Origin of the sequence: Bradyrhizobium sp. (genome assembly GCF_035309285.1) — a bacterium.
Taxonomy (GTDB): Bacteria; Pseudomonadota; Alphaproteobacteria; order Rhizobiales; family Xanthobacteraceae; genus Bradyrhizobium.
Map to the genome: position 1 here is coordinate 1 of NZ_DATGFH010000101.1, position 54,957 is coordinate 54,957.

Consider the following 54,957-nt stretch of genomic DNA (forward strand, 5'->3'; position numbering starts at 1 on the left):
CGGCGGCGCGGTTCGGGCTGCGCCCGTCGCGCGGCGACTACAACGCCACCGTCACCACCGCCAATGGCACCATCAAGGCGGCGCGGACTCGGATCGCGATGGTCGATGTCGGTGGCCTCGTGGTGCGCGACGTCGACGCCATGGTGCTGCCCGATGAAGCGCTGTCGGAAAACCTGCTCGGCCTGTCGTTCCTGTCGAAGCTGAAACGCTTCGAATATGCCAACGGCCAGATGGTGCTGGAGCAGTAAGGGTTCACGAAACCCTCCCCGTTGGCCATTTGGCTTCCATGAGAAAGAACTGTGGCACTCGGACCTATGATGGGCTCCTTGCTGCCACAATGATTGTCGCTCAATTTCTCTCCCGCCTTCCCCTTTCCACGCGCATTCGCTAATGGCTGCCTGACAAGCTTTTCCGCGTTCCCGACGAGGCCCTGATGTTCCCGAAGCCGAAACCTTCGCTCCTGCCCAACACCTATGCCTTCGAGTCAGAGCCGATGGTGAAGGCGACGGGCTTTCGCGAATACGACGCGCGCTGGCTGTTCAACAAGGAAATCAACCTGATGGGCGTGCAGGCGCTCGGCATGGGGCTGGGTGCTCTGATTGCCGAGCTCGGCGTCAAGCAGGAGATCGTCACCGGGCATGATTTCCGCGGCTATTCGGCCTCGATCAAATATGCGCTGATTTCGGGCCTGATGGCGGCGGGCTGCAAGGTGCATGACATCGGGCTCGCGGTGACGCCGATGGCCTATTTCGCGCAGTTCGATCTCGACGTGCCCTGCGTCGCCATGGTGACGGCCTCGCACAACGACAATGGCTGGACCGGCGTCAAGATGGGCGCCAACCGGCCGCTCACCTTCGGTCCCGACGAGATGAGCCGGCTGAAAGAGATCGTGCTCAACGCCGAATTCAACAACAAGGCCGGCGGCGCCTACGTATTTCATGAGAATTTCCCCGCGCGCTACATCGCCGATCTCACCAACCGCCCGAAGCTGAGGCGCAGGCTGAAAGTTGTCGCAGCGTGCGGCAACGGTACCGCAGGCGCATTTGCGCCGCAGGTCTTGGAAAAGATCGGATGTGAGGTGATCCCGCTCGATACCGAGCTTGACCACACCTTCCCGAAATACAATCCGAACCCCGAAGATATGGAAATGCTGCACGCGATCCGCGACGCAGTGCTCGCCAACAAGGCCGACGTGGGGCTCGGCTTCGACGGCGACGGCGACCGCTGCGGCGTCGTCGACAATACCGGCGAGGAGATCTTTGCCGACAAGGTCGGCGTGATGCTGGCGCGCGATATGTCGGCGATCCACAAGGGCGCGCAGTTCGTGGTCGACGTGAAATCGACCGGGCTGTTCCTGACCGATCCGGTGCTGTCGAAGCAGGGCGCGAAGACGAGCTACTGGAAGACCGGCCATTCCTACATGAAGCGACGCACCAATGAGCTCGGCGCGCTCGCGGGCTTCGAGAAGTCAGGTCACTTCTTCTTCAACAAGCCGTTTGGCCGCGGCTATGACGACGGCCTGGTGTCGGCGCTCGCGGTCTGCGACATGCTCGATCGCGCCGGCAACAAGTCGATGGCCGACCTCAAAGACGCGCTGCCAAAGACCTGGTCGTCGCCGACCATGTCGCCGCATTGTGCAGACGAGATGAAGTATAATGTCGTCGACGCGGTGGTGAAGCATTTCGAGGCGGCGCAGAAGAAGGGTGAGATGATCGGGGGACAGGCGATCCGCGATCTCGTCACCGTCAACGGCGTCCGCGTCACCGTTGAGGATGGAAGCTGGGGCCTGGTGCGCGCGTCCTCCAACAAGCCGGAGCTCGTCGTCGTGGTCGAGAGCCCCGTGTCGGAGAAGCGCATGCGCGACATGTTCGAGATGGTCGACGGCGTGCTGCGCGGCCATCCCGAGGTCGGCGAGTACAATCAGAAGATTTGAGGGCCAGTGGTCATTGCCGGGCTTGACTCGGCAATCCATCAACTTGAGAGATTCGTCTTTCGGATGGATACGCGGGTCAAGCCCGCGTATGACGAGTTATGTTTGTGGCGACGGCGAGCGCTCCTACGCCACGGCCGGCACCGGCAGCGCGGTCACCGATTTGATCTTCTCCATGGCGAAGCGCGAGGTGACATTCTTCAGCGGCACGGTTGCGATCAGCTTCTTGTAGAAGACGTCATAGCTCTGCATGTCGGCGACCACGACGCGGAGCATGTAATCGACGTCGCCGGCCATCCGGTAAAATTCCATCACCTCGGGCATGGCGCTGACGGCGTCGGCGAACCTCTTGAGCCAGGCTTCGGAATGATCGGAACTCTCCACCGAAACAAACACGGAGATGCCGAGCCCGATCTTGTTCTGGTCCACCAGCGCCACCCGGCGCAGGATCACGCCGTCGGCCTCGAGGCGCTGGATGCGCTTCCAGCACGGCGTCGAGGACAGCCCGACCCGGTCGCCGATCTCGGCTACCGAAAGGGAGGCGTCCTCCTGGAGGACCATCAGGATCTTGCGGTCGATGGCGTCGAGGCGGCGGCTGGGTTCGTGAAGCTGAACGGCGACGTCGGTCATGAGAAGAATGTTCCATATTTGAGGTTGATGTACCTAATATATAGAAAATTCTTCTATGGCAAGCCCGTCAAATAGATGTCCGGATCAGAGAGGCGATGCCGCCTCGCCGCAAAACCTCTTCCATTTCAAGACGTTGCGGGGCTGCAAGGGCGCCGCCAAAGCGGGTGCATTTCAGCGCTGCGGGGGCGGGAGCGAGAAGAAGCGCTTACTTGCCTCCATTCCCCCCGCCATGCACCCAGCGGCCGAGCAGATGATGGGCAATCGCGAAGGGGTGGGGACCCGCGAGGCCATCGGGATGCTTTCTCGTGATCATCAGCCGCGCCTCGTCGCGATCGAACCAGCGCGCGTCCTCCAGTTCCGTGCGATCGACCACGATGTCCTCGTTCAGCGCGCGCGCGGCGCAGCCGATCATCAGCGACGACGGATACGGCCAGGGTTGCGTCATGTAGTAGCTGACGTCCGTGCAGCGGATGCCGGCTTCCTCGAACACCTCACGGCGGACCGCGTCCTCGATGGTTTCGGCGGCTTCGACAAAGCCGGCAAGGCAGGAATACATGCCGGGCAGGAAGCGCTGCGCGCGGCCGAGCAGGCACTTGTCGCCGTGCGTCACCAGCATGATCACGACCGGATCGGTGCGCGGAAAATGCTCGGCTTTGCAGCCGGGACATTCCCGCTTCCAGCCGCCTTCCTTCATCGCGGTGCGCTGGCCGCAATTGGCGCAATAGCTGTGGCGTTGATGCCAGTTCACCATCGACTTGGCCATCGCGATCGCGGAGAGCTCATTCGGAGGCACGAGGCCCTGCATCGCCATGCCGCGCAATTCGGAAACGGCAACGTCGTCGCGATTCATGAGCTTCTCGACGGCGGGTTGCGAGATTCCCATGCCGAACACCGCCACGCCGTCGCGCAAGCCCAAGAAGATCGTGCCCGGATTGGCGCCAAACTTCAGCGCTTCATCGATGGTGAGCAGCGCGCGCGATGCGTCTCCTTCCTTCCTCACGACGAGCGAATCGCGATGCACGACGTAGGCGCGCGTCCGGGGATCGCTTTCCAGCGCGAACAGCTTTTCGTCCTTGGTGCGCAGATGCGCAGCGCGATCGAGGATATTGTTGACGAAGCCCGGCTGCCCGAGCGGAAAGGATTCGAATGCTGACATGTCTTGTCTCAACCCAACCAGATTTTGCGGCGGAGCGCGCTGATGAAATGTTGTACTTCCGCGGCGTCATGTGGAACCGCCGGCGCCACGCCCCAGACCGGGCGCGGCCAGGCGGCGTCGTTTGTGCGGCGCGCGATGATGTGGACATGAAGCTGCGACACCATGTTGCCGAGCGCTGCGATATTCAGCTTGTCGCATTTGGTGATGTCTTTGAGCGCGCGTGCCACGCGGGCAATCTCGGTCATGAGCTGCGCCTGCTCGACCTCCTCGAGATCGATGATCTCGACCGCCTCCGGGCGGCGCGGCACCAGAAGGAGCCAGGGGTAGTTGGCGTCGCGGATCACCAGCACGCGCGCCAGCGGCAGGTCGCCGATGTCGATCGTATCCTTCTTGAGCTGAGGGTGCAGCGACCAGGCGGAATCGGGCATATCGGGTTCCCAAAAACCCGATGTGTGTCGGGCTCATGCTGTGCCTTCTGCGGGGCACTGGAGCGGTTTCATATCAAGCCGTCATCATCCGCGAAAGCGGATGATCCAGTACCCCGAGACCGCTCAGTATCGAGGGATTGGAGTTTACTGGATACCCCGCTTTCGCGGGGTATGACAGTCGATTACCCCGCTTGCTTTCCGGTGCTTTTGGCCCCAAATAGGGGCCGGGAGATTGGCGGTGGACGAGCCTCTCGCCAACCGGGTCAGGTCCGGAAGGAAGCAGCCCTAACGAGGTCCGGATCGGGTCGCTCGTCAGTCTCCTACCTGTTTTTTCGAGCGAATCGCGCTGGCCTCGCTTGTCGCGCCTGCCCTTCGCTCCTTTCCGCAAAAGCCGGCCGAGAGAATTGACATTGCGGATCGACCGATGACCGACGCTGGCGCTCCTGATCACAAGCAAGTTGGCGCCGACCAGGGCGGCTTCGACCTCGGCGGGGCCAAGCCCGCGGCAGGCGATGCAAAGCCTTATCGCGTGCTGGCGCGCAAATACCGCCCTGCCAATTTTGGCGATTTGATTGGCCAGGACGCCGTGGTGCGCACGGTGTCGAACGCCTTCGAGACCGGACGGATTCCACAGGCCTGGATCCTGACCGGCGTGCGCGGGGTGGGCAAGACCACGACCGCGCGCATCCTGGCGCGCGCGCTGAACTACGAACTGCCGGATGGCTCGGTGAAGGGCCCGACCATCCACATGCCGACCCTTGGTGTGCATTGCCAGGCGATCATGGAAAGCCGGCACATGGATGTGCTGGAGATGGACGCCGCCTCGCACACCGGCGTCGACGACGTCCGCCAGATCAATGACAGCGTGCGCTATGCGCCGGCCTCCGCGCGCTACAAGGTCTACATCATCGACGAAGTTCACATGCTGTCGACGGCGGCTTTCAACGCGTTCCTGAAGACGCTGGAAGAGCCGCCGGAGCACGCCAAGTTCGTGTTCGCGACCACAGAGATCCGCAAAGTGCCCGTCACCGTGCTGTCGCGCTGCCAGCGCTTCGACCTGCGCCGCGTCGAGGCCGATGTGCTGATGCGGCATCTGTCGAATATCGCGGCGAAGGAAAGCGTGGAGATCGAGCCGGAGGCGCTCGGCATCATCGCACGCGCCGCCGAAGGCTCGGTGCGCGACTCGCTCTCGCTGCTCGATCAGGCGATCGCGCACGCGGCGGGCAGCGTGCGCGCCGAGGAAGTCCGGCAGATGCTGGGGCTTGCCGACCGCACGCGTGTGATCGATTTGTTCGAACAGCTCGTGCGCGGCGATATCGCGAGCGCTTTCCGCGAGTTTCGCGAGCAATATGATGTCGGCGCCGATCCCATCGTGGTGCTGTCCGATCTCGCCGAGTTCGTGAATTTCGTCACCCGCGTCAAGATCGTGCCGGCAACGGCCGATAACGTCGCCTTCAGCGAGACCGAGCGTCTGCGTGCCCGGGACTTCGCTGCAAAGCTCTCGATGCGGGTGCTGTCGCGGATGTGGCAGATGCTGCTCAAGGGCATCGCCGAGGTGCAGGCCGCGACGCGCCCGGCTGCGGCCGCGGAGATGGTGCTGGTGCGGATCGCCTATGTCGCCGACATGCCGACACCCGACGAGACAATCCGCATGATCGAGCAGAATGGCGGTGCTTCGCCGGTCGCCACGGCAAGCGCGCCTTCGCGCGGCATGCCGGCGCCGAGCACATCGGCTGTTGCCGCCGCGCCCGCCCGCGCTGCGGCTGCGCCGCGCACTGCGCCCGAGATTTCCGCGCGGCCGCAAATGGTGACGGCGCCGGCGCCGGAGGCGCAATCCGCGCCCGTGCGCCGCATTTCGAGCTTCCCGGAACTCGTCGCGCTCGCCGGCGAGAAGCGTGACCTCCTCACCAAGTCCGCGCTTGAAACCGATGTGCGGCTGGTGCGTTTCGAGGATGGGCGCCTGGAGCTGGCGCTGGAACGCAACGCCCAACGCTCGCTTGTCAACGATCTCTCGCGCAAGCTCGAGCAATGGACCAATCGTCGCTGGACCGTGATCGTCTCCAACGAGGCGGGGCAAGCGACCTTGCGCGAGCAGCATCTCGTGGCGAAAAACGAGCGCGAGCGCGCCGCCGAGGCCGATCCGCGCGTGATGGAAGTGCTCGCGCGCTTTCCCGGCGCCAGGCTGGTGGAGGTGCGCAAGCTCGCCGCCGAGCCGCCGGAATCCGATGCTGACGCTGCGGGTCTGATCGATGACGGCGGCGACGAGCCGTTCGACGATTCCGGCGACGATTTCTAGGTGTTTCCAGGGGAAGCAGCGATGCCCGATTTTCTCGGCATGATGAAGCAGGCGGCGCAACTGCAATCGAAGATGCAGGCGATGCAGGAGGAGCTCGGCCAGGTCGAGGTCGAGGGCCTTTCCGGTGGCGGCCTCGTCTCCGTGCGCATGACCGCGAAGATGGAAGTGAAGGCGGTGAAGATCGATGCCTCCCTGATGAAGCCGGAGGAGCGCGAGATCGTCGAGGACCTTCTCGTCAGCGCGCTTGCCGATGCGCGCCGCAAGGCGGAAACTGCGATGCAGGAGAAGATGCAGTCGCTTGCCGGCGGGCTCGGCCTGCCGCCGGGACTGCTGCCTGGTTCTTGAGATGCCCGCGGTCGCCGGTCCTGAAATCGAACGCCTGATCCAGCTTTTGGCACGCCTGCCGGGGCTCGGCCCACGCTCGGCGCGCCGCGCCGCGCTGCATCTCATCAAGAAGCGCGAAGCGCTGATGACGCCGCTCTCGGCGGCGCTGCAGGTTGCGATCGACAAAATCCAGGTCTGCAAGACCTGCGGCAATATCGATACGCAAAATCCCTGTACGGTCTGCACCGATCCGCGCCGCGATGGTTCGATCATCGTTATCGTCGCCGATGTCGCCGACCTCTGGGCGTTGGAGCGGGCCAACGCCACCAATGGCCGGTATCATGTGCTCGGCGCCACATTGTCGCCGCTCGACGGCGTCGGCCCGCAGGATCTGACTATCGACGCGCTGGTCAAGCGCGCGCATGATCCGCAAGTTTCCGAGATCATCCTGGCGCTGAATGCAACCGTGGATGGGCAAACCACAGCGCACTACATCACCGATTTGTTGCAGGACGCCAATGTCAAGGTGACTCGGCTCGCTCATGGCGTCCCGGTCGGTGGCGAGCTTGATTATCTCGATGAAGGTACGCTATCTGCAGCGATGCGGCAGCGAACGCTTTTCTAGCCAGTAAAACTACGGGACCACCGACATGACGAAATCCCGATTCGCCAGGCGCTGGGCTTGTGCGTTGATCGTGACGGCGCTCGCAAGCCCGCCCGCGTTCGCGCAAGGAGAGGAGCCTGCGAGCAAGCCGGGCAAGCCGATCCATGCCGGCGACGTGCTGTCGGGAGAACTGACGGCGATGCGCGTCAAGAGCGGGAACAAGGGCAAGCGGGTCGCGACCTACCAAATCACCAGCGAACCGCGTCGCCTTCCCGCGCCAAACGGTCTGTGCAACCTGGAGACGGGGCCGGAGACGTTCCAGCTCGTCACCACCAGCGACGCGCAGGTCGCGCAGCTCAAAGCAATGGTCGGCAAGGAGGTCTCGGTCAAGGTCGGCGAGATTTCCTGCGCGCAGGATGCTGGCCAGATGACCGAAGCCGTCGTCACCAGATGGAGCATGGTGACGAAGCGTTGAGCCAATTGCTCCTTCCCTGCGAACTGGATCACCCGCTTTCGCGGGTGATGACAGCGGAGCTAGCTAGGGCTTCCGCACCTCAAGCTGCTCAAAATGTCCGCTGCGCTGCAGATAGGCGAGCAGGATAAAGCTCGGAACAGCGGAAGCCGCACATACCGCGAAATAGCCGGCCCATCCGGTCGCGTCGGCGAGATAACCGCTGCCCGCCGCGAACACGGTGCGTCCGAGTGCGGTCAGTGCGGTCAACAGCGCATACTGCGTCGCGGTGTGCAGGGGATTGCCGCACAGCGCCGAAAGATAGGCGACCAGCGTCACCGTGCCGAGGCCGGCGGTGAACTGCTCTGCGGTGATCGTGAAGGTCAGCCACGCCAGGTCGCGGCCGACCAGCGCCTGCCAGGAGAAGGCGAGGATCGCGATGGTCTGCAGGATGCCGCCGATCCACAGGCTCTTGCTTAAACTGAACGTGCGGGCGACGAAGCCGCCGGCAAATCCGCCGAGCAGCGCCGCGGCAAAGCCGACGCCTTTGAGGATGGCTGCAAGCTCGACGCGCGAGAAGCCGATCTTCAGCGCGAACGTCGTGTTCATGGCGGTCGCGAGCGCATCAGCGAGCTTGAACAGGACGACGAACAGCAGGATGGCGATCGCGGCATCGCGGGACAGGAAGTCATTCAGGCTGGCGAGCGCCACCTCGGCCATGCGCCGTCCGCGGGCACCCGTATGCTCGGCGCTGGCGCGGCCGGATGATGCGGGCTCGACGGCGAGCAGCGATGCCAGGAGGCCGACCACGATTCCAAGCCCCATCACGACATAGGTCAAGCTATAGGCGCGCTGCTGGTCGAAGCCGAAATTGACGAAGCCGGAGACGAGCAGCAACGCGCCGGCGCCCGAGACCAGCGCCGCGACGCGGTAGGCCGCGACGTAGGAGGCCATGCCGGCGGCCTGCTCGCTTTCCGGCAGGCTCTCGACACGGAAGGCGTCGATGATGATGTCCTGGGTGGCGGAGGCGGTGGTGACCAGGAGTGCTGCGATCGCCACCGCGATCGGCGACGATTGCGGGTTGCAGGACGCCAATATCGCGATCGCCACCATCAGCAGTAACTGCGTCAGCACGAGCCAGGCGCGGCGGCGACCAAGCCACCTTGTCAGGAGCGGAATGTCGAGCGCGTCGACAGCCGGCGACCAGAACACCTTGGTCCAGTAGGGGGTGCCGACGAAGGCGAACAGGCCGATGGTCTTGATGTCGACGCCGCTTTCGGTGATCCAGGCCTGCAAGGTCTGGCCCGTCAGCGAGAATGGAAGACCTCCCGAAAATCCCAGCATCAGCACCACGAGCACGCGCCGTTGCAGATAGACCATCAGGCCGTCGCGCCAGGAGGCGCGCGTTGCGGTAGGCTCGGGTGATGATTCGGCGATGGCTTCGGGTGCGCTCATGCCGCGGTGTTAGCAGATTCTGGCGCCGCTGCCTCTCCTCCCTCTCCCCGCAGGCGGGGGCGAGGTGAGAGGAACCTCACTCCCCCGCCTGCAACTTGCGGACGGGGAACAGCTCGGCCGTAGCGCTCTTGACGAGGCGGGGCGGCTCGGGGGGCGGGTCCTTGGAGAAATCCAGCTCCTCGATGCGGCCGGCGCGCTTCTCGATCTTGTCGGCGGAGATCAGGATCTGGCGGACGTCCTCGTTGACGTCGCCAAAGTGCTTTTGCAGCTTCAGCACGCGGTCGCGCAAGCGGGTGAGGTCGTCCCCCAGATGCATCACCTCATTGCGAATCTGGTCGGCGGCATCGCGGATGCGCGCATCCTTCAAGATCTGCTGCATCACCTGGATCGCCAGCATCAACAACGACGGTGACACCAGCACCACGCGGGCGCGATAGGCCTTCTGCACCACGTCGTCGAAACTGTCATGGATCTCGGCGTAGACCGATTCCGACGGCACGAACATCAGCGCGGTGTCCTGGGTCTCGCCGGGGATCAGATATTTCTCGGCGATGTCGCTGACATGCTTCATCACGTCGCTGCGCAGCCGCTGGCAGGCGAATTTCTTCTCCTCATCGGTGCGCGCATCATGCAGCGCGGTCATCGCCTCCAGCGGAAATTTCGCGTCGATGCAGAGCGGGCGCTGATCGGGAAGGAACACCACGCAGTCCGGCCGCTTGCCGGTCGACAACGTATACTGGAACTCGTAGGCGCCGGACGGCAGGCCGTCCTGCACGATCGCCTCCATCCGCGCCTGGCCGAATGCGCCACGTGCCTGCTTGTTGGCGAGCACGTCGCGCAAGGTCGTGACCTGGGTGGTGAGGTCGGTGAGGTTCTTGTGCGCGCTGTCGATGATGCCGAGCCGCTCATGCAGCATGCGGAGGCTGTCCATGGTGTGGCGCGTGGTCGCTTCCATCGACTGGCCGACGCGATGGCTGACCGAATCGAGCCGCTCGTTGACCGCGCGTGCCATGTCGGCCTGCCGTCCGGCGAGCGCCTGGGCCATGGCATCGACCCGGCCGGAAGCTTCCGCCTGCGCCCGCATCATCTCGTTGAGGCGCTGCTCCAGCTCGTCGGCGCGCGCCGCCTGCGTCATCTCATGCTCGGCCTCGCGCTTGCCCGACCGCGCCACCACGATGGTGATGGTCAACAGCAGGAGCAGCGTCGCGGCGGCAAAGCCGATCGCGACGTCGGTGATGTGGACCGGCCAGTCGCCGATCATGAAAAGAATCGCGTTCATGCCGTCCTCTGTATCCGATTCGCTGGCTTGCGCGAACGAAGAGGGAACATTTATGGTTAATCGGGGGTGAATTTTTATGGTTAATGGAGTGCTAATTTTTATGGTTAGCGCGCGGTTAATGCGCATCCCCTCGCATTGACCGAGCTTTGTCAGCGCCTTAAATCGCCCCCGGGACACTGGAACATATGGCCTTACGAGAAATCATCATCCTGCCGGACAAGCAGTTGCGGCTCGTCTCGAACAGAATCGAGAAGGTGACGCCGGAGATCCGCAAGCTGGCCGACGACATGTTCGAGACCATGTACGACGCGCCGGGCATTGGGCTGGCCGCGATCCAGGTCGCGCAGCCGGTGCGGCTGATCACCATGGACCTCGCCAAGAAGAGCGAGAATGGCGAGACCACGCCGCAGCCGCGGGTGTTCATCAATCCCGAGATCATTTCGGCTTCCGAGGAAAAGTCGGTCTATGAGGAGGGCTGTCTCTCGATCCCCGAGTATTATGAGGAAGTCGAGCGGCCGGCGAAGGTGCGGGTGCGCTTCCTCGATCTCGACGGCAAGCTGCACGAAGAGGATGCCGAGGGCCTCTACGCCACCTGCATCCAGCACGAGATCGATCATCTGAACGGTGTGCTGTTCATCGACTATTTGTCGAAGCTGAAGCGCGACCGCGTGAACAAGAAGTTTTCCAAGGCGGCCAAGCGCGCGGAGGAATAGCGCAGCTTTCCCTCCGTCGTCATGGCCGGGCTTGTCCCGGCCATCCATGTCTTGGCGGCCATCAAGAAAGACGTTGATGCCCGGCACAAGGCCGGGCATGACGAGCAGCAACAATACGCCTAGAGGCACGCACGCAAATGCCCCTTCGCCTGATCTTCATGGGCACGCCTGAATTTTCCGTGCCGACGCTGCTCGAGCTCGTTGCCCACGGCCACGAGATCGTGGCGGTCTATACCCGCGCGCCGAAGCCCGGCGGGCGCGGCATGAAGCTGCAGGCCACTCCCGTGGAGATCGAGGCGAGGCGGCTCGGCATCCCCGTGCTGACGCCAAAGACGCTGAAGACGCCGGAGGCGCTGGAAGAGTTCCGCGCGCATGACGCGGACGCCGCGGTCGTGGTCGCCTATGGCATGATCCTGCCGCAGGCCATTCTCGATGCGCCAAAGCTCGGCTGCTTCAATCTGCATGCCTCGCTGCTGCCGCGCTGGCGCGGCGCAGCTCCCATCAACCGCGCGATCATCGCGGGCGATGCCGAGAGCGGCGTCATGGTGATGAAGATGGATGTCGGTCTCGACACCGGCGATATCGCGATGGCCGAGCGGCTCCCAATCACGGATGCGATGACCGCTTCCGACCTGCACGACAGGCTCGCGCGCCTTGGCGCCGACCTGATGGTGCGGGCGATGGCCGCGCTGGAACGCGGCGCGCTGCAGCTCGTCAAGCAGAGCGAGCAGGGCGTCACCTATGCCGCCAAGATCGAGAAAGCCGAGGCGCGGATCGATTGGAGCAAGCCTGGGCGTGACGTGCTGCGTCATATCCACGGGCTTTCGCCGTTTCCCGGAGCCTGGAGCGAGATCGTCGATGGCGGCGAGGCCGCACGCGTGAAGATCCTGCGTTGCGAGCTGGCAAAAGGATCGGGCGAGTCGGGCCGTGTGCTCGACGATCAGCTCACCATCGCGTGTGGCGAGGGTGCGATCCGCATCATTGAGTTGCAGCGCGCCGGCAAGGCGCCGATGAAGGCGACAGAATTCCTGCGCGGCGCGCCCCTGAAGGCGGGGGCCAAGTTCTCCTGACACTGTCATACCCCGCGAAAGCGGGGTATCCAGTACGCCGCGGCCCATGAGAGTGAAACGAGACATCACGGAGTGCTGGATCGTCCGCTTTCGCGGACGATGACACCGAGTAAAAATGCCCCGCTACAAGCTCACCATCGAATATGACGGCGCGCCGTTTGCTGGCTGGCAGCTCCAGGCGGACCATCCGACCGTGCAGGGCGCACTGGAAGCCGCTGTCAAGGCGACCTGCGGCGAGGAGGTGCGCGTGCATGGCGCGGGCCGCACCGATGCCGGTGTGCATGCGCTGGGGCAGGTCGCCCATTGCGACATTGGCAAGCATTTCACGCCGGGGCGCTTGCGCGACGCCATGAATGCGCATCTGCGCCCGGCACCGGTCACGGTCAAATCGGCGGAGATCGTGCCGGAAACATTCGAGGCGCGGTTCTCGGCCGTGAAGCGGCATTACCTCTATCGCATCGCCAACACCCGCGCGAACCTTGCGCTCGACGTCGGTCGGGTGTGGCGTGTGCCACGGCGGCTCGATGCGGACGCGATGCATGCGGCCGCACAGCGCCTGATCGGTAAGCACGATTTCACGACCTTTCGCGACACCGAGTGCCAGGCGAAATCGCCGGAAAAGACGCTCGACCAGCTCGATGTGATCCGCGACGGCGACGCCATCCGCATCGTCACCTCGGCGCGCTCGTTCCTGCACAGCCAGGTGCGCTCGATGGTGGGATCGCTGGTCTGGGTCGGCGAGGGCCGCTGGAGCGAGGACGATCTCGCCGCCGCGCTCGCCGCGCGCAACCGCGCCGCTTGCGGCCCCGTCGCGCCGCCGGAAGGGCTGTATCTGGTGAAGGTGGATTACTAGGACGACTTGCGCAGCACGAGGTGCGTGGCGTTTGCGGTTGCCACATGCTCGGTGTGCTTGTAGCCGAGGCTTACGAGATCGAGATCGGTGAAAAGGTTCTCGCCCGATCCCAGCAGGGTCGGCGCAATCGCGATGTGGAGCTCGTCGACCAGGCGTGCGCGCAGATATTGCCTCACTGTCGCGACGCCGCCGCCCAACCGGACATCCGTGCCGCCAGCGGCCTGTCGGGCGCGCTGCAACGCCGCCTCGATACCATCGGTCACAAAGTGGAAAACCGTGCCGCCTTTCATCTCGATCGGCGGCCGGGGGTGGTGCGTCAACACGAACACCGGGCAGTGATAGGGCGGCTCATCGCCCCACCAGCCTTTCCAGCTATCGTCCGGCCACGACCCGCGCACCGGCCCGAACATGTTGCGGCCCAAAATCCAGGCGCCGATGTTCTCATATCCGTGGGCGGCAAAATCATCGTCCGGCCCGGTCGTGCCGTCGTCCTTGCCGAGGTGCGTCTTCTGAAACGTACGCGTCGGGAAAACCCATTCGTGCAATGCCATCCCGCCGACACCGATCGGATTGTTGATGTCCTGGTTGGAGCCTGCGCCGTAACCGTCGGCCGACACGGAAAAGCAGCGGATCACGAGTTTGGCCGGCTCAGCCGGCAGGTTCGTTGACATGGATGGTCCTCAGGAGTTTGTGATGCAGCCTCAATCCATCGACGAACGAGGCGGTGGCGATCCTACACGGCGCGGTGATAATTTTTGGCGTTTGGGCGCCGGGCATGTCACCCAAAATACCGGTCCAATATCCCGCGATAGACCTTCGTCAGCGTCTCGATGTCCTTCACCGATGCGCGCTCGTCGATCTGGTGCATGGTCTGGCCGAGCAGGCCGAACTCGATCACCGGGCAATAGCTCGCGATGAAGCGCGCGTCGGAGGTGCCGCCGGTGGTCGAAAGCTCGGGCCTGCGTCCGGTGACGTCCTCGATCGCTGACACTGCGAGATCGGTAAAGGCGCCGGGCTTGGTCAGGAACACGTTCGAGTTCGACGGCTCCCACACGATGCGCGCCTTGATGCGATTGCCACAGGCATTCGCAAGGCGCGTCTCGACCAGCTCGCGCAAGCTCGCCTGTGTGTGCAGATCGTTGTAGCGGATGTTGAAGGTCGCGCGCGCTTGTCCTGGAATGACGTTGAGGGCGCTGTTGCCGACATCGACCGAGACGAATTCGAGGTTGGACGGCTGGAACTGCGCGCTGCCGTGATCGAGCGGCTCGTCGCTGATCGCCACAATCAGGCGCGCAATATCCGGCACGGGGTTTGATGCGCGCTGCGGATAGGCGACATGGCCTTGAAGGCCGTCGACGATCAGCGTGCCGGATTGCGAGCCGCGGCGGCCGATCTTGATGCAATCGCCCATCACCTGCTGGTTGGAGGGCTCGCCCAGCACGCAATGATCGAATGTCTCGCCGCGGTCGGCGACCCATTTCAAGAGCTTCACCGTGCCGTTGATGGAGGCGGCTTCCTCGTCACCTGTGATCAGGAACGAAATCGAGCCTTTGCCGTCTGCTCGCGGCTTGCCGCCGTTGTCGGCGAGATATTGCAGCACGGCGGCGACGCTGCAGGCGATGCCGCCCTTCATGTCGACCGCGCCGCGGCCATAGAGGTAACCGTCCTTCACCTCGCCGGAGAACGCGCCATGGCTCCACGCCGCTTCGTCGCCCGGCGGCACCACGTCGGTGTGGCCGGCAAAGGTGATATGCGGCGCCGCGGCGCCAAGGCGCGCATAGAGATTGTCGATGTCATGGGTGCCGGCTTCGCTGAAGGTGACGCGATGCGTCGTAAAGCCGTGGGCTTTGAGCAGGTCTTCGAGCACGCCGAGCGCGCCGGCATCGACGGGTGTTACAGACGGGCAGCGGATGAGGGCTTGGGCAATAGCGAGTGCATCATTCATGCCTCCCGCTTAACATGCATGGAGGGCGGCGGGCTAGCTCTGTGGGGTGTGAGTTCGATTTCGCTCGTCTGGTCCCAAGCGGTGGTCGCGCGCAGCCTTGTTTGCGTGCTGCGCCGTCTCATCTGCTGCTTGCCCAGCGGGTTCGAGCCGAACTGGTTGATCGATGCACTTCCTTTCAGACAATAGAGCTCGATAAAGCCCCAAATCATCAGCGCGAACACAGCGAGCGCGACCGGCAGCAGAAAATAGGAGTCGGGCAACCGGGCCTCGAACTGCTGGTAGAGGCCAGGCACGGCGAAGAACGGGATCATCCACCAGCCGCTCCTGTCGCGGTCATGCAGCCGCTTGATGGAGGTGGCGAGGTAGATCCACAGGAAGACGGGCATTCCGACCACGTTGATGAGGATCGGGATGACATCGGCTCGTGACAGCGCATGAAACGAGGCGGGGTCGAACAGGGCGAAGATCGCATTCGTGCCGAAATGGATTTTCCTGGGTATGGGCAGGTAGCCGTTGGCCATGAGCTGCAGGCAGAGATAGATCATCCAAATGACGAAGATCATCCAGCCGACCAGGACCAGCCCCGACAGCCAGTATTTGGCGCGGTTGATGCGCCCCCGAAAGCCGAACAGAAACCAGGCCCAATCCATCGCGACCTCCGGACCGCGGTCGGTCCACGGCCCCGAGATTTGGTCGCTTTGAACCGGGGTTAGCTTCGGTCAATCCCGCAGCAGCTCGTTGATGCTGGTTTTCGAACGGGTGCGCTCGTCGACGCGCTTGACGATGACAGCACAGGCGGTCGCAGGACCCGGCTCGCCGTTCTTCAGCGGCTTTGCCGGCCGCGTCCCCGGCACCACGACCGCATATTCCGGTACCTCACCGACAAAGACTTCGCCGGTCTCGCGGTCGATGATCTTGGTCGAGGCGCTCAGGAACGTTCCCATCGCCAGCACCGCGCCCTTGCGCACGATCACGCCCTCGGCGACCTCGCTGCGCGCGCCGATGAAGCAATCGTCCTCGACGATGACGGGCTCGGCCTGCAAGGGCTCCAGCACGCCGCCGATGCCGACGCCACCAGAAATGTGTACGCGCTTGCCAACCTGGGCGCAGGAGCCGACGGTCGACCAGGTGTCGACCATGGTGCCCTCATCGACATAGGCGCCGACGTTGACGAAAGATGGCATTAGCACGACGTTCTTCGCAATGAAGGCCGAGCGGCGCACGATCGCGCCCGGCACCGCGCGAAAACCGGCATCGCGAAAACGGTTCTCGCCCCAGCCCTCGAATTTCGACGGCACCTTGTCCCACCAGGTGGCGTTGCCCGGGCCGCCCGCAATCGTGGTCATGTCGTTGAGGCGGAACGACAACAGCACCGCCTTCTTCAGCCACTGATGCACGTTCCATTTGCCGCTCGCCTCGCGCTCGGCGACGCGGGCTTGGCCCTTATCCATCAGCTCTAGCGCATGGTCGACGGCGTCGCGGACCTCGCCCCGGGTCGAGGTCGAGATGCCGTCGCGCGCCTCGAAGGCGTTGTTGATGGTGGTTTCGAGCTGGTTCGCGGACATCGGGATTCCTTGGAAAACGCTGATTTAGCGGTAGGGGAGGCTTTTCGGGATTTGAGCGGCAGGAGTCAACCCTCGTTACACTCCGCTGTCGTCCCCGCGAAGGCGGGGACCCATAACCACAGGACGTTGTGGTCGCAAAGAAGGTGGTGCCGGATTCGTAGGGTGGGCAAAGGCGCTCTTGCGCCGTGCCCACCGCTTATCGATGAGGCAAAACGGTGGGCACGCTTCGCTTTGCCCACCCTACGATTCTTCAGACTCGCAGCCCCTGCAAAAACCCGGTCAGATCATCCGTGACATAGTCGACATGGGCGGCGTCGCGACCTTCCAGCTCCCAGTCTTCGCGCACCACTTCCTTCGTGCCGTCAGGCACCACCAGCACCGTGGTCATCCCGAGCCGATGCGGCACCACGAGGTTGCGCGCGAGGTCCTCGAACATCGCCGCGCGCGTCGGATCGACCGCGTGCAGCGCCAGGAACTTCTGATAGGTCTGCGGCGACGGCTTCGGCTCGAGATCGGCGGCGATGATGTCGAAGATGCCGTCGAAATGTCCGCCCAGGCCGAGGCGGGAGAGCACGGCGTCGACGTGGTCGACCGAGCCGTTGGTCAGGATCAGCTTGCGGCCCGGCAGCTTTTTGATCGCCGCGCCCATCTGTGGATTGGGCTCAAGCGGCGCGTGGTCGATCTTGTGGACGTAAGCGAGGTAGTCGTCGGCGGAGACGCCGTGCTCGGTCATCATGCCGCGCATGGTGGTGCCGTAGCGGCGGTAATAGTCTTTCTGAATGATCCGCGCTTCCTCGGGCGAGATTTTCAGCCAGGCCGAGACGAACTCGCTGATCCGCGCGTCGACCTGCTGCCACAGATTGACGTGATGCGGATACAGCGTGTTGTCGAGATCGAACACCCAGGTCTCGACATGGGCAAAGGTGCGTGGTGATTTCATCGTTGTCTTCTCGCTGTCATCGCCCGGCAAAAGCGCGAAGCGCGTCTTTCAAACAAAAGACCGGGCGATTCGGTACACTGCGGCACTGCCTTCGTGGGTGGTGACGGTTGAGTTTGCGTCATCACGGCATCGCAAAGCGCAGCGTCTTGCCGCCGGTCGACAGATCAACCGCGGCAAAGCCGGTCGCGGCGAAGCCACGGTTCGCGCAGTCGCCCTGCTCATTGGTCTCGAACTTGCTCTCGCGGGTGCAAAGCGAGGTGCTGCCGCCCCAACTCAAGGCCTTATCCTTGATCTTGATGGTGCGGTTCTCGGCATCGACGGCTTCCGCGAAGCTGAACACCTGTTTCGGCTGGCCGGTCACGTCAGGATGCAAGCATTTGCCGGGCTCGATCCCGTACCAGCCGCGGCTCACGACCGACTTGCCGTCGGCGGTCGCGACCGCTGCCATGATCTTGTGCGGCGTGTCGTTGCACCAGGTCAGCCCCGTCGCGGACGGTGACTGCACCGCGTCGATCATGGTCGCAAAGAAGGTCGGCGACTGCAGCACGTCGCGCGTCAGCCCATGGCTCTTGAGGAACGCGTCAAGCGCCGTTTGGGTCTTTGGTCCGTCGACGCCATCGATCGGCGCCGCATCGTAGCCGCCGATGACAAGCAGCCGCTGGATGCCGGCGAGCCGCGCCTGCTCGTCGTCATATTCGCTGGCCTCGGCCAGATAGGCGACGAGATTGCCGTCATCGGCCTGGGTCGGCGTGATCTGGGTGAAGGGGGCCTGCGTCTGCCCGGCGCGGCACTGGCGCGCCGCGGCGATGACGAAATTGCCTTGCGCGACGCAGAGCGTATCGCTGCCGTTCTGCGGGATCGGCGAAGCGCCATAGACCGGCAGCGCACGCGCATTGAGCAGTATGCGGTCGGCATTCAGCGTGCCCTGCACCACCACGCGGCAGGTTGCGGGATCGATGCGGAACCAGCCGCGCGTGGCGGTCGCAGCCTTGTCGTCGATGCCGATCGCGGCCTCGACCACATAGCTCATGCGGTTGCAGATCTTCAGGTCGGCGACCGCCGGCTCCGAGGAGAGCAGGAAGGAGATCGCTGCGGCCGGCAGCGCCAGCAGGACGCGTGTCAGGTTGGACCATTGCGCCGGTCTGGCGGCGTGCGTGTCGCTTCGGCGCCTGTGGCGATCAGAAGTGGCCTTGATGGCCGGAATGTATCCGGCCACGATGGCCCTTTCCTGCGTCGCCATTTCTCGCGTCACTTGTGGATCAGCGTGCCGGTGCCCTGATTCGTGAACAATTCCAGCAAGACCGCATGCTGCATTTTGCCGTCGATGATGACGACGCCCTGCACGCCCTGCTCCAGCGCGTAGATGCAGGTCTCGACCTTCGGGATCATGCCGCCGGAAATGGTGCCGTCGGCGATCAGCTTGCGCGCATCCTTGATCGACAATTCCGGGATCAGCTTCTTCGACTTGTCGAGCACGCCCGGCACGTCGGTGAGCAGCAGCAGGCGCCTGGCCTTCAGCGCGCCGGCAATCGCGCCGGCAAAAGTGTCGGCGTTGATGTTCAATGTCTGGCCGCCTTGCGAAGTGGCAAGCGGCGCCAGCACCGGGATCAGCTCGTAGCCGATGAGCTGATTGAGTAGCGTAAGGTCGACCTTTTCGGGGTCGCCGACGAAGCCGAGATCGATGGCTTTCTCGATGTTCGAACCGGGATCGACCATAGTCCGCGTCGTCTTCGACGCCTTCACCATGTTGCCGTCCTTGCCGGAGAGGCCGACCGCCTTGCCACCGGCCTCGTTGATGTAGCCGACGATCTGCTTGTTGACCGAACCGGCCAGCACCATCTCGACGATTTCGATGGTGGCGGCGTCGGTGATGCGAAGCCCCCCTGCGAATTCCGAATGGATCCCGAGGCGCTTCAGCATGGAGGCGATCTGTGGTCCGCCGCCATGCACGACCACCGGGTTGATCGCGGTCTGCTCCAACAGCACGATGTCGCGCGCAAACGCCCTTGCGGTGTCCTCCGCCCCCATGGCATGGCCGCCATATTTGATGACGATGGTTTCCTCGTCATACTGCTGCATGTGCGGCAGCGCCTCGGACAGGATGCGGGCCTGATCGAGCGGAGAGATTTCGGTCATTGGGCTGATCTCTTGTTCGGCGGATTGGCCGGTTTCTATCCGATTGCGGCGTGCGGCGCAAAGCGCCTGTTTCGTCGCCGGATTGTCGCACCCGGCGTCACGCCTTTCCTATGCCTTCCTTGGCCAAGCCGCCGCAAGCGCGAGCACGAGCCAGCTTACGATCAGAAGCGTGCCGCCGGTCGGCGCGGCGAAAGGGAAAAGGCTTCGTCCGGCAAATTGCCGCATTGCCAGGTCGGTGGCGAACAGGCTTGCCGCAATGACGAAGCCGAAGCAGGCGACTGGACCGATCCGTCCATGGAGGATGCCGCGCTCGGCCATCGCGACCGCTCCCAGCACCGCACAGGCATGAAACAGCAGCATTGACGACGCCGCAGCGAGCCGCGTGGCGTCGGGCAGATGGGCGGCGCCTGCCGCCAGGGCGACGCCGGCCGCGCCCATCAGGCCGGCGAGTGCGACGAGGGTGCGATAGACCTTCGCCATCAGCGCCGTTCCTCGAGCAGCTTCGCGACCGCAGCGCGCAATTCGGCCATGCCGGCGCCCGTGCGCGAGGAGGTCGCGAGCACCTCGGGGAAGGCGGCGGGATGCTTTGCAAGCGCCGCCTCCGTTTTGCCGCGGCAGGCTTCCAGTTCAGCGGCCTTCACCTGATCGGCCTTGGTCAGCACAACCTGGTAACTGACCGCGGACTTGTCGAGCGTCCTCAGGATATCGAGATCGACGTCCTTCAGCCCGTGCCGCGCGTCGATCAGCACATAGACCCGCCCAAGCGAGGCGCGGCCCAGCAGGAACTTGTGGATCAGCGCTGTCCACGACGCGACCTGCGCCTTCGGGGCAGCGGCATAGCCATAGCCCGGCATGTCGACGAGGCGCAGTCCCGCTCTTTCGGGGCCGGCGAAGAAGATCAGTTCCTGGGTGCGGCCCGGCGTGTGCGAGGTCCGTGCCAGATTGTTGCGGCCGGTCAGCGCATTGATGAGGGAGGATTTGCCGACATTGGAGCGGCCGGCAAAGGCGACCTCGAGCCCCGCCATCGGGGGCAGCGTCTCGATCGAGGGCGAGGCGAAGACGAACTGCCAGTCGCCCGCGAACAGCTTCCGCCCCGCCTCGATCAGCTTCGCATCTGGGTCGGTGGTCATGCGAAGATTTCCAGTCTTCGTCATGCCCGGCCTTATGCCGGGCATCCACGTCTTACGATTTCGCCGAGAGCGAAGACGTGGATGGCCGGGACGAGCCCGGCCATGACGAATGAGAGAGCATTCAGTGATCGGTCAGGTCTTCGACTCGGCCTTCTTCCACATGAAGGTGGATTTGAGATTGTCCAACAGCTCCACCTTCACGCCGTTACGGCGCATGATGAAGCTCTGCTGCACCACCGACAACGTGTTGTTCCAGGCCCAGTAGATGACGAGGCCGGCCGGGAAGCGCGCGAGCATGAAGGTGAAGATGACGGGCATCCAGCTGAAGATGATCTGCTGCGTCGGATCCGGCGGTGTCGGATTGAGCTTCATCTGGACCCACATCGTGACGCCCATGATGAGCGGCCAGATGCCGAGCGCGAGGTAGTGGCCGAACACCGGGAGCTGCGTCGGGTCGTAGTGCAACAGCCCGAACAGGGTGAACACATTGGTCGGGTCGGGCGACGAGAGGTCCTTGATCCAGCCGTAGAACGGCGCATGCCGCATTTCGATGGTGACGAACAAGACCTTGTAGAGCGAGAAGAACACCGGGATCTGGATCGCGACGGGAAGACAGCCGGCGATCGGATTGATCTTCTCCTTCTTGTAGATCTCCATCATCTCCTGCTGCTGCTTCACCTTGTCGTCGGGATAGCGCTCCTTCAGCGCCTGAAGCTGCGGCTGCACCGACTTCATCTTCGCCATCGAAGCGTAGGACTTGTTGGCGAGCGGGAAGAACAGGAGCTTCACGATCACGGTGACGAGCAGGATCGCGATGCCGAAATTGCCGACCAGGCGATAGAAGAAGTCGAGCGCCAGGAACATCGGCTTGGTGATGAAGTAGAACCAGCCCCAGTCGATCATCAGGTCGAAATGATTCAGCGCGAGCTCGCGGTTGTAGCCGCCAAATCCCCAGATCGGGAAATTGAGGCCGACGAGCTTCGCTTCCTTGGCGCCGGCAAACAGCCGCGCGTTGACGCTGCCGGTGCCGCCGATCGCGATCGTCTGCGGATCTTCCAGATAGTCGGTCTGGTAGGTTCGGATGTTGCCGACAAGGTTCGACGAATAGCGCGCCTTCAAACGCGCGTTGGTGTCGGGCAACAGCGCCGAGGCCCAGTATTTGTCGGTGATGCCGAGCCAGCCGTTGGTGACATTGAAGTTGACGTTCTTCGCCTCGTCGATTTTCTTGTAGGTGTATTGCTGCAGGCCCTTGTCGCCGAGATAGCCGATCAGGCCTTCATGCAGGATGTAATAGCCCGAGACCTGCGGCGTGCCGTGCCGCGAGATCAGCGCGTAAGGGTAGAGCGTCACCGGTGCGTTGCCGGTATTGGTGACCTCGTCCTTGACGGTGAAGAGGTAGCGGTCGTCGACCGAAATGGTGCGGCGAAAGACGAGGCCCTCGCCATTGTCATATTTCAGCACCACCGGCGAGGACGGCGTGAGCGCGCCGGAGTTCTCCTGCTGCCACACGGTGTTCTGGTCGGGCAGGCGGACGGTCGAGCCGGTAGCGCCCACCCAGCCGAATTCGGCGTAGTACGGTTCAGCGCTGCCGGACGGCGAGTACAACACGATCGGCGGCGAATTGGCGTCGACGGTTTCGCGGAACTTCACCAGCGACAGGTCGTCGATGCGTGCGCCCTTCAGCGAGATGCTCCCGACCACGCTCGGCGTTTCGATCTTGACGCGCGGCGTGGCCGCAAGCGCGGTGTCGCGGTCGACCACCGGCGCGTTGGAGACGACCGGCGTGTTCGCCGGTGCCGGCGCGGCCCCTGCTTGCGGCGGCGTGCTGGTCGGAGTCGCGGTGCTACTCGGCTGGTTCGGTTTCGCCGGAGCGGCATTCTTCTGCAGCTCGGACTGGGCCTGCTGCGCGGCGCGCTGCTTCTCCATCTGCGGGATGTTGTAGAAATATTGCCAGGCGATCAGCACGAGGCCGGACAGGATGACGGCGAGGATGGTGTTGCGGTTTTCGAGCATCTTGCAAAATCTCGTCGTTCAGTCCGGTTGGTGCTTGCGTTTCGAGGCCTGCCGGTCGAGGCGTTTCAGCGCCGAGCGGAGGTCGTCGAGCATGGTATTGAAGTCGCAGGCGAGCGCGGCACGGCGCCCGATCAGCACATAGTCATGGTGAGGCTGCATCGCCACGGCGTCGATCCGCCTCACGGCTTCGCGAAGGCGGCGGCGGATGCGGTTGCGCTCGGTCGCGGTGCCGCTCTTCCTGGTGACGGTAAAGCCGACCCGGATCGGGCCCAAATCATCGCGGCGGCGGCCTTGCAGGGCAAACGCTCCTGCGTTGACCCGCGCGCCATTGGCAACGGCGAGGAAGTCCGCCCGCTGCCTCAGCCGATCCATGATGAAGGTCTCCGGGGAGGTGCCGACCTCAGGCACTCAGGCGTTTGCGGCCACGCGCGCGGCGGGCGGCGAGGACCTTGCGGCCGCCGGCAGTGGCGAGGCGGGCGCGGAAGCCGTGACGGCGCTTGCGCACCAGTTTGCTGGGTTGATAAGTCCGCTTCACGGGGTCGTTCTCCGCTGACCGGGCAATCTGCCTGTTAAGACTGAGAGGAAGTCCGAATGACAACCGGCCCGAAACGGGCCGTTTCCCGGCCCCAAAGAGCCGCCTCCGGGGCTAGCCGGGTCATCCCTGACAATTGGCGCGGCTTATAAGGGAGCGACCGGTTTTCGTCAACGTTGGGAAGGCCTTTGGACGCGTTTCTTTGAAACGTCGTATTTCGACAGAATAGTTCGGTTTTTGCGGTGTTTTTGTGGGCGAGCATGGCGGTTCGGGCACCCGGTCCCTAAATGCCGGTAACGACTGACATTAGCGATCCGTAATTTGACCGTGCGAGGCGGCGGATCGCATCCTTGTGGGGCAGGGCCAGCGAAGGCAGACAGCGTGTCAGTAACGGACGACCAGCCGACGACCGAGACGCCGCGCGGCACGCTGCCGCGCCGCCTAGGCCTATCCGGCAAGCTCTTTCTCCTGACCATCCCGCTGGTGGCGATCGCCTGCCTGCTGATTTACGTGCCCGCCATCGCCAACTTCTGGACCAACCGGCTCAATGACCGCTTGGCGGCGGCCAACACCGCAGCGCTGGTGCTTGATGCGGCGCCGCTCGGCATGGTGCCGGATTCGCTGTCGCAGCAGATATTGACCAGCATCGGCGCGCGCGCGGTCGCGATCAAGATGGGCCAGCAGCGCCGGTTGCTTGCGAGCGCCAACCTGCCGGCCGCGATCGACCATGACATCGATACCCGCGCAATGACGGCATGGGACGCAATCACAGGTTCGCTGCAGATGCTGCTCGAGAGCGGGAACCAGACGATTCGCATCATCGGACCTGCGCCGGCCGGCGCGCAATTCCTCGAGACCGTGGTCGACGAGCGGCCGCTGCGGCAATCGATGTACCGCTTCTCGCGCAATCTCTTGCTGGTTGGCCTCGGTATCGGCGTCCTGACCGCGAGCCTCGTCTACATCGCCCTGCATTTCCTGTTCGTGCGGCCGATGCGGCGGCTGACAGCCAGCATGGTCGGGTTCCATGAAGATCCGGAGAGCGCCGCCAGGATCATCGTGCCGAGCCAGCGCGGCGACGAGATCGGCGTGGCCGAGCGCGAGCTTTCGGCCATGCAGCGCGACCTGGTGTCGATGCTCAATCAGAAAAGCCGGCTGGCCGCGCTGGGCCTTGCCGTGTCCAAGATCAATCACGATTTGCGCAACCTTTTGGCGTCCTCGCAGCTCTTGTCGGATCAGCTTGCGACAGTGCCGGACCCGAGAGTGCAGCGCTTTGCGCCGAAACTGATGCGCTCGCTGGAGCGGGCGATCGCCTTCTGCCAGTCGACCCTGTCCTATGGCCGCGCCCAGGAAGCCGCGCCCGACCGCCGCATGATCCCGATCGAGCCGGTGGTGGCCGAGGTGCGGGAGACCGCGGGGCTCGCTTCGGACGCCTCGATCACCTGGATCACCGCGATCGAGCGTGGGCTCTCCGTCGATGCCGATCCGGACCACCTCTTCCGCGTGCTGCTCAACCTCGTGCGCAACGCCGCGCAGGCGCTGGAGACCCACCCGAAGAACGATCCGGCCAGCATGCAGATCCGCGTCACCGGCCGGCGCGAAGGCGCGGTCGCGATCCTCGAAGTCTCCGATACCGGCCCGGGCCTGCCGCAGAAGTCGCGCGAGCATCTGTTCGAGGCGTTCCAGAGTTCGGGCCGCCCCGGCGGCAGCGGGCTGGGACTTGCGATCGCGGCCGAGCTTGTGCGCGCTCATGGCGGCGAGATCCACCTCGTCGAGGGCACGATCGGCGCGACCTTCCGCATCGCCATCCCTGACCGTCCGGTGGAACTCACGACGGTGCGCAACGAACGGGCGCGGGCGTAGCCGGGGCTCGTCATTCCGGGACGTCCGCCAAGGAATCCCAGGTGGTTCACGGGATTTTGGCTCGCTGCCGAGCGGTGCCCCGGAATGCCTCCCAAATGAATGCTGGGCGACCCGTTCCAGACCTTGCCAATTGGCCTTGGAGCGGGTAGCTAGAGCCCTCTTTCGCGGCCTTCCCCGACGTTTCCGCGGGATGGCAAGCGGGCGGAAAGCCCGCGGATCACAGGCGAAACACGCGCCCGTAGCTCAGCTGGATAGAGCATCAGACTACGAATCTGAGGGTCGGACGTTCGAATCGTTCCGGGCGCGCCACTTCGGTACAGAACCGGGCACGCCAAAACCTGCCGTTTTTTGCGCTTTCAGCAGCGACGAGCGTGCAGAGCAGCACGCTTTGTGACCCAATGATACGAACTTCTTTCACGTCCGCCTCAATGCGCTGGGCCAGCGCGCAGGTGGTCGCCGCCCGATTCGGTCCGCATGCGCCTGCGGGCCTGGCTAGCGAAGGGTCTTAGGCGCTTGTGTAGACAAACACTTAGAACCCTCGACGGCCCGCAGCAACCTTATCGCTATCATCTTGCCGTCAAAGCTGCGTTGGTCTCGCTCGTCCCGAATGCGACTCGCCCGGGCGTCCAGCGCGGGATAGCATGGCTCGGATCCTCGGTGTGCGGGCTGCCAGACGCTGGCGTGTTCGGCACCCAACGCCTCCGCCCTGGAGTGTATTTCCACGTGTCGCCTTGCGGCAGCAAAGGCCACGCAAGGGGAGGATTGGACCATGTTAATTTGCCAGTGCAACGCAATTCATCGGCGGGATGTGGTGTGCGGCGGCGGTGCCGCCCTGTTCAGCGCTATTGTGACGACGCTGCTCGGCAGCGCGAGGCCGGTACGCGCGGAGATGATCGCCGGCAAAGTTCCCGAGGTCGATCGCGTGGCAGTGCGCGTGGTCGTCGACAGCTATCAATTCGCTGTCGCGCCGAGCCGGAAGGTTTCTGATGTCGAGATCCAACACTTCGGCTGGGGCATCGGCCCTGGCAAGCCACCCGGCAAAACGCTGATCAGTGAGTTCGGACTGTCGATGCACGTCGAGTCGCGGCGCGGCACCGAAACACGAAATGTCCTGATGGATTTCGGCTTCACACCGGACGCGCTCGTCAACAACGCCAATCTCGTAGGCATCGATCCGGGCGCGCTTGACGCCCTTGTCTTGAGCCACGGTCACTACGATCATTTTGGCGGCCTCGCCGGCTTCCTAAAGCAAAACAACGGCAAGCTGAAAGCCAAGCTGCCGATCTACGTCGGCGGCGAGGAGGCATTCTGCTCGCGCGAATGGACGGCCCCGCCGATCCGCGGCGATTTCGGAGCCCTTGATCGCAAAGCGCTCGAAAACGCGAATGTGGCGGTAACCTATGCAGAAGGACCGGCACTGGTCGCCGATCACGGCTTCACTACAGGCCACATCGGTCAGACGAGCTTCGAGAAGCTGCTGTCCCCCAGCGCCATGAAGATCGGCGTGGACCACGGCATTGGATGCTATGCCGACAAGCTTCCGGAGGACGAGCGGACGAAGGCGGTTATCCCGGACCAGTTCCAGCACGAGATTGCCACCGCGTTCAATCTAAAAGGCCGCGGGTTGATCGTGTTGACCTCTTGCAGCCATCGCGGGGTGATCAACGCAATCAAGCAAGCCCAAGCGGCTTCGGGCATCAACAAGGTTCATGCGGTGATCGGCGGCTTCCACCTCGCGCCCTACAAGGAGGACTATGTGCGCGACACGATCACAGCGCTAAAGGGTATCGACGTCGACTACGTCATTCCACTGCACTGCACTGGTGAGCCGTTCTACGAGATGGCCAAGGCCGAGATGCCGAACAAGCTCCTGCGCTCCTACACGGGCACACGCTTCATCTTCGCTGCCTGAGCAAAAGGACACTACGCAGTTATAGCGCTCAGGGCCGCGAATGAGCGTATTTGCTGGCCGCAGCGGATTCTGGAGCGCTACATCAGGGCGCCACGGCGAACGCGTAATGCCCACCTTCATCGGGCGCGGTGCGCCACCTCTCTCGGAAAGGATAGCCAGCGAAAGTCGTCAGTAGCTTCGCGTCGCTCTGGTGCTCCTTGCGCCGGGCGGCGGCGTGGAGTTGAAGCGCCGCTTCAGCCTCCGCACAGTGTGCGCGCCCGCTCCCTTACCCACCGATGCGCGGGATGCTGGTGGGAGCGCTCGTGCCACACGAGGCCGATTGTAAAGCCTTCGACCGGAAGCGGCGGCTCCAGCACCTGCAGGCGCTCGGCGCGCTCGCGCACCAGCCGCTCCGGCACAGTCGCGATCAGGTCGGAGCGGGCGACGAACTCGGGCACGAACAGGAAGCTCGCCGCCGATACTGCGATGCGGCGCTTGCGCCCGAGTTTGCCAAGGGCCGTATCGACCGGCCCGCCGAAGCCGCCGCCGCGCGGCGATACCACCACATGCTCGAGCGCGACGAAATCATCGAGCGTCAGCTTTGCCTTCACCCCCGGATGCCGCCGCCGCGCGATCGTGACATAGCGCTCGTGGAACAACAGTCGTGTACGTAGCGCCTGCGGCGCCGTCGAGGGCGTCATCACGGCCAGGTCGACAACCCCCGCCTCCATCTGCTGGCCCAGCAGGTTGCCATCGAGCTGGCGGATGGCGATCCGCAGTTTCGGCGCGCTGACGCGCAGGTCGAGCGCCAGCGGGGCGATGACGGCGACCTGCACATAGTCAGAGCAGGCGATCGCGACGGTGAGGTCGGCGATCGCGGGATCGAAGCCGCGTCCCCGTGCCAGCACATCGCGCACCTGGTCGAGTGCCCGTCGCACCGGCGCTTCAAGTTCTATCGCTCGCGCAGTCGGTGTCACGCCGCGCTGCGCCGGCAAAAACAGCGGGTCGCCGAAGAGATCGCGCAGCCGCGCAAGCTGCGCGCTCAGCGCCGGCTGGCTCAGACCGAGCCGGCTAGCCGCCCGCGTGACGTTGCGCTCGGCCAAGAGCGCGTCGAGCGCGACCAAGAGGTTGAGATCGACCTTGTTGCTATCCATGAAATGGATAGCAACACCAAACAACCGCAATTTCAACGGCTGGATTCCGCGCTCTATCTTCGACGCATTGATATTGGGGGACTTGCGGGCGGGAGCGGTCAAACGAAGTCAGTTCTGGGAACATCGGCTTCGTGCGCAGCCCGCCGAGTTGACCAGCAACCGAGGAATCCGACCATGACGCTCGTTCTTCCGCCGACCTCCGTTATCCGCGTTTCCCGCGCCGATTTCGATCCTGCGCGCTTTGCGGAAGTGGACCGCATGAATCGCGATACCGGGACCTACCTGATCCCGGCGATCAATCGTCTTTCCGGTCTTGCCGCGTATTTCGCGGGCGCTTCGCCGACAGGTTCGATGGTGCATGTAAGCCTATGGGAGAGCGATGCCCATGCCCAGCAGTTGGACAGTCTTAAGGAAATGGTCGTGAACGCTCGCCGGGACGCGGAAACAGTTGGCGTCGGATTCACGCCGATCGTGAATTATCCAGTCGCTTGGCATATTTGAACGAACGAGGTCGTCATACCCTGGCTCTTCATCGCCCATCCGAGGCAACATCCATGACTTCGGTCTCAGAAATGCAAGCGGTTTGGTACGAGGCTATCGGCCGGGCGCGCGAGGGTCCTCAAGTACCGGTCCATGTCCACGCCGACCCCGAAAGCGGGTGAAGTCGGCCCGTATTTTTGAGTCGTTGCCTCGCCGGGTGCGGGTTGGCCACAGAGCCGCCAACGAGCCGCGCTATGACCACCTCGCCCGATCGGACCGGGCGATCCAGTATCGGCCGCTGGATACGAGGTGTTGGCGGATGGCGCGCAAGAAAACCCTCAACGAACGGCGTTTGACCAAACGCCAGGTCCAGGAGCTGATCGCATCGGGTGCTCAGCTTCGCTCCGACCTGACGGCGGCGCTCGATGACGCGGTGTTTCGCCCGCGCGTGTACGAACTGTCGGGCGACCGCTTCCTGCTGGTGTTCGACGAAGTCTCGGGATTGGGCGGGAAGGGCGATATCTATGCGGGCGAGGATTTTCGTCGATTTGTGCGCTGGACGGCGAAGGTCGACGAAGACGCGCAACATGGGCGCCAAAGCTCGGTCAGCCACTGGGCCTATTATTCGCAGCTCAATGACCGGCTGATATCCAGCATCGACGTCCTGCTCGCCAAACTTCGTGCGGCGATGGCGCGGACGCCGGACGATCTCGATCTCTCCTACAAGAGCCTCGATCTCGTTTCCGAATACGTCGAAGGCCTCGGCGTCGAGCGCGCGCAGCAAGAGCTCTATGATCACCTCGTCGTCTATGTCGGCGAAGTCATGAAGCTCCGCATTCACGGGCGTTGGGAGATCGCTGCGGACCATCTGCACCCGCACCCGTATCTCGTGGGCGCGCTGTATGATCCTGTCATGCCGATCAACGTGGTGTGGGGCGAATTGTCCGGTTTAGACCCGGTGAATCTGAGGGCCGCCGCCGCGAACGAGATTCGTCGCGCGCGCAAGCCGCCGGGGATTGCTGAAGCTGCATCGAACGTTCGCGCCGCCGCGCCAAAGGGCGTGCTGGCAACGCTGCCGGAGGACGCTTACGAGGTCAGCAAGCGATGGGCGGATGGCCGGCCCTGGGGCGTCACGTTCAAGGAGGACGTCGACATTGCCGGCATCCCGTGCCGCGGCGAGGCCTGGTTCGACCGCAAGGGTGACCTCATCAGCGGCACGCTATCGCGCGAGTGGCTTTTCGGTACACGGCGATTCGCCGCGAACTCCGAATTCCGTTTCTACCGCGGACGCGAGGATGGGCGCCTCAACGACGTGAAATTAGGCGCGGATCAGGAGATCGACGGCCGGCCTTGCCTTGGCGGCACGGTGGTGTGGTTTCACCCCAACCAGCGCGTCAGCGTTCTCCATTTGGCAAGGGACCTCGATATCGATGGCATTCCCTGCGGCAGCGGCAGGGATTTGCATTGGGCCCTGAACTTCCACCGGAACGGGCGCCTGGCGGTTGCCGTGCTGGCGCGCGAGCACGTCCTTGCCGGCCGGGCGTTTCCGCGCGGGACGCGCGTCAGTTTTGACGAAAGAGGATCTCTCCAAAGTGCCAATCCCGCCTAGGAAGGCGACATCGATGGCATCTCGATCGAGGCGCGCGCACGCGTTGCGTAAGCGTCGGCATCATGGTGGTGCGCTGCCCGCTGTGCGCGACGGTCATGCTGGCGCGCGTGACATCAGATCATTCCCAGGACAAGGAAGATCCCGACCTCGAACAGGAATGCGGTACCTGTGATCGCGCAAACAAGACACAGGTCGCCAACCGACAGCGATTGCATGGCTCGCTCTCACGTCCCTCGCGAGCCCCAGCCGTCGTATTAACTCACGAGTAGCGAGAAGGTTGCGGTTCCCCCAAGGCGCGGTGCCCTATTTCCAGGATTTCATGTCAAGTCGGCGACGTGATCAGACCGACCCTCATGTCCTTCGCAAGATAGACGCAGGCCTCATCGGCCAGCACGCGGCCGTCCGCAATTCCCATGGCGAGCTTGCCGCGCCTGACCTGACGCATGTCGACTTCGTAGCGCACGCGGCGGATGTCCGGCGTGATGTGCCCCTTGAACTTCACGTGGCCGACGCCAACGGCGCGGCCCTTGCCCGGCGAGCCCGACCAGCCAAGCCAGAAGCCGATGATCTGCCACATGGCGTCCAAACCAAGGCATCCCGGCATCACCGGATCGCCGGGAAAGTGATAGGCGAAGAACCAAAGGCCCGGCGCGATGTCCTGCTCTGCAATGATATGGCCCTTTCCGAAGACGCCGCCGTCCGCGCTGATCTCCGTGATGCGGTCCATCATCAGCATGGGCGGCGCCGGCAATTGCGCGTTGCCCGGGCCGAAATAGCCGCCCTGGCCTGAGTTGAGCAGATCGTCCTGCGTGTAGGACGATTGCGGGGCATGAAATTTGTGCGGGTGGGACAACAAGATAGCATGACCTTTCGTGAAGCGGATTAGCGGGGTGAACGTCGGACAACCTTGCTGCAGGGGCTGTCCGGACGCGTGTTCAGGCGCAGCGCCGCCGCCATGAAGGCCCAGATGTCGTTGGTGAGCTTCTCCGGATCGGGTCGTTGTTCACGTATCAGGGCACCGATCAGCGCCTGGCGGATTCCGCCGATCATCAGCGCGATGGTGAGATCAGGATCGATGTCGGCAGGAACGATGCCGTCACGCTGCGCGGTCTTGAGCATCAGGGCACCCGCCGCAAGCTGCCGGTTGGTGAAAGCGATCTCGACGTCCAGCACTTCAGGCGCGCGGCTCAATGGCCCGATGACGAGGGGGGCGAAAGGATCAGCATAGTGGAACGCGATGTAGGCAGCGATCCGTTCCCTTTCCCTGTTTGCCCAGATCTTCGACGTGAGCCTGGCGCCACTGAACACCGCCGCATCGAGGCGGCTGTAGAATTCCTCGACAACGGCGGCGATCAAACCGGCCTTCGACCCGAAGTGATGATAGGCGAGCCCGACCGAGACCCGCGCACGCTTTGCGACGGCCTGCATTTCCAGGTGTCCGTGGCAGTGAATGAGCTCGTCCTGGGCCGCGCGGATGAGTCGTTCCCGCGTCCCCATGCTCGAAACAGCCATTCTCGCCTCAGGCTACTGAATTGAATTCAATTCAATAGCGATACCAAGGCGATGTCAAGCGTGAAGGCTGGAAGTAGCGAGGGCGCCGCTTACTTTCGCCGCGCTTTGGATTTCCGCGTCGGCGCTACCCGTTCGCGCTTCGCGGCAACCCGCCGCGCCGCCGCCAATGCGGCCCGTGCCCACGTGACAAATTCATCCGGCTCGTCGAACAAGCGCTCCGGCGCGCGCCAGAAGGCGAGGTCGATGGTGCCGCCCTTTTTCGCGTAGTTGAGCGGCGGGAAGACTTCGGCTTCCTTGAAGATCGCACGGTTGTCGTCGTCGACGCGAAAGTAGAGCGCGTCATCCCGCACCATGGCGAGCATCAGGCCGTCGCAAAACACGCCGGTCTTTCCGAACATGCGTCGCATGGTGACATGGCCGAGCGGGGCGAGCTGCTCGCGAAGGAACTCCGCAAAGCTGTCGCTGGCAACCATTTTCACCCCCGGTTTGGCCGCCTGGCGCCCACGGCCGGTGTTATTCCGCGGCCATCTCCTGCGCGCCGCCGAGCAATTTCACATTGAGTCGCCCGCCGGCAAACAGCATGTCGTTCAGCGCTTCGTCGATGTCACCAGACGTCACCGACTTGCCGGCATCGCGCGCGATGGCGCCTTGCGCGATCCGCCGCATCAGCTCCTTGATGAAGGCGGCGCTGACGCCTTTCGTGCGGCGCACGGCGTCTTCGATGACCGCGGCATCAAGCGGCAGTCCCTTGCCATAGAGTCGCACCAGCTTGCGGCGGCCGGTATCGTCGGGCAGCGGCACCTCGATCGCCTGATCGACACGGCCAGGCCGCCCGGCCAGCGCACTCTCCAGCTCCTCCGGGCGATTGGTGGTGAGGACGAACAGGATGTCCGCATCCTCTTTCAGCCCGTCCATTTCATTGAGCAGCTTGTTGAGCAGCGATTCCTCGCAAGGTCCGCCCATCTCGTTGCGATCCCGCGCGATCAGATCGACGTCCTCGATCACCACCATCGCCGGCTGCAGCAGACGCGCCAGACTCATATAGGGGCCGAGCAGCGCAACCTGTGCGGCGGTAATGATCAGCGTAGTATGGCCGGGCAAATTGGTCGCGAGATAGCGGATGGTGTGGGTCTTGCCGGTGCCGGGTGGCCCGTAGAGCAGGATACCCTTGCGCGTCGACTGGCCGAACGAGCGCAGCGCGTCCCGCCACTCGATGAAGCGCAACACATTACGATCGAGCAATTTGAGGGTCTGCTCGGGCAGGATGACCTGCTCGCGCTCGACCGGTGCAAGCCGGTGCACCATGATGCCCGTCAACCGTCCGCCATAGTTGTCATCACTGTCGAAGGAAAGGATCTTGCCGCGATAGGACCGCGCCGCGCCCACCGCTTCTTCCAGTTCGGCAAAACAGCGCTCGGCGAAGCGTTCGCCCGCGGGTCCTGCGGGCACGGCGATCTCGATGCGGAGCGCGGGGTCCGGTCTGTATTCCCGGAAGCGCGAGAGCACGACGGCATAGGGGAGCTCGCCATGCCGGGCGAGCCATAATCCGTTGCGCAGGCATTTCACCGGCGCGCTCTCGCCGATGTCGACTTCGAGGTATTGCGGCGGCGCCAGCGCTTGCGCGCGCCGGCCGTCCCTCAGAAGCTGCGCGAATTCAAGGTCGTCGCGATACTCTTCATGAAGACCGAAGAAGCCAAGCGGCGAGGAGAACAGCTTGTCCAGCGCGACCTGGACGTCGGCCTGCATGTGCAGTGGGAACTGCCGCAGCACGGTCACCAGCGCGCTCGCCGGCGTGCCGGCGAAATGCCAATCAAGGGCCTCATAGGCATGAGTGAACGCGACGTCTTCCTCGTCGGAGGTGTCTGCGGCATCTGCGCTGGTGATCTGCAAGGGATGCCCCGCATCTTGAATGCGCTGCTCTGCTTCCTCCAGCAATGCCCTGGCGACCGGCGGGGGATAGGGACCACACACACCCTTGCCTTGCCGATTGATCTGCGAAGCGAATGCGGTGGCGTCGCGCTCGGTCCTGCCGAACACGTCGCGGAGCAGGGAAATGACAAACTCCACCGGCGTCTTGTCGTCATTGTGAAAGACCAGCCGGACTGAACCGGTGCAAACATCCTGCATGAAAGCCTCCAAACGCAACTTCAGCTTGATAAGAACAAAAAGAGAACAACACGAAATGCAAGGCTCGTCAAGCGCTGCTTAAAGTTGCGTCGGGCCGACTATCGGCACGAGCCGGAATTTTTTGGCGGCGAACGAATGACGCGCTCGTTCCGTAGTTCTCCGGAGCTTGCCTGAAACTCCGGGGAAAGGTTCGCGTATTACAGTTCAAGTTTGCGAACGACTGGCATGATGTTCGCATGCGTGTGGCGTACCCTTAACTCTCTCGCCAAGGAGCGCGCATGGGCGAAGTCGTAAGGTTTGTTTCGAAGTCCGATCTAGAGCGAGCTCGGCTGATCCGGGAGGCCCGCGCGATTTACGAGAGCGTATTCCCGACCGAGGTGGTCGGCGGCGCCGACAAGACCACGCCGCCCGCCAAGTCGCGATAGCGCTTCGCGCCGTCCTCAAATCGGTGCGCTCTAGACGCGCTTGTCGATATGTGCATTGCCAGCCGGCGCATTCGTCGCGTCCTCGCGCTGCCAATCGTCGCGGGCTTCATGAGAGCCAACACTGTCGGGCCTTGGCGCAGACGGCGCGGCCCTCTCTTTCGCCTTCTGCCGTGCGAACCAGAGCCACAGCCGCAGTTGGCCTATCGAGGGGGCAGGACGGAGCATGATCCGTCCGATGGCGCGGACGGCGCGAATAGGCTGGACCGGCTTTACGGCTCTCATGGTTGACCAGGTTTTCGTTTCCCGCGCTCGTGCCGCTCCATGTTACCACAAGCCTTGCCGTAACGGGTCGTTCGGGCCCGACGAAACAAGCGAGGAACGATGGCGACGATTTTGGTGACCGGCTGTGACAGTGGGCTTGGCGTGGAATTCGCGCGGCAATACGCCGTCGAGGGCCATCGCGTGATCGCGACCTGCCTCGATCCCGCAAGCGCCAGTGAAACGGCCGCCATCCGCGGTCAGGTCGAAGTCATTGGATTGGACGTGACCGACCATGCCGCGATCGAAAAGCTGGCGGCGCGCCTTAAGGCCGAGCCGATCGATATCCTCCTCAACAATGCCGGCATCGCGCGGCCGCATCCGCCATTCGGCGCCACCGATTATCCGCTCTGGCGGCGCATCCTGGAGACCAACCTGATCGGCCCGATGAAGATGGCCGAGTGCTTTGTCGAGCACGTCGCGCGCAGCGAATTGAAGGTGATGGCGTTCATCTCGAGCCGGATGGGCTCGATCGCCTCGAACAATTCGGGCGGCTCCTACGCCTATCGCTCGAGCAAAGCCGGCCTCAACATGATCGTGAAGTCGCTCGCCGTCGATCTTGCGCCGCGCGCAATTTGCGTGCTGGCGCTGCATCCGGGCTGGGCCGCGACCGAGCCGGGCGGCCGCGTGCCGGTCAGTGAAAGCGTCGCCGGCATGCGCGGCGTGATCCATCGCGCCGGCCGCCATCACACCGGCAGCTTCGTGACCTACAACGATCAGCCGCTGCCCTGGTGAGATCAGCCTCTCAGTCTGACTTTGCGAGCCGCAAGGGCTCCTTCAGCGTGCGGTCTTGCGAGGCGAAATAGAGCCTGATCGGGATTCGCTCGGAACGGCCGGCGTCCGGCTTGTCGGCGCTGAGCTGGATGTTGTGCGAGGGGTTGCCGGTGAAGCGGAAAGAGCCGTCCGCCGCGGTCGTAGTCGAGGCGTGCTCCACAAAGGTGGCGAAATCGAAGATCCAGAGCCGCACAGTCGCGCCTTGCACCGGCTTGTCGTCGGCATCGACAACGCGGCCCGAGATGATGCCGTGGTCGTGGGTAAAGACCCAGCCATTCCAGCCGGCGATCAGCACGCAGAGCAGCAGCGGCACCCAGACAAAGCGATTGCGAAGCACGCGCAGGACCGTCGCCGATCGTGGAGAGCCGCTCATCCCTTGGTCGCTCCCGCCGACAGCCCCTGCACGAATTCCCTCTGCGCCATCAGGAACAGGAGCAGGCCCGGCGCCAGCACCATGATGCAGAAGGCATAGAGCGCCCCTGTCGTATCCTCCTGATACGACAGGAAGCGCGCGAGCCCGAGCGGCAGCGTCTGCATCTCCGGCGAGCGCGTGACGATCAAGGGCCACATGAAATTGTTCCAGGACCAGATGAACGACAGGATCACGTTGGTCGCGGTCGCCGAACGCGCCAGCGGGATCATCACCCGCCAGATGATGGTCCATTGCGACAGGCCGTCGACACGCGCCGCGTCGATCAAGGAGCGCGGCACCGCATCGAAGCTCGCCTTGTAGACGAAGATGCAGATGATGGTGGAGAACAGCGGCAGCGACAGGCCAAGATAGGAATCGAGCAGGCCGAGCTTGCCGGTGATCAGATAGGCCGGGATGATGGTCGCCTGGAACGGGATCATCATGCAGGACAGGAACAGCAGCAGCACAAAGCTCTTGCCGCGGAACGTCTGGGTCAGCGCGTAGCCCGCCATGGCGTTGAGCACGACATTGGCCGCGATGGTCATGACCGAGACGATCACGCTGTTGACGAAGTAGCGCGCGAACGGAATCGCGTACCAGACGTCGACGTAATAGAAGGGGTTGGGATCGCGCGGGATGACGCTCGGCGGATAGGCGAAGATGTTGTCGCCGGAGATCGAGGTCTTGAGCACCCAGTAGAACGGCAGCAACATCACCGCGCCGACCGCGATCAGCGCAAGATGGATCGGCCAGGTGCGCTTTTGCCGCATCAGTCCCGCTCCACGGCGCCGGCGTTGCCGCCGGACAGGCGGTTGGCAAGGTAGGTAATGCCCAACAGCAGGATGAAGAACGTCACGGTGACCGCGGCGGCGTAGTCGAACCGGGTCTGGTTGAAGCCGAGCTTGTAGATGTAGGTGATCAGGATTTCGGTCGCGCGCCCGGGGCCGCCGCCCGTCATGACATAGACGAGGTCGAAGCTGGTCACTGAATTGAGCATGCCGATCACGAAGCAGAGGAACAGCGATGGTTTCAGAAGCGGCACGGTGATGCGGATGAAGCGGTGGAAGGCGTTGGCGCCGTCGATGCCGGCGGCCTCGTAGAGGTTGCGCGGGATGGTCTGCAGGCCGCTCAGGATGATGACCATGTAGAAGCCGAGCATCTGCCAGATATTGGCGACGATCACCGACGGCAGCGCCCAGGTGAAGGAGTTGAGGAACGGGATCGGCGTATCGACCAGATGGAGCGACCGCGCGACATAGTTGATGAGGCCGACCCGCTCGTCGAACATCCAGCGCCAGATGATCGCAACTGCAACCGTCATCAAGGGATAGGACAGGAAGATGATGGTGCGATAGATTTCGCGGCCGCGTATCTCACTGTCGACGAGCAGCGCAAGCCCAAGCGCGAGCGCAATGCCGATCGGCGCGGAGGAGATCAGGCCGATCGTGTTCCAGAGCGATTGCCAGAACACGTCGTCGTCGAACAGCATCTCCTGATAATTGTCGAGCCCGATGAACACCGCAGGCTTCAGCGGCGACCAGGCCTCGAACGACAGCACGACGTTCCAGGCGAGCGGCAGGATGCGGTAGAGCAGGAAGATCAGAAGCGACGGCGCGAGGAACGCCCAGATCAGGATGGCGCGGCGCGTGGACCGGCGCAGCACCGGGCCGCCGGTCTTGGCCTTCGCCGCCGCTTCGATCACGACCGGCGCAGCACGCGGGTTACCGCGCGCTCGGCGGCCGCGAGCGCAGTCTTGGCATCCTTGCGGCCGAGCAGACCGTTCTGCAGCTCAGGCCAGAACGCGTCCTTGATCTCCGCGTCGTTGGCGAGCGGCCAATTGCCGGTCAGCTTGTCGGTGTGCTCGAGCTGCGTCTGCAGCACCGCGTGCGCCACCGGATCTTCATTCTCCAGCGAGGCGAGGCAGGCCTTGTCGGCGACGAGATTGGCGGTGAGGATGCGGCGGGTTGTGGCGAATTTGGTCGCCCATTTGTTGCCGGTCATCAGCTTGATCAGCGCAAAGGCCAACTCCGGATTCTTCGAGCTCTTGGAGATGGCGAAGCCGTGATTGGTCGGCGTCGACCAGTTGCCGGGCGCCTGTGCAACCCCGAGCGTGTCGCGATTGATCCAGCGGCCCTGGCCCTTGACGAAGAAATAGGCCGACGAATGGGCGTGCATCATGCCGACGGTGCCGCTGGAGAACGCACCGTTCGGTTCCACCCAGCGCCCGGTCCAGGAAATCTTGTTGATGCCGCCCGACGCCGTCGCTTTCGCCAGGCGGTCGACCACGGCGGCCGCCTCCGGCGTGTTGAAGGCGGGCTTCTTGAGGTCCGGCGTCAACAGCTCGATGCCGTTCATCTTCATGAGCGGCCAATAGAGCCAGTCGAAATTCAGCGTGATGAAGCCGGTCTTTTCGGCTTTCGCCATCGACTCGGAGAATTTGATGATCTCGTCGAAGCTGGTGGGTGGCGCGGAAAGGCCGGCGTCCTTGAACATGAGCTTGTTGTAGAACAGCAGCGTCTTGGCGATGTAGAAGGGAACCAGGTAGTTCTTCTTGTTATAGATCCAGCTCGACAGGTAGTCGGTATTGAAGAGTTTCGGGAACTCGGGGTCAGCCTGGAAATAGGGAGTAATGTCGAGCAGAGCGCCGTTGGCGGCCCATTCGACCCAGATCTCGCCCTGCAAATCGACGATGTCGGGCGCAGTGCCGGCCACAAGCTGGGTCTGGTAGAAGGCCGGCACATCAGGGCCCTTCTTGTCGAGCCATTCGATCTCGACGCCGGGATGGGCGGCCTTGAACTCGGCGAACTCTTCCTTGAACAGCGCTTCCTGGTCGGCGATGTTCCAGGTCAGGATGCTGAGCTTCTTGTTGGATTGAGCGCGCAGGTAAGCGGGCGCGAAAAGCGTCGCCGCAGCCGCGGCAGCACCGGTCTTCAGAACGTGTCTGCGGTCCACCGTCTCCTCCCCAAGATTTGTTGGCGGTCGCCCGGTCTGACGTCTTGTCAAATCGCGCGGAGCCGCGAGGGCGATTTGATAATTTGCCTCTCGCGCTGTCAAGCAAACCCGCACTGCAAAATAGCGGTTGCGCGACCGCTCTCAATTGACAGAAAGTCGGAACGGCGATCACATTCGGCGCGCATGATCCGGAAAAGTGTGTAGCGGTTTTCCGAAAAGATCATGCGCAAACAAAACCGCGTCGGCGTGATCTGGAAGCAGCAATGGCGACCGTGGAATTCAAGCGGCTGACGAAACGTTACGGCGCCCTCGCTGTCGTCAATGCTATCGACATCGCCATTGCCGATGGCGAGTTCATCGTCCTCGTTGGTCCCTCCGGCTGCGGAAAATCGACGACGCTGCGCATGCTCGCGGGCCTCGAGGACATCTCCGAGGGTCAGATCCTGATCAATGGCCGTGTGGTCAATGAAGTGGAATCGCGCGACCGCGACATCGCCATGGTGTTCCAGGACTATGCGCTCTATCCGCACATGACCGTCCACGGCAACATGGCGTTCTCGCTGCGCTATCGCAACGTCGCCCGGCGCGAGATCGACCGTCGCGTCCGCGAGGCTGCCGAGATCCTCGGCCTCACTGATTATCTCGATCGCTATCCCAAGGAGCTCTCGGGCGGGCAGCGCCAGCGCGTCGCCATGGGGCGGGCCATCGTGCGCAAGCCGCAGGTGTTTCTGTTCGACGAGCCGCTCTCCAATCTTGACGCCAAGCTGCGCGGCACCATGCGCGTGGAGATGAAGAAGCTGCACCAGCAGCTTGGCGTGACCACGGTCTACGTCACCCACGACCAGATCGAGGCGATGACGCTGGCCGACCGGGTTGTCGTCATGAATGGCGGACGCATCGAACAGATCGGTGCGCCCGAAGAGGTCTATCATGCGCCCGCGAGCCTGTTCGTGGCGGGCTTCATCGGCGCGCCGACCATGAACATGATTCCGGCCAAGCTCGAGGGGGCGGACGGTTTGCGGCTCGCCGGCAGCGAGCTGATCCGCTTTCCGCGCGCCTCTGCCGCGGCCGCCGACCTCGTGCTGGCGGTGCGCCCAGAAGACGTCGACATTGCGCCGGCCGCGGGCGGCGAGGGGCGTGTCGTGTTACCTGCGACCATCGACGTGGTCGAACCGCTTGGCGCCGATACGCTGGTGTTCGCGACCATGGCGGGACATCAGATGGCGGTGCGCGTCCGGCCAGACGCGCGCCCGCAGCGCGGCTCGCCTGTCCACCTAAGCTTCGATCTCGATCGCGTGCATCTGTTCGATGCCGCGACCGGCAAGCGCTTGGCTGCGGCGAGTGCGTGAAGGAAATGTGGCGTGGGCACGATCCGTGATTCTCTCCGTCATTGCGAGCGAAGCGAAGCATCCAGCCTCTTTGCGCGGAGAGAGTCTGGATTGCTTCGGAGCTTACGCTCCTCGCAATGACGAGCCCACGCAACGATGACGCGGCAGTTGGCGGGTTGCCGTCCCTCCCTTGCTATGCTTAGGCTCGTCATCTCATGACTACTCCCTTCGTCACACCCCCCGACATCCGCTCCGCGCTGCTGTTGCGCCAGGAAATCGCCTTCCTCGACATCCGGCACGAGGCTGCCTTTGCCACCGCACATCCCTTGTTTGCCGCCAATATGGCGGCCGACCGGATCGCGCTCGAGGCCGCGGTGAGGTTGCCGCGCAAGGACGTGGCCGTTGTGCTGTATGATGATGGCGAGGGGCTGGTCGCGCAGGCGGCCGATTGCCTCGCGGCGCTCGGCTATAGCAATATCCGCGCGCTCGGCGGGGGCCTGAAGGCCTGGCGCGATGCCGGCTATGAAATCTTCCAGGACGTCAATTCCTATGCCAAGGCGTTCGGCGAACTGGTCGAGGCGCGCCGCCATACGCCGTCGCTGAGCGCGGACGAGGTCGCTGCGCTCATCGAGAAAAAGGCCAACATCGCCATCCTCGATGTCCGTCGCTTCGACGAATATGCCACCATGAACATCCCCGGCTCGCTCAGCGTGCCCGGCGCGGAGCTGGTGCTGCGCGCAGGCAACGCGGCGCCCGATCCCGACACCACCATCGTCGTCAACTGCGCCGGCCGCACCCGCTCGATCATCGGCACGCAGTCGTTGATCAACGCGGGCGTCCCCAACAAGGTGCGAGCGCTTCGCAACGGCACCATGGGCTGGACACTGGCGAAGCATGGTCTGGAACGCGGCTCAGTGCGACGCGGCGGCATCGGTCTGTTCGAGGGCGCAAAGGACAACGCCCGCGACGTCGCCTATCGCGCCGGCGTCCGCCATCTTGGTGTGCGCGACGTCGCGGCGCTCGAGGCTGACATCGATCGTACGCTCTATCGCTTCGATGTGCGGGATGAAGCCGAATATACTGCGGGTCATCTTCCGGGCTTCCACCACTATCCCGGCGGCCAGCTCGTCCAGGAAATCGACATGGCCGCCCCCGTGCGCGGTGCGCGCATCCTGCTTACTGATGACAAGGGCGTTCGCGCGGACATGACAGCGTCGTGGCTCGCGCAGATGGGTTGGGAGGTCTATGTGCTGGAGACCGGCTACGCCGGCCTGCTCGAAGCAGGCCCGCCGCTGGTACTGCCCAAGCCCGATCCGTCACATCGCTATCGGCGTCCCTATGAGGGCACCGAGTCGGCCGAGAAAGCGATGCAGGCCTATCTCGATTGGGAGTTCGGCCTGGTCGAGCAGCTCCGCCGCGACGACAGCCACGGCTTCTTCGTGATCTGAGGGGCGCGCCGTTACGCGAGGACCTTCGCTTCAAGCATCTCTTCGACCAGCGGCACGACTTTGGTTCCGTAAAGCTCGATGCTCGTCATCAGCTTCTCATGCGGCAGGGGACCTGCTGAATATTTGAGCTGGAAGCGCGCCACTCCGAGCGCCTTCACGGTCGCCGCGATCTTGCGCGCCACGGTTTCCGGCGAGCCGACGTAGAGCGAGCCGTGCTCGGCCTCGTGCACGAATTCGTCGCGGCCCATCGGCGGCCAGCCGCGCTCCTTGCCGATGCGGTCGCGCATGGTCTTGTAGTCGGGCCATAGCTCCTCGCGCGCCTGCTCGTCGGTGGCGGCGACATAGCCCGGCGAATGCACGCCGATCGGTTTCGCCGCGCGGCCGAACTGCGTCAGCGCGCGGTGATAGAGATCGACATAGGGCCGAAACCGCTTCGGATCGCCGCCGATGATGGCAAGCATCAGCGGCAAATCGTAGTGCGCCGCGCGCACCACCGATTCCGGGCTGCCGCCGACGCCGATCCAGGTCTTGAGCCGGCCGTGCTCGATCGGCGGATAGACGAGCTGGTCCTTCAGGGGCGGGCGGAGGCTACCCTGCCAGGTCACCGGCTCCTGTTTCAGGAGTTGCACGAACAGATCGAGCTTCTCCTCGAACAGCTCTTCATATTGGCGCAAGTCGAAGCCGAACAGCGGGAAGGATTCGGTGAACGAGCCGCGGCCGAGGATCACCTCGGCGCGGCCGTTCGAGGCCGCATCGACCGCCGAAAACCGCTGGAATACGCGAATGGGATCGTCCGAGCTCAACACGGTGACCGCGGAGCCGAGCCGTATGTTTTTGGTGCGCGCAGCGATCGCCGCCAGCACGACTTCAGGCGCGGAGATGGCAAAGTCCGCGCGATGGTGCTCGCCGAGCCCGATGAAGTCGATGCCGAGCTGATCGGCCAGCCCCGCTTCCTCGATGACGTTGCGGATGACCTGCGCATGCGGGAGCAGCGCGCCGTCCGCGCCGCGGGTGACGTCGCCGAATGTATCGAGGCCGAATTCGAGTGTTTTGGTCATTGCTTCCATATCGCGTGTGCCGACCGCCTTCCGCCGGCTTTGCAGGCATTTAGGCGGCCTACCAGCGCTCCGGCAGGCTGCGCCGCGAAACCCACAGTTTCCGGTTTTATCCGGCGAGAGGACCTTCCCAAGCCTACTCGCGGCCGTAGTCTCCGGCCCATGCACCCTTGCGCAGCGGCAGCTACCTCAATGTATATAAAAGCCAAGCTCGCATGACGAGCAGCTATCGGGAGGAAACACGATGCAAGCAGAAGAACCGGCCCCGCCGGCCTTCGAGACCGATTTCTGGAAGGACGCCAATCTGCGGAAGGTCTGGGACGAGATCGTGCCTGGCGAGCCGCGCAATACGCTGCCTTATCTCCTGACCTTTGAAGCGATCGCGCTCTTCTGCAAGGCGGTCGGTGAGACCAATCCGCTCTATCTCGACGAATCCGCCGCGAAAGCCGGCCCCTATGGCGGGCTGATCGCACCGCCCTCGATCCACATCCTCCTGATGTTCGCCTGCACGCCTGCGGATGACTGGATGCGCTCGCCGGGGACCATCAATGCCGGACAATCCTGGAGCTACAACATCCCGGCGCGGCCGGGCGACACCATCACGCTGCAGGCCCGCGCGCTCGACAAGTTCATCCGCCGCGAGCGGCTGTTCGTCGTGCACGACAATGTCTTCTTCAACCAGCACGACGAAGTGATCTGCTCCGGCCGGGGCCAGACGATCCGTCCGATGTGAGGAGACGACCATGACAGTGACATTCGACAATCTGCGAGCCGGCGATACCATCATTGGTCCTTCGTTCGCCGTCTCGCGCGAATCAATCCGCCTGTTTTGCGATGCTTCGCTCGACTACAACCCGCTGCATCTCGACGACGCCTACATGAAGGGCAATTTCGGCAAGACCAGTTTCGGCGGCATCATCATGCACGGCATGAACAATTTTGGCCTGATCACGCGCATGCTGACCGATTGGGCAATGCCCAGCGGCGCGATCCATCGCCGCCTCGAGACGCGCTGGGTCAAGCCGGTGAAGCCCGGCGACACCATCCGCCCGAGCGGAATCATCAAGACGAAGCAGGTCACGTCGAAATCGCGCTGGGTGTTGATCGACGTCATCGTCCAAAACCAGCGCGACGAGCCGGTCGCAACCGGCGAGGCGATGGTGGAATTTCCCGTGCTCGCGAAGGCGGGATAGTCGGGGGCATCGAAGAGCCGGCGGTGAAACCGCTCGCCTTTTGACGAATTATGCTCCTATGGCTTTTGCCTGAGATGGCAATCGTCTTGCATGGGGCTTTTCATGAGCGGACGGCGACTGATCGGCGATATCGGTGGCACCAATGCGCGGTTTGCGATCGCGGAGGGCGGCAAGTACCGCCAGTTAAAGCATATCGAGGTCGACAAATACCCCTCGCTCCGTGACGCGATCTCGGACTATTTGACGGCGCTGCCGGAAGACGAACGATCCGGCCTTGCCGGCGCGCTGGCCATCGCAGGGCCGGTGCTCGGCGACCGCATTGCACTCACCAACCAGTCGTGGTCGTTCTCGATTGCGGAGTTGAAGCAAAGCCTCGGCCTCGTCTCGCTTGCAGTGGTCAATGATTTCGCCGCGACCGCGCAATCCATTCCCCATCTTGCCGCGCAGCAGAAATTCGCGATCGGCCCGATGATCCCGAACGCGAAAGGCAATATCGGCGTGGTCGGCCCGGGCACCGGCCTCGGCATGAGCTCGCTGATCCCGAGTGGTGATGGCTGGACGCTGGTAGCGGGCGAAGGCGGACACGCTACCCTCGCCGCCTCGACCGAAGAGGAGTTCGCGATCATCCAGATGCTGCGCAAGCGCTGGAGCCATGTTTCGGCCGAGCGCGTCCTGAGCGGCGCGGGCCTCGTCAATCTCTATGAAGCGCTATGCGCGATCGGCGGCATCGAGCCGTTGATGCTGTCGCCCGCCGACGTCACCCGCCGCGCGATGGATCGCTCGGACGAGACCTGCGTGCGGGCCTTCGCCCACTTCTGCGGATTCCTCGGCAGCGTCGCCGGCGACCTCGCGCTGACGGTAGGCGCGTTCGGCGGTGTTTATATCGCCGGCGGCATTCTGCCCCGCTTCAAGGACGCCTTTGCGGCCTCAAAATTCCGCGAGCGCTTCGAGGCCAAGGGACGGTTTTCCAAAATGCTCGCGGGCATGCCGACCTGGCTCATCCTTGACGAAAACCCCGGCCTGATCGGGCTCGCCAACATGCCGCTTAATCAATCTGAGCCAAAAGTAAGATAGTAAAATAATATGACTAGTAATGTTCCTTAAGGTATGGGACGCTCCCTCCTCACCGGCAAAATCAAGCCGGAAACGGTGCTTGGATACCAAAATCCGGCGCCTTATCACCATATTGAAGAGGAAGCGTCTGATGGCCCTGAAAACACTGATGGTGAGCCTTGCCCTGGCCGGCGCGGCGTCCATTGCCCCCGCCACCGCCGCCCAGCTCACGGTGGGCTTCTCGCAGATCGGATCAGAATCGGGGTGGCGCGCGGCGGAAACCACCGTCTCCAAGTCCGAGGCCAGCAAGCGCGGCGTCAATCTCAAGATCGCCGACGCGCAGCAGAAGCAGGAAAATCAGATCAAGGCGATCCGCTCCTTCATCGCCCAGGGCGTGGACGCGATCTTCCTCGCGCCGGTGGTCTCCTCGGGCTGGGAGGCCGTGCTGAAGGAAGCGAGCCAGGCCAAGATCCCGGTGATCCTGCTCGACCGCGACATCGATCCGTCGGGCAAAGACCTCTATCTGACCGCGGTCACCTCCGACAGCGTGCATGAAGGCGAGGTCGCCGGTGATTGGCTGGCCAAGGCCGTGGGCGACAAGCCCTGCAACGTCGTCGAATTGCAGGGCACGGTCGGCGCCAGCGTCGCGACCAACCGCAAGAAGGGCTTTGACACCGCGATCGCCAAGCACGCCAACATCAAGATCGTGCGCAGCCAGACCGGCGATTTCACCCGCGCCAAGGGCAAGGAAGTCATGGAAAGCTTCATCAAGGCCGAAGGCGGCGGCAAGACCATCTGCGCGGTCTATGCGCACAACGACGACATGATGGTCGGCGCCATCCAGGCGATGAAGGAAGCGGGGCTGAAGCCCGGCAAGGACATCCTCACCGTGTCGATCGACTCCGTGCCTGACATCTTCAAGGCGATGATGGCGGGTGAGGCCAATGCGAGCGTCGAGCTGACGCCGAACATGGCGGGCCCCGCGCTCGACGCGCTGATCGCCTACAAGGACAAGGGCACCATGCCGCCGAAATGGATCCAGACCGAGTCCAAGCTCTACACGCAGAAAGACGATCCTCAGAAGCAGTACGACGCCAAGAAGGGGTTGGGCTACTGAGTAGTTGGGGCGCTCGCTGTTCACCTCTCCCCGTCGGGGAGAGGTCGGCGCGCGAAGCGTGCCGGGTGAGGGGTTTCTGCTCTAACGAGGGACCTGATCCCCTCACCCGGATCGCATCTTACGATGCGATCCGACCTCTCCCAAAAGGGAGAGGTGGAAAGCGACCCTCAGAATCTGCTCCGATAAGGCTATGATGGCCACGCGTCGCCGCTCTTGGCGGCGCGCCGGCGAAAGCAAGTTCGATGATGGAAGCCAGTGAGCCTCGGCCGCCTTTGCTCGACGTGCGCGGGCTCAGCAAAAGCTTTGCGGCGCTGCGCGCGCTCGATTCTGTCGACTTCACGCTCGCCGCCGGCGAGATCCACGCGCTGCTCGGCGAGAACGGCGCGGGCAAGTCGACGCTGATCAAGGTGATCACCGGCGTGCTGTCGCGCGATGCCGGCGTCGTCCGCCTGGATGGTCATGAGGTCGCACCGCGCACCACCAAGGAGGCGCTCGCGGCCGGTATCGCCACGGTCTATCAGGAAGTGAACCTGCTGCCGAACCTGTCGGTGGCGCAAAACCTCTATCTCGGCCGTCAGCCGACCTTCTGCGGCATCGTCCGCGAGGGCGAGATGAAGAAGAACGCAGCGGCGCTGCTGGCTGGTTATGGCCTGCATATCGACGTCGGTGCGCCGCTCGGCAGCTATTCGGTGGCGATCCAGCATGTCTGTGCGATCGCGCGTGCCGTTGATCTGTCGGCGCGCGTCTTGATCCTGGACGAGCCGACCGCGAGCCTCGATCGCCATGAGGTCGAGATGCTGTTCAGGACCATGCGTTCGCTCGCAGCGCGTGGCATCGGCATTATCTTCGTTACCCATTTCCTCGACCAGGTCTATGAGATCGCCGATCGCATCACCGTGCTGCGCAACGGCAAGCTGATCGGCGAGCGCGCAACCGCTTCGTTACCGCGGCTGGACCTGATCCACATGATGCTCGGCCGCGAACTGAGCGAGACTACCGAAACGCGCGCCGCGCGCGACAAGGCGGCCGGAAGACCCTGCGCGACCTTCAGCGGCTACGGCAAGGCCGGCATGATCGCGCCGTTCAATCTCGAGCTGCGCCACGGCGAGGTCGTGGGACTTGCTGGCCTGCTCGGCTCCGGCCGGACCGAGACTGCCCGCCTTGTGTTCGGCGCCGAGCGCGCCGATAGCGGCATCGCGCGCGTCGAGGGCGATGCCATCCGCCTGCATTCGCCGCGCGACGCGGTGCGGCTCGGCTTCGGCTATTGTCCCGAGGAGCGGAAGACCGATGGCATCGTCGCCGACCTCACCGTGCGCGAGAATATCGTGCTGGCGCTGCAGGCCAAGCTCGGCATCGCCCGGCCGCTGTCGCGCCGCGAGCAGGACGCAATCGCCGCGCGCTTCATCAAGCTGCTCGATATCCGTCCACCCGATCCGGAGCGGCCGATCGGTCTGCTCTCGGGCGGCAATCAGCAGAAGGTGCTGCTGGCGCGCTGGCTTGCGACCGAGCCGCGGCTCCTGGTGCTGGACGAGCCGACGCGGGGGATCGACGTCGGCGCCCATGCCGAGATCATCCGCCTGGTGCGCGAGCTGTGCGACCGCGGGCTCGCGCTGCTCGTGATCTCCTCCGAGCTCGACGAGATCGTGGCCTATTCCGATCGCGTCGTGGTGCTGCGCGACCGCGTCCATGTCGGCACCTTGCAGGACGCCGACATCAGCGTGCCCTCGATCGTCGCGGCGATTGCCGCCGATCGCGCGGCCGCGGCGGAGGAAGCCTGACATGCCCGATGTGCTCCGCCTGCCGCGCCGCGGCCTCGCCCAGGTCTTTGCGCTTCTCGCCGTCCTCGCGATCGACCGCATGGTCTCGCCGCAGTTCTTCGACCTGCGCCTGCAGGACGGGCGGCTGTTCGGCAGTCTTGTCGATGTCTTCAACCGCGGCGCGCCGGTGGCGCTGCTCTCGCTCGGCATGGTGCTGGTGATCGCGACCGGCGGCATCGATCTTTCCGTCGGCGCGGTCATGGCGATCTCCGGCGCCATCGCCGCAAGCCTGGCCGACAGCCATGCCTGGCCGGTCGCGGTCGCAGCCGGCTTGAGCGCCGGACTGATCTGCGGCGCCTGGAACGGCTTTCTGGTCGCGGTGCTGCGCATGCAGCCGATCGTTGCCACGCTGATCCTGATGGTCGCCGGCCGCGGCATCGCCCAGCTCATCACCGAAGGGCGGATCGTCACCTTCACCTCGCCTGATCTCGCCTGGTTCGGCACCGGCTCGGTGCTAAGCATTCCCGCGCCGGTCGTGCTGGTGATTGTGATGCTGCTGATCACGGGCATCGTGGTGCGCGGCTCCTCGCTCGGCCTCCTGATCGAAGCCGCCGGCGGCAATGCCCGGGCGAGCGAGCTCTCCGGCGTCGGCATCCGGCCGATGATCATTGCGGTGTACATGTGGTGCGGCCTCTGCGCGGCACTCGCCGGCATCGTCGCCGCCGCCGACATCATGGGAGCCGACGCCAACAATGCCGGCCTCTGGCTCGAGCTCGATGCCATCCTCGCGGTCGTGATCGGCGGCACGTCGCTGTTCGGCGGCCGATTCAGCCTCTTGCTCGCGGTCTGCGGCGCGCTGATCATCCAGGCCATGAACACCGGTATTCTTCTCTCCGGCTATCCGCCCGAGTTCAACCTTGTCGTCAAGGCCGCAGTGGTGATGGTGGTGCTGTTGTTGCAATCGCCGAAACTGTCGGCGCTCGCAGCGGGCTTGCGGAGGCGGAAGGCATGAAGCGGCTGCCTCCGGTTGCGATCACGGCGCTGGTATTTCTGGCGGGCTTTGCAATCTGCTCCGCACAGTTCCCGCATTTCGCGTCCACCCGCGTCGTCGCCAATCTCCTCACCGATAACGCCTTCCTCGGCGTGGTCGCGACCGGGATGACCTTCGTCATCATTTCCGGCGGCATCGACCTTTCCGTTGGCTCGGTGATCGGCTTCACCACCGTCTTCGTGGCGCTCTCGATCGAGCGGCTGGGGATGCCCCCGATGCTCGCCTTCGTGCTCTTGCTGTTGATCTGCGCCGCCTTCGGGGCGATCATGGGCGCGATCATTCATTTTTTCGACATGCCGCCCTTTATCGTGACGCTCGCCGGCATGTTCGTTGCGCGCGGCATAAGCTTCCTGATGTCGACGGAATCCACCCCGATCACCGCGCCGCTTTATTCCGCGGTATCCGACTTCGCCATTATGCTTCCCGGAGGCGGGCGGCTGACCACGATCGGGCTGATGATGCTGGCGGTGGTCGTCGCCGGCGCCGTACTGCTGCACTTCACCCGCTTCGGCGCCAACGTCTATGCGCTCGGCGGCAACCGCACCGCGACCGAGCTGATGGGTGTCGCGGTGGGCTCGATGACCGTGCGGATCTACATGCTCTCCAGCGTGCTCGCGGGGCTTGCCGGCATCGTGTTCTCCTTCTACACCGCGGCCGGTTATTCGCTCTCGGCGGTCGGCGTCGAGCTCGACAGCATCGCCGCCGTGGTGATCGGCGGCACGCTTCTCACGGGCGGGCAGGGCTCCGTGCTCGGCACCTTCATCGGCGTGCTGATCCAGGGCCTGATCCAGACCTACATCAATTTCGACGGGACGCTGTCGAGCTGGTGGACCAAGATCACGACCGGTATCCTGCTGTTCGTCTTCATCGCCCTGCAGCAGGGCATTGTCCGCCTCGCCAGCCGGTCGCGCCCAAGAGGGGAAGGAGTTGTCAAGTCATGACTTCCCGCCTGGTTGTCATCCCGACGCGACGCGCGCATTCCAATCATGAGCAGGTCGCCCGCTCGATTGGCATCGACATCATCGCTGGCCGCTATGCCGAGGGCGCGCGGCTGCCGGGCGATGCCGAACTGACGACGCATTTCGGTGTGTCGCGGCCGGTGCTGCGCGAGAGCGTCAAGACGCTGGTGGCCAAGGGCTTGCTGACAACGAAGGCGCGCGTCGGCACGGTGGTGCGCGAGCGAGGCGCCTGGAACATGTTCGACGCCGACGTGCTGGCCTGGCATCTGGATGTCGGCATCGACCGGCAGTTCCTGTCCGACCTCGCCGAGATTCGCCTCGCCATCGAGCCGCGCGCCGCCGCGCTCGCCGCGACGCGGCGCTCGGATGCCGATATCGCGGAATTGCGCCGCGCCTTCGACATCATGCAACGCGAACCCTCCGACTCGGAGGCCTTCTCCGACGGCGATCTCGCGCTTCACATCGCGGTCGCCAAGGCCTCCGGCAACCCTTTCATGCGTTCGGTCGATGCGGTGATATCAGCGGCGCTGCGGGCGTCCTTCCTGCTCTCCGCCCCGGTCGATCCCACAGATCGCACCACTGTGCTTGACTGGCACCAGCGTATCGTGGATGCCATTGCCGCCGGCAACTCGCAAGCCGCGGCGGAGGCCATGACCGCGGTGATCTTCAACGGCATGCGACGGCACGGCGCAAGCCCGGTCGATCCGACGCTGGTTGATCCGGCGATGGACACCGAGACCAAGGACAAGGAATGACAAAGCTTCGTCTCGCGATCGTTGGCTTCGGCAAGATCGCGACCACGCGCCATGTGCCGGCGATTGCAGCAAGCCCCGACGTCGAGCTTGTGGCCGTCGTCGATCCCAAAGCCAAGTCGCCGGACGTTCCGAACTTCGCAAGCCTTGACGCGCTGCTGCTTGACGGGCCGGACATCGACGCGGTCACGCTTTGCACGCCGCCGCAGGTGCGGAGCGCGCAGGCACGGCTCGCGCTCGCTGCGGGCAAGCATGTGATGCTGGAAAAGCCACCCGGCGCGACCGTGAGCGAGATCGCGCCCTTGGTCGCGGTGGCGCAGGCCGCGAAGAAGACACTGTTTGCGACCTGGCACTCGCGCTGCGCGCCCGCGGTCGAGCCCGCGCGAAAACTCCTGGCCGAGCGCACGATCAAATCGGTGACCATTATCTGGAAGGAAGACGTGCGGGTCTGGCATCCCGGCCAGGACTGGATTTTCGCGCCCGGCGGTTTCGGCGTGTTCGATCCCGGCATCAATGCGCTATCGATCCTGACTCGCATCTTGCCGCGGCCGGTGTTCGTCACCCGCGCCGAGCTCGGCTTTCCCGCCAACCGGGAGGCTCCCATCGTCGTCGAGATGGAGATGGCCGACGCCACGGGGCTGTCGATCCGCACCGAGTTCGATTTTCGCCAGACCGGTCCACAGACCTGGGACATCCGCATCGAAACCGATCGCGGCCGGCTGGTGCTATCGGGCGGCGGCGCCAAGATGAGCGATGGCGGCAACGGCGTCGTCGACGCGATGAAGGAGGAATATCCGACGCTCTATCGCGATTTTGTCGCGCTGACATCGAAGGGCGAATGTGATGTCGATCTGGCGCCGCTGCAGATCGTGGCGGATGCGTTCCTGCTCGGCCGCCGCCGCACGGTCGAAGCCTTCGAGTTCTGACCATGGCCGCGAGCAAACCCGGTGTCGAACGCGCGACCTTCGGCCGGATGCCCGACGGCACGCTGGTCGAGCGCATCACGCTGCGCGGCGCGGAAGGATTCGAGGCCGGCGTCATCCCCTATGGCGCGGTGCTGCACACGCTGCATGTGCCCGATCGTGCGGGTAAGAGCGAGGACATCGTGCTCGGCCATGACGGGTTCGACGAGTATCTCGCCCAGCGCAAATTTCTGGGCGCGACCATCGGCCGCTACGCCAACCGCATCGCAGGTGCGCAGTTCACGCTCGATGGCGCAACGATAAAGCTCGACGCCAACAATGGCCCCAACATGCTCCATGGCGGCCATGAGGGTTTTGACCGCAAGCTCTGGCGCGTTGTCGAAGTCACGGAGGCGCCGGAGCCGGCCGTTGTTCTCGACTATACCAGCGCGGACGGCGAAGGCGGCTTTCCCGGAAAGCTCGAGGCGCGCGTCATCTACTGCGTGACCGGTCCAATGCAGCTTGCGGTGACGTTCGAGGCGACCACTGATCGGCCGACGATGGTGAACCTCACCAACCACAGCTTTTTCAATCTCAATGGCGCGCTGTCGGAACGCCAGATCCTCGATCATCGCATCCAGATCGTCGCCGATCATGTCCTGGCCACCGATGCGGCCTCGATCCCGCTGCCGGGCCCGCCGCATCCCGTTATCGAGACGCCGTTCGATTTTCGGCAGATGCATCCGATCGGCGCGCGTATCCGGACCGATCACGAGCAGTTGCGGCGCGGCCGCGGCTACGACCATAATTATTGCCTCGTGCCGGGCGAGGGCGTGCGGCTCGCCGCGCGCGTCGAGTCGCCGCACAGCGGCCGGGTCATGGAGCTATCCACCAATCAGCCCGGTTTGCAGTTTTACTCCGGCAATTTCCTCGACGGCACGCTCTCCGGCAAAGGCGGCCGGCTCTATCGCCAGTCGGATGCCTTTTGCCTGGAACCGCAGACCTGGCCGGACACGCCCAACCGTCCGGATTTTCCCTCCGCGCGGCTCGATCCCGGCAGGCTGTACCGGCACGAGACCGTGTACCGCTTCTCGATTGCGTGACTTGCGATGGCGCCGGATGACGCAATCGAGGACGTCCCGACTTCGGTCCTGTCGGCGGAGCGCTGTCATCTCGGCGAAGGGCCGACTTATGATGCGGCGATCGGCACCGCCTGGTGGTTCGACATTCTCGGACGGAAGTTATTTGAAGCGCACATCGCAACAGGAAGCGTGAAAATTCACGGGCTTCCCTGGATGGCAAGCGCGTTGGCGCGGATCGATGCGGCGCGCCAGCTCATCGTCACCGAGGATGGGCTTTACATCCGCTACCTTGCCGATGGCCGCATGGCGCCGTTCTTGCCCGTCGAAGCCGACAATGCCGCGACGCGCTCCAACGATGCGCGGGTGCATCCCTCCGGCACGCTCTGGTTCAGCACCATGGGCCGAAAGGCCGACCCGCGCGCCGGCGCGATCTATGCGCTGCATCGTGGGCAACTCTCGCGGCTCTATCCTGACATCACCATCCCGAACGCGATCTGCTTCTCTCCCGACGGCGCAATCGGCTACTTCGCTGATACCGCGACCAACGTAATGCATCGCGTCCCGCTCGATCCCGCGACCGGCTTGCCGGTGGGCGATGCCGTGCCGTTCATCCGCCGCCAGGGCATCGGCGGCATCGACGGCGCGGTGGTCGATAGGGATGGACTGATCTGGAACGCGCGCTGGGGCGGCGGCTGCGTCGATCTCTATGATCCCTCCGGCCGGCGCTTACGCTCCTTGCGCGTACCCGCGCGGCAGTCGAGCTGCCCTGCCTTTGTCGGGTCCGATCTCTCACGACTGCTCGTCACCACCGCCTGGGAAGGCATGGACGAGCGCGCCCGCGCCGCCGATCCCGGGCACGGCCAGACCTATATCCTTGACGTGGCCGCACGCGGCCATGCCGAGGTGGATGTGAGGCTCGGCCCATAGGCCGCGCGCTTTCCACGGCCAGTCGAATCACCCTATCCTGTGCGCTTTCCACATTCGACAGCTCCAATGAACCGGGCCGACGGCCAGAACCTCAAGACGGCCCCGAGTACTGAGGCGACCACGCCCGCGGCGCTTTGCGAGTTGGCCAGGCAGCATCTGCAAGCCGGCCGGAATCTCGACGCCCAGCTTTACTGCCAGCAGGCGCTCACAACCGACTCTCATTTCGCCGAAGCCTTGTATCTGATGGGCCTGTTGTCGCTCCGCGCCGAGCAGGCCGATCATGCGATTGAATGGTTCACTCGCGCCATCCGACAGGATCCAAAGCCGGGCTATCTGATAGGCCTGGGAGCAGGGCTGAAGCGCCAGGGCAGGCTGGAGGAAGCCTTCAAGACCATCGAGCAGGCTGTGCGACTCGACACCGACTCGCCCGACGCGTGGAAGGCCCTCGGCCAGTGTCTTGCCGATCTCAAGCGCTACGCTGAGGCGGCGCTTGCCTTCCGCGAGGCGCTCGCACGCGATCCATGCGATGCCGACGCGGCCTATCAGGCAGGATTTCTGTTTTTACAAACTGGAAGGTTCGAAGAGGCCGTCGCTGTCCTCGGTGCGTCGAAGCGATTGCAGGCCAATCATGCACCGACGCTGCAGATGCGCGCGCTGGCGCTGCAAAATCTCGGCCGCCTGGAGGAGGCGCTGGTCGACATGGGCCGCGCGCAGGCGCTCGATCCCGACAGTGCCGAGATCTGCAACGACACGGGGGTGCTGTTGCGGCGGCTCGGCCGGCAGGAAGAGGCGTTGAGCTGGCTCGACGAAGCGCTGCAGCGGAGGCCCGACTTCAAGCTCGCGCAGAACAACAAGGCCTATTCGCTCTCCCGCCTGCACCGCTTCAAGGAGGCGCTGGCGATCTATGCCGAGCTGAAGATCGCCCATCCCGAAGACGCCGAACCGGACTGGAATGCAGCGCTGCTGCAGCTCCTGATTGGACATCTTGAGGTCGGCTGGGCCGGCCGCGAAGCGCGCTGGAAGCTGCCGGGCCTGCCGGTCTATCGCGGCAACTTCTCCCAGCCGATGTGGCTCGGAAAGGAGCCGCTCGACGGCAAGACCATCCTGATTCATCAGGATGAAGGATTGGGCGACGCCATTCATTTCGCGCGCTACGTGCCGATGGTCGCGGCAATGGGTGCGCGCGTCATCCTTCACCTCGACGACCCACTCGTGCCGTTGCTGTCAAAGCTCCCGGGCGTCGCTCAATGTATTCCAAGGTCGTCCAGCACGTCCGTGCCGTTCGACACCTATTGCGCGATTGGCAGCCTGCCCTATGTGTTCGGCACAAGGCTTGAGACCATTCCCGCGACCGTGCCTTATCTGCCCC

Annotated in this window: 57 protein-coding genes, 1 tRNA gene and 1 other RNA gene (1 of these 59 only partly in view); 31 read left to right on the forward strand and 28 right to left on the reverse strand. The window is 63.9% G+C overall.

Features of this window, described 5'->3' with window-relative positions; translation table 11 throughout:
• Positions 1–248 (forward strand): TIGR02281 family clan AA aspartic protease (locus VKR55_RS19990; protein WP_324405934.1); only part of this gene is annotated, 248 nt, incomplete at its 5' end.
• 185 nt (positions 249–433) lie between these two features.
• Positions 434–1,933: a phosphomannomutase/phosphoglucomutase gene (locus VKR55_RS19995; RefSeq protein ID WP_324405935.1), complete on the forward strand. Its 1,500-nt coding sequence runs from the start codon at positions 434–436 to the stop codon at positions 1,931–1,933.
• Positions 1,934–2,056: 123 nt separating this feature from the next.
• Here the strand turns inward: VKR55_RS19995 and VKR55_RS20000 are convergent, their stop codons facing one another.
• From VKR55_RS20000 to VKR55_RS20010, 3 genes are all read right to left on the reverse strand, one after another.
• The gene (locus VKR55_RS20000) at positions 2,057–2,560 is read right to left on the reverse strand and encodes an Lrp/AsnC family transcriptional regulator (protein ID WP_324405937.1); all 504 of its coding nucleotides are present in this window, start codon (positions 2,558–2,560) and stop codon (positions 2,057–2,059) included.
• Positions 2,561–2,765: 205 nt separating this feature from the next.
• A complete protein-coding gene (nudC, locus tag VKR55_RS20005) occupies positions 2,766–3,716 on the reverse strand; it encodes an NAD(+) diphosphatase (RefSeq protein ID WP_324405939.1) in 951 nt (316 codons plus the stop codon).
• 8 nt (positions 3,717–3,724) lie between these two features.
• Positions 3,725–4,144, reverse strand: a complete 420-nt coding sequence (locus VKR55_RS20010) for an HIT family protein (protein ID WP_324405941.1) — start codon at positions 4,142–4,144, stop codon at positions 3,725–3,727.
• Between the two features lie 227 nt (positions 4,145–4,371).
• Between VKR55_RS20010 and ffs the strand changes: the two genes are divergently transcribed.
• From ffs to VKR55_RS20035, 5 genes are all read left to right on the forward strand, one after another.
• Positions 4,372–4,468, forward strand: an RNA gene (gene ffs, locus VKR55_RS20015) — signal recognition particle sRNA small type.
• 100 nt (positions 4,469–4,568) lie between these two features.
• Positions 4,569–6,440, forward strand: a complete 1,872-nt coding sequence (locus VKR55_RS20020) for a DNA polymerase III subunit gamma/tau (protein ID WP_324405942.1) — start codon at positions 4,569–4,571, stop codon at positions 6,438–6,440.
• A 21-nt stretch (positions 6,441–6,461) separates the two neighbouring features.
• Entirely contained in the window at positions 6,462–6,785 is a 324-nt protein-coding gene (locus tag VKR55_RS20025) for a YbaB/EbfC family nucleoid-associated protein (protein ID WP_324405943.1), read from the forward strand.
• A gap of 1 nt (position 6,786) precedes the next feature.
• Positions 6,787–7,389, forward strand: a complete 603-nt coding sequence (gene recR / locus VKR55_RS20030) for a recombination mediator RecR (RefSeq protein ID WP_324405944.1) — start codon at positions 6,787–6,789, stop codon at positions 7,387–7,389.
• Between the two features lie 25 nt (positions 7,390–7,414).
• Positions 7,415–7,843: a hypothetical protein gene (locus VKR55_RS20035; RefSeq protein WP_324405946.1), complete on the forward strand. Its 429-nt coding sequence runs from the start codon at positions 7,415–7,417 to the stop codon at positions 7,841–7,843.
• A 63-nt stretch (positions 7,844–7,906) separates the two neighbouring features.
• Here the strand turns inward: VKR55_RS20035 and VKR55_RS20040 are convergent, their stop codons facing one another.
• Entirely contained in the window at positions 7,907–9,274 is a 1,368-nt protein-coding gene (locus tag VKR55_RS20040) for an AmpG family muropeptide MFS transporter (RefSeq protein WP_324405948.1), read from the reverse strand.
• Between the two features lie 76 nt (positions 9,275–9,350).
• On the reverse strand, positions 9,351–10,553 hold the full coding sequence (locus VKR55_RS20045) for a DNA recombination protein RmuC (protein ID WP_324405949.1): 1,203 nt from the start codon (positions 10,551–10,553) through the stop codon (positions 9,351–9,353).
• A gap of 185 nt (positions 10,554–10,738) precedes the next feature.
• Between VKR55_RS20045 and def the strand changes: the two genes are divergently transcribed.
• The 3 genes from def to truA all read left to right on the forward strand — a co-directional run bounded on the left by def (position 10,739) and on the right by truA (position 13,189).
• Positions 10,739–11,266, forward strand: coding sequence for a peptide deformylase (def, locus tag VKR55_RS20050; protein ID WP_324405951.1), 528 nt, complete (start codon positions 10,739–10,741; stop codon positions 11,264–11,266).
• A gap of 137 nt (positions 11,267–11,403) precedes the next feature.
• Positions 11,404–12,336, forward strand: a complete 933-nt coding sequence (gene fmt / locus VKR55_RS20055) for a methionyl-tRNA formyltransferase (protein ID WP_324405952.1) — start codon at positions 11,404–11,406, stop codon at positions 12,334–12,336.
• 115 nt (positions 12,337–12,451) lie between these two features.
• The gene (gene truA, locus VKR55_RS20060; protein ID WP_324405954.1) at positions 12,452–13,189 is read left to right on the forward strand and encodes a tRNA pseudouridine(38-40) synthase TruA; all 738 of its coding nucleotides are present in this window, start codon (positions 12,452–12,454) and stop codon (positions 13,187–13,189) included.
• Here the strand turns inward: truA and VKR55_RS20065 are convergent.
• From VKR55_RS20065 to rpmH, 12 genes are all read right to left on the reverse strand, one after another.
• Positions 13,186–13,860: a dihydrofolate reductase family protein gene (locus VKR55_RS20065; RefSeq protein WP_324405956.1), complete on the reverse strand. Its 675-nt coding sequence runs from the start codon at positions 13,858–13,860 to the stop codon at positions 13,186–13,188. The two genes, truA and VKR55_RS20065, sit on opposite strands and share 4 nt — an antisense overlap.
• 107 nt (positions 13,861–13,967) lie before the next feature.
• Positions 13,968–15,134 carry a succinyl-diaminopimelate desuccinylase gene (dapE, locus tag VKR55_RS20070; protein ID WP_324405958.1) on the reverse strand — a complete coding sequence of 389 codons (1,167 nt, stop codon included), beginning with the start codon at positions 15,132–15,134 and terminating at the stop codon, positions 13,968–13,970.
• The gene (locus VKR55_RS20075) at positions 15,131–15,784 is read right to left on the reverse strand and encodes a DUF805 domain-containing protein (RefSeq protein ID WP_324405959.1); all 654 of its coding nucleotides are present in this window, start codon (positions 15,782–15,784) and stop codon (positions 15,131–15,133) included. The genes dapE and VKR55_RS20075 overlap by 4 nt, the downstream gene beginning before the upstream one ends.
• Before the next feature lie 69 nt (positions 15,785–15,853).
• A complete protein-coding gene (gene dapD / locus VKR55_RS20080; RefSeq protein WP_324405961.1) occupies positions 15,854–16,699 on the reverse strand; it encodes a 2,3,4,5-tetrahydropyridine-2,6-dicarboxylate N-succinyltransferase in 846 nt (281 codons plus the stop codon).
• 250 nt (positions 16,700–16,949) lie between these two features.
• The gene (locus VKR55_RS20085) at positions 16,950–17,639 is read right to left on the reverse strand and encodes a pyrimidine 5'-nucleotidase (RefSeq protein WP_324405963.1); all 690 of its coding nucleotides are present in this window, start codon (positions 17,637–17,639) and stop codon (positions 16,950–16,952) included.
• Positions 17,640–17,760: 121 nt separating this feature from the next.
• Positions 17,761–18,747 (reverse strand): DUF1036 domain-containing protein, encoded by a 987-nt coding sequence (locus VKR55_RS20090; RefSeq protein WP_324406097.1) that lies wholly within the window; start codon positions 18,745–18,747, stop codon positions 17,761–17,763.
• 140 nt (positions 18,748–18,887) lie between these two features.
• Positions 18,888–19,775 (reverse strand): acetylglutamate kinase, encoded by an 888-nt coding sequence (argB, locus tag VKR55_RS20095; protein WP_324405964.1) that lies wholly within the window; start codon positions 19,773–19,775, stop codon positions 18,888–18,890.
• A 108-nt stretch (positions 19,776–19,883) separates the two neighbouring features.
• Positions 19,884–20,255, reverse strand: coding sequence for a DUF423 domain-containing protein (locus VKR55_RS20100; RefSeq protein WP_324405965.1), 372 nt, complete (start codon positions 20,253–20,255; stop codon positions 19,884–19,886).
• A complete protein-coding gene (gene yihA / locus VKR55_RS20105) occupies positions 20,255–20,905 on the reverse strand; it encodes a ribosome biogenesis GTP-binding protein YihA/YsxC (protein ID WP_324405967.1) in 651 nt (216 codons plus the stop codon). Before yihA ends, VKR55_RS20100 begins: the two co-directional genes overlap by 1 nt.
• 132 nt (positions 20,906–21,037) lie before the next feature.
• Positions 21,038–22,918 (reverse strand): membrane protein insertase YidC, encoded by a 1,881-nt coding sequence (gene yidC / locus VKR55_RS20110; RefSeq protein WP_324405968.1) that lies wholly within the window; start codon positions 22,916–22,918, stop codon positions 21,038–21,040.
• An 18-nt stretch (positions 22,919–22,936) separates the two neighbouring features.
• On the reverse strand, positions 22,937–23,290 hold the full coding sequence (gene rnpA, locus VKR55_RS20115) for a ribonuclease P protein component (RefSeq protein WP_324405970.1): 354 nt from the start codon (positions 23,288–23,290) through the stop codon (positions 22,937–22,939).
• 28 nt (positions 23,291–23,318) lie between these two features.
• Positions 23,319–23,453 carry a 50S ribosomal protein L34 gene (gene rpmH / locus VKR55_RS20120; protein ID WP_008542748.1) on the reverse strand — a complete coding sequence of 45 codons (135 nt, stop codon included), beginning with the start codon at positions 23,451–23,453 and terminating at the stop codon, positions 23,319–23,321.
• A gap of 378 nt (positions 23,454–23,831) precedes the next feature.
• Between rpmH and VKR55_RS20125 the strand changes: the two genes are divergently transcribed.
• The 3 genes from VKR55_RS20125 to VKR55_RS20135 all read left to right on the forward strand — a co-directional run bounded on the left by VKR55_RS20125 (position 23,832) and on the right by VKR55_RS20135 (position 27,222).
• On the forward strand, positions 23,832–25,310 hold the full coding sequence (locus tag VKR55_RS20125) for a sensor histidine kinase (RefSeq protein ID WP_324406040.1): 1,479 nt from the start codon (positions 23,832–23,834) through the stop codon (positions 25,308–25,310).
• Between the two features lie 232 nt (positions 25,311–25,542).
• A tRNA-Arg gene (locus tag VKR55_RS20130) sits at positions 25,543–25,619 on the forward strand.
• A gap of 460 nt (positions 25,620–26,079) precedes the next feature.
• Positions 26,080–27,222 (forward strand): MBL fold metallo-hydrolase, encoded by a 1,143-nt coding sequence (locus VKR55_RS20135; RefSeq protein ID WP_324406041.1) that lies wholly within the window; start codon positions 26,080–26,082, stop codon positions 27,220–27,222.
• A gap of 233 nt (positions 27,223–27,455) precedes the next feature.
• On the opposite strand, the gene VKR55_RS20140 is transcribed toward VKR55_RS20135, so the two are convergent.
• Positions 27,456–28,355 carry a LysR family transcriptional regulator gene (locus VKR55_RS20140; protein ID WP_324406043.1) on the reverse strand — a complete coding sequence of 300 codons (900 nt, stop codon included), beginning with the start codon at positions 28,353–28,355 and terminating at the stop codon, positions 27,456–27,458.
• Positions 28,356–28,529: 174 nt separating this feature from the next.
• Here VKR55_RS20140 and VKR55_RS20145 point away from each other — a divergent pair, with 174 nt between their 5' ends.
• Both VKR55_RS20145 and VKR55_RS20150 read left to right on the forward strand, forming a co-directional pair.
• A complete protein-coding gene (locus VKR55_RS20145; RefSeq protein WP_324406044.1) occupies positions 28,530–28,856 on the forward strand; it encodes a hypothetical protein in 327 nt (108 codons plus the stop codon).
• A 298-nt stretch (positions 28,857–29,154) separates the two neighbouring features.
• Positions 29,155–30,444, forward strand: a complete 1,290-nt coding sequence (locus VKR55_RS20150; protein ID WP_324406046.1) for a hypothetical protein — start codon at positions 29,155–29,157, stop codon at positions 30,442–30,444.
• Between the two features lie 322 nt (positions 30,445–30,766).
• Here VKR55_RS20150 and fabA read toward each other — a convergent pair whose 3' ends face one another.
• From fabA to VKR55_RS20170, 4 genes are all read right to left on the reverse strand, one after another.
• Positions 30,767–31,297 carry a bifunctional 3-hydroxydecanoyl-ACP dehydratase/trans-2-decenoyl-ACP isomerase gene (gene fabA / locus VKR55_RS20155; RefSeq protein ID WP_324406047.1) on the reverse strand — a complete coding sequence of 177 codons (531 nt, stop codon included), beginning with the start codon at positions 31,295–31,297 and terminating at the stop codon, positions 30,767–30,769.
• A 29-nt stretch (positions 31,298–31,326) separates the two neighbouring features.
• Complete coding sequence (locus VKR55_RS20160; protein WP_324406049.1) at positions 31,327–31,956, reverse strand: TetR/AcrR family transcriptional regulator; 630 nt, start codon at positions 31,954–31,956, stop codon at positions 31,327–31,329.
• An 89-nt stretch (positions 31,957–32,045) separates the two neighbouring features.
• Positions 32,046–32,429, reverse strand: a complete 384-nt coding sequence (locus VKR55_RS20165; RefSeq protein WP_324406051.1) for a TfoX/Sxy family protein — start codon at positions 32,427–32,429, stop codon at positions 32,046–32,048.
• Between the two features lie 40 nt (positions 32,430–32,469).
• Complete coding sequence (locus VKR55_RS20170) at positions 32,470–34,083, reverse strand: ATP-dependent Clp protease adaptor ClpS (protein ID WP_324406053.1); 1,614 nt, start codon at positions 34,081–34,083, stop codon at positions 32,470–32,472.
• Positions 34,084–34,361: 278 nt separating this feature from the next.
• On the opposite strand from VKR55_RS20170, the gene VKR55_RS20175 reads away from it, so the two are divergent.
• Positions 34,362–34,508 carry a hypothetical protein gene (locus VKR55_RS20175; protein WP_324406054.1) on the forward strand — a complete coding sequence of 49 codons (147 nt, stop codon included), beginning with the start codon at positions 34,362–34,364 and terminating at the stop codon, positions 34,506–34,508.
• Between the two features lie 30 nt (positions 34,509–34,538).
• Here the strand turns inward: VKR55_RS20175 and VKR55_RS20180 are convergent, their stop codons facing one another.
• Complete coding sequence (locus VKR55_RS20180; RefSeq protein ID WP_324406056.1) at positions 34,539–34,733, reverse strand: hypothetical protein; 195 nt, start codon at positions 34,731–34,733, stop codon at positions 34,539–34,541.
• Between the two features lie 156 nt (positions 34,734–34,889).
• Here VKR55_RS20180 and VKR55_RS20185 point away from each other — a divergent pair, with 156 nt between their 5' ends.
• Positions 34,890–35,561: an SDR family oxidoreductase gene (locus VKR55_RS20185; protein ID WP_324406058.1), complete on the forward strand. Its 672-nt coding sequence runs from the start codon at positions 34,890–34,892 to the stop codon at positions 35,559–35,561.
• A gap of 10 nt (positions 35,562–35,571) precedes the next feature.
• On the opposite strand, the gene VKR55_RS20190 is transcribed toward VKR55_RS20185, so the two are convergent.
• Genes VKR55_RS20190 through VKR55_RS20205 form a run of 4 tightly spaced genes read right to left on the reverse strand, consistent with a single transcriptional unit; the run spans position 35,572 to position 38,964 of the window.
• A complete protein-coding gene (locus VKR55_RS20190) occupies positions 35,572–35,973 on the reverse strand; it encodes a carboxypeptidase-like regulatory domain-containing protein (RefSeq protein WP_324406060.1) in 402 nt (133 codons plus the stop codon).
• Positions 35,970–36,782 (reverse strand): carbohydrate ABC transporter permease, encoded by an 813-nt coding sequence (locus VKR55_RS20195; protein WP_324406061.1) that lies wholly within the window; start codon positions 36,780–36,782, stop codon positions 35,970–35,972. Before VKR55_RS20195 ends, VKR55_RS20190 begins: the two co-directional genes overlap by 4 nt.
• On the reverse strand, positions 36,782–37,714 hold the full coding sequence (locus VKR55_RS20200; RefSeq protein WP_324406063.1) for a carbohydrate ABC transporter permease: 933 nt from the start codon (positions 37,712–37,714) through the stop codon (positions 36,782–36,784). The genes VKR55_RS20195 and VKR55_RS20200 overlap by 1 nt, the downstream gene beginning before the upstream one ends.
• Positions 37,711–38,964 (reverse strand): ABC transporter substrate-binding protein, encoded by a 1,254-nt coding sequence (locus VKR55_RS20205; RefSeq protein WP_324406065.1) that lies wholly within the window; start codon positions 38,962–38,964, stop codon positions 37,711–37,713. The genes VKR55_RS20200 and VKR55_RS20205 overlap by 4 nt, the downstream gene beginning before the upstream one ends.
• A 263-nt stretch (positions 38,965–39,227) precedes the next feature.
• On the opposite strand from VKR55_RS20205, the gene VKR55_RS20210 reads away from it, so the two are divergent.
• Both VKR55_RS20210 and VKR55_RS20215 read left to right on the forward strand, forming a co-directional pair.
• Entirely contained in the window at positions 39,228–40,313 is a 1,086-nt protein-coding gene (locus tag VKR55_RS20210) for an ABC transporter ATP-binding protein (protein WP_324406067.1), read from the forward strand.
• Positions 40,314–40,507: 194 nt separating this feature from the next.
• Positions 40,508–41,740, forward strand: a complete 1,233-nt coding sequence (locus VKR55_RS20215; protein WP_324406068.1) for a rhodanese-like domain-containing protein — start codon at positions 40,508–40,510, stop codon at positions 41,738–41,740.
• Between the two features lie 11 nt (positions 41,741–41,751).
• Here the strand turns inward: VKR55_RS20215 and VKR55_RS20220 are convergent, their stop codons facing one another.
• On the reverse strand, positions 41,752–42,798 hold the full coding sequence (locus VKR55_RS20220; RefSeq protein WP_324406070.1) for an LLM class flavin-dependent oxidoreductase: 1,047 nt from the start codon (positions 42,796–42,798) through the stop codon (positions 41,752–41,754).
• Positions 42,799–43,039: 241 nt separating this feature from the next.
• Here VKR55_RS20220 and VKR55_RS20225 point away from each other — a divergent pair, with 241 nt between their 5' ends.
• The 12 genes from VKR55_RS20225 to VKR55_RS20280 form a co-directional block, all read left to right on the forward strand.
• On the forward strand, positions 43,040–43,528 hold the full coding sequence (locus VKR55_RS20225; protein ID WP_324406072.1) for a MaoC family dehydratase: 489 nt from the start codon (positions 43,040–43,042) through the stop codon (positions 43,526–43,528).
• A gap of 10 nt (positions 43,529–43,538) precedes the next feature.
• Positions 43,539–43,988: a MaoC family dehydratase gene (locus VKR55_RS20230; RefSeq protein ID WP_324406074.1), complete on the forward strand. Its 450-nt coding sequence runs from the start codon at positions 43,539–43,541 to the stop codon at positions 43,986–43,988.
• A 102-nt stretch (positions 43,989–44,090) separates the two neighbouring features.
• Positions 44,091–45,062 carry a glucokinase gene (gene glk / locus VKR55_RS20235; protein WP_324406075.1) on the forward strand — a complete coding sequence of 324 codons (972 nt, stop codon included), beginning with the start codon at positions 44,091–44,093 and terminating at the stop codon, positions 45,060–45,062.
• Positions 45,063–45,192: 130 nt separating this feature from the next.
• Positions 45,193–46,158: a galactofuranose ABC transporter, galactofuranose-binding protein YtfQ gene (gene ytfQ, locus VKR55_RS20240; protein ID WP_324406076.1), complete on the forward strand. Its 966-nt coding sequence runs from the start codon at positions 45,193–45,195 to the stop codon at positions 46,156–46,158.
• A gap of 242 nt (positions 46,159–46,400) precedes the next feature.
• Positions 46,401–47,936 (forward strand): sugar ABC transporter ATP-binding protein, encoded by a 1,536-nt coding sequence (locus VKR55_RS20245; RefSeq protein ID WP_324406078.1) that lies wholly within the window; start codon positions 46,401–46,403, stop codon positions 47,934–47,936.
• A 1-nt stretch (position 47,937) separates the two neighbouring features.
• Positions 47,938–48,927 carry an ABC transporter permease gene (locus tag VKR55_RS20250; protein ID WP_324406080.1) on the forward strand — a complete coding sequence of 330 codons (990 nt, stop codon included), beginning with the start codon at positions 47,938–47,940 and terminating at the stop codon, positions 48,925–48,927.
• Complete coding sequence (gene yjfF / locus VKR55_RS20255) at positions 48,924–49,907, forward strand: galactofuranose ABC transporter, permease protein YjfF (RefSeq protein ID WP_324406082.1); 984 nt, start codon at positions 48,924–48,926, stop codon at positions 49,905–49,907. Before VKR55_RS20250 ends, yjfF begins: the two co-directional genes overlap by 4 nt.
• Entirely contained in the window at positions 49,904–50,680 is a 777-nt protein-coding gene (locus tag VKR55_RS20260; RefSeq protein WP_324406083.1) for a FadR/GntR family transcriptional regulator, read from the forward strand. Before yjfF ends, VKR55_RS20260 begins: the two co-directional genes overlap by 4 nt.
• Positions 50,677–51,603, forward strand: a complete 927-nt coding sequence (locus VKR55_RS20265; RefSeq protein ID WP_324406084.1) for a Gfo/Idh/MocA family protein — start codon at positions 50,677–50,679, stop codon at positions 51,601–51,603. The genes VKR55_RS20260 and VKR55_RS20265 overlap by 4 nt, the downstream gene beginning before the upstream one ends.
• Positions 51,604–51,605: 2 nt before the next feature.
• Positions 51,606–52,682, forward strand: a complete 1,077-nt coding sequence (locus VKR55_RS20270) for an aldose epimerase family protein (protein WP_324406086.1) — start codon at positions 51,606–51,608, stop codon at positions 52,680–52,682.
• Between the two features lie 6 nt (positions 52,683–52,688).
• Positions 52,689–53,588 carry an SMP-30/gluconolactonase/LRE family protein gene (locus VKR55_RS20275; RefSeq protein WP_324406087.1) on the forward strand — a complete coding sequence of 300 codons (900 nt, stop codon included), beginning with the start codon at positions 52,689–52,691 and terminating at the stop codon, positions 53,586–53,588.
• A gap of 66 nt (positions 53,589–53,654) precedes the next feature.
• Positions 53,655–54,957, forward strand: partial view of a tetratricopeptide repeat protein gene (locus tag VKR55_RS20280; protein WP_324406089.1) — the start only. 2,336 nt of this gene lie beyond the right edge of the window; only the first 1,303 of its 3,639 coding nucleotides appear in the window; it begins with the start codon at positions 53,655–53,657; the stop codon falls past the right edge of the window.

Excerpts from the sequence above, each read along its gene's own strand:
- VKR55_RS20165 (WP_324406051.1), bottom strand. The coding sequence starts at position 32,429 with ATGGTTGCCAGCGACAGCTTTGCGGAGTTCCTTCGCGAGCAGCTCGCC.
- VKR55_RS20135 (WP_324406041.1), top strand. The coding sequence starts at position 26,080 with ATGTTAATTTGCCAGTGCAACGCAATTCATCGGCGGGATGTGGTGTGC.
- dapD (WP_324405961.1), bottom strand. The coding sequence starts at position 16,699 with ATGTCCGCGAACCAGCTCGAAACCACCATCAACAACGCCTTCGAGGCG.
- VKR55_RS20085 (WP_324405963.1), bottom strand. The coding sequence starts at position 17,639 with ATGAAATCACCACGCACCTTTGCCCATGTCGAGACCTGGGTGTTCGAT.
- recR (WP_324405944.1), top strand. The coding sequence starts at position 6,787 with ATGCCCGCGGTCGCCGGTCCTGAAATCGAACGCCTGATCCAGCTTTTG.
- fmt (WP_324405952.1), top strand. The coding sequence starts at position 11,404 with ATGCCCCTTCGCCTGATCTTCATGGGCACGCCTGAATTTTCCGTGCCG.
- def (WP_324405951.1), top strand. The coding sequence starts at position 10,739 with ATGGCCTTACGAGAAATCATCATCCTGCCGGACAAGCAGTTGCGGCTC.
- VKR55_RS20035 (WP_324405946.1), top strand. The coding sequence starts at position 7,415 with ATGACGAAATCCCGATTCGCCAGGCGCTGGGCTTGTGCGTTGATCGTG.
- yidC (WP_324405968.1), bottom strand. The coding sequence starts at position 22,918 with ATGCTCGAAAACCGCAACACCATCCTCGCCGTCATCCTGTCCGGCCTC.
- VKR55_RS20265 (WP_324406084.1), top strand. The coding sequence starts at position 50,677 with ATGACAAAGCTTCGTCTCGCGATCGTTGGCTTCGGCAAGATCGCGACC.
- yihA (WP_324405967.1), bottom strand. The coding sequence starts at position 20,905 with ATGACCACCGACCCAGATGCGAAGCTGATCGAGGCGGGGCGGAAGCTG.
- VKR55_RS20045 (WP_324405949.1), bottom strand. The coding sequence starts at position 10,553 with ATGAACGCGATTCTTTTCATGATCGGCGACTGGCCGGTCCACATCACC.
- VKR55_RS20145 (WP_324406044.1), top strand. The coding sequence starts at position 28,530 with ATGACGCTCGTTCTTCCGCCGACCTCCGTTATCCGCGTTTCCCGCGCC.
- argB (WP_324405964.1), bottom strand. The coding sequence starts at position 19,775 with ATGACCGAAATCTCTCCGCTCGATCAGGCCCGCATCCTGTCCGAGGCG.
- VKR55_RS20190 (WP_324406060.1), bottom strand. The coding sequence starts at position 35,973 with ATGAGCGGCTCTCCACGATCGGCGACGGTCCTGCGCGTGCTTCGCAAT.
- VKR55_RS20150 (WP_324406046.1), top strand. The coding sequence starts at position 29,155 with ATGGCGCGCAAGAAAACCCTCAACGAACGGCGTTTGACCAAACGCCAG.
- VKR55_RS20175 (WP_324406054.1), top strand. The coding sequence starts at position 34,362 with ATGGGCGAAGTCGTAAGGTTTGTTTCGAAGTCCGATCTAGAGCGAGCT.
- VKR55_RS20245 (WP_324406078.1), top strand. The coding sequence starts at position 46,401 with ATGATGGAAGCCAGTGAGCCTCGGCCGCCTTTGCTCGACGTGCGCGGG.
- VKR55_RS20210 (WP_324406067.1), top strand. The coding sequence starts at position 39,228 with ATGGCGACCGTGGAATTCAAGCGGCTGACGAAACGTTACGGCGCCCTC.
- VKR55_RS20185 (WP_324406058.1), top strand. The coding sequence starts at position 34,890 with ATGGCGACGATTTTGGTGACCGGCTGTGACAGTGGGCTTGGCGTGGAA.
- VKR55_RS20100 (WP_324405965.1), bottom strand. The coding sequence starts at position 20,255 with ATGGCGAAGGTCTATCGCACCCTCGTCGCACTCGCCGGCCTGATGGGC.
- VKR55_RS20020 (WP_324405942.1), top strand. The coding sequence starts at position 4,569 with ATGACCGACGCTGGCGCTCCTGATCACAAGCAAGTTGGCGCCGACCAG.
- VKR55_RS20275 (WP_324406087.1), top strand. The coding sequence starts at position 52,689 with ATGGCGCCGGATGACGCAATCGAGGACGTCCCGACTTCGGTCCTGTCG.
- VKR55_RS20195 (WP_324406061.1), bottom strand. The coding sequence starts at position 36,782 with ATGCGGCAAAAGCGCACCTGGCCGATCCATCTTGCGCTGATCGCGGTC.
- VKR55_RS20010 (WP_324405941.1), bottom strand. The coding sequence starts at position 4,144 with ATGCCCGATTCCGCCTGGTCGCTGCACCCTCAGCTCAAGAAGGATACG.
- VKR55_RS20000 (WP_324405937.1), bottom strand. The coding sequence starts at position 2,560 with ATGACCGACGTCGCCGTTCAGCTTCACGAACCCAGCCGCCGCCTCGAC.
- VKR55_RS20140 (WP_324406043.1), bottom strand. The coding sequence starts at position 28,355 with ATGGATAGCAACAAGGTCGATCTCAACCTCTTGGTCGCGCTCGACGCG.
- VKR55_RS20270 (WP_324406086.1), top strand. The coding sequence starts at position 51,606 with ATGGCCGCGAGCAAACCCGGTGTCGAACGCGCGACCTTCGGCCGGATG.
- VKR55_RS20220 (WP_324406070.1), bottom strand. The coding sequence starts at position 42,798 with ATGACCAAAACACTCGAATTCGGCCTCGATACATTCGGCGACGTCACC.
- glk (WP_324406075.1), top strand. The coding sequence starts at position 44,091 with ATGAGCGGACGGCGACTGATCGGCGATATCGGTGGCACCAATGCGCGG.
- nudC (WP_324405939.1), bottom strand. The coding sequence starts at position 3,716 with ATGTCAGCATTCGAATCCTTTCCGCTCGGGCAGCCGGGCTTCGTCAAC.
- VKR55_RS20250 (WP_324406080.1), top strand. The coding sequence starts at position 47,938 with ATGCCCGATGTGCTCCGCCTGCCGCGCCGCGGCCTCGCCCAGGTCTTT.
- VKR55_RS20225 (WP_324406072.1), top strand. The coding sequence starts at position 43,040 with ATGCAAGCAGAAGAACCGGCCCCGCCGGCCTTCGAGACCGATTTCTGG.
- rnpA (WP_324405970.1), bottom strand. The coding sequence starts at position 23,290 with ATGGATCGGCTGAGGCAGCGGGCGGACTTCCTCGCCGTTGCCAATGGC.
- VKR55_RS20260 (WP_324406083.1), top strand. The coding sequence starts at position 49,904 with ATGACTTCCCGCCTGGTTGTCATCCCGACGCGACGCGCGCATTCCAAT.
- VKR55_RS20040 (WP_324405948.1), bottom strand. The coding sequence starts at position 9,274 with ATGAGCGCACCCGAAGCCATCGCCGAATCATCACCCGAGCCTACCGCA.
- VKR55_RS20170 (WP_324406053.1), bottom strand. The coding sequence starts at position 34,083 with ATGCAGGATGTTTGCACCGGTTCAGTCCGGCTGGTCTTTCACAATGAC.
- VKR55_RS20180 (WP_324406056.1), bottom strand. The coding sequence starts at position 34,733 with ATGCTCCGTCCTGCCCCCTCGATAGGCCAACTGCGGCTGTGGCTCTGG.
- VKR55_RS20160 (WP_324406049.1), bottom strand. The coding sequence starts at position 31,956 with ATGGCTGTTTCGAGCATGGGGACGCGGGAACGACTCATCCGCGCGGCC.
- ytfQ (WP_324406076.1), top strand. The coding sequence starts at position 45,193 with ATGGCCCTGAAAACACTGATGGTGAGCCTTGCCCTGGCCGGCGCGGCG.
- VKR55_RS20215 (WP_324406068.1), top strand. The coding sequence starts at position 40,508 with ATGACTACTCCCTTCGTCACACCCCCCGACATCCGCTCCGCGCTGCTG.
- VKR55_RS20075 (WP_324405959.1), bottom strand. The coding sequence starts at position 15,784 with ATGGATTGGGCCTGGTTTCTGTTCGGCTTTCGGGGGCGCATCAACCGC.
- VKR55_RS19995 (WP_324405935.1), top strand. The coding sequence starts at position 434 with ATGTTCCCGAAGCCGAAACCTTCGCTCCTGCCCAACACCTATGCCTTC.
- VKR55_RS20025 (WP_324405943.1), top strand. The coding sequence starts at position 6,462 with ATGCCCGATTTTCTCGGCATGATGAAGCAGGCGGCGCAACTGCAATCG.
- yjfF (WP_324406082.1), top strand. The coding sequence starts at position 48,924 with ATGAAGCGGCTGCCTCCGGTTGCGATCACGGCGCTGGTATTTCTGGCG.
- VKR55_RS20230 (WP_324406074.1), top strand. The coding sequence starts at position 43,539 with ATGACAGTGACATTCGACAATCTGCGAGCCGGCGATACCATCATTGGT.
- truA (WP_324405954.1), top strand. The coding sequence starts at position 12,452 with ATGCCCCGCTACAAGCTCACCATCGAATATGACGGCGCGCCGTTTGCT.
- dapE (WP_324405958.1), bottom strand. The coding sequence starts at position 15,134 with ATGAATGATGCACTCGCTATTGCCCAAGCCCTCATCCGCTGCCCGTCT.
- VKR55_RS20065 (WP_324405956.1), bottom strand. The coding sequence starts at position 13,860 with ATGTCAACGAACCTGCCGGCTGAGCCGGCCAAACTCGTGATCCGCTGC.